Genomic DNA, 57,159 nt, shown 5'->3' with positions numbered 1-57,159 from the left:
CCGTGCACCTGGCGGTTGCGGAACGCTCGCTGGTGGCCGCGTCCTGGTCGTGACCTACCGCTGAGCCCACCGGACCGCCTGCCCGCCCGGTGGGCTCGGGCGGTCCCGGGCCCCGGTCCTTCCGGCGTTCCGCACCACCGGGTGTGGCAGCCTGTCTGTGAACTCCTCCATCAGGCCGCTCCTGAAACACCGGTCCGGCATCCTGCTACCCGTGTTCGACGCGCACCGCGGGTCGTGTACAGGTGCGGCGGCCCCATGGAGGAGGGCGAGGACCGCCAGGGCGGCCGCGAGCAAGCCCAGCGAGCCCGAGCCGACCATGCTGATGCCGAGGCCGCCGAGGGCTCCGGCCAGCGCGCTCGCGAGGTAGAGGATCGACGAGTGGAGGGAGACCAGGACCGCGGCGAGGGGCGGGTTCAGGCCGATCAGACGGTGCTGCTGCGGTGCGCTCATGCCGAAGGCCGCGACGGCGAACACTGCGATGAACACCAGCGACGCGGGAACGAGCCGTTGGCCAGGGGCAGTACGAGCAGGCAGGCGGTGACCCAGACGAGGCAGAGCGCCATGACGCCCCGGCCGCCGATCCGGTCGGACAGCACACCGGCCGCGTAGCTGCCGAGGATCGCCACGGTGCCGAACGTCAGCATCAGCAGGGCGACCTTGTTTCCGGAGCCGCCGGTCGCGTCCGTGAAGATCTCTGTCCGTCGGTGAGTTGTCTGCGTGTCACCATTGTCTTCCGAACGGATCCGCCTTCCTGTCGGATCCGGATCGGCAAGCTATCAGGACGGCACGGCGGGGCAGCTGGTGCCCCGTGGTGGGACTGCCAGGTCGGTGAGATAGCTGTCCACGGCGCCCTCCATACACGGGCCGCTGGTGACGCTGCCGTGGCCGTGGCCCTTGTAGGTGAGGAGCACGCCACTGCGGCCGAACTGCCGGGCCACCGAGACCGCCCAGGGGTAGCCGGTGGCGGGGTCGTGCAGCGCGTTGGACACCAGGATCGGCGGGGCACCGTGTGCGTCCAGGCGGTGCTGCGGGTTGGCGGTCGGCGCGCCCAGACATGCCGCTGCCATGTGCATCGGCAGCAGGTAGGGCAGGTCAGGCGCGGTCGTGTTCATCATGGTGACGAGCGAGGCGTACTCTCGGTAGTCGCGCACTGGCAGGTGCCAGTCCGAGCAGAAGACCGGGGTGGCCGGAGGAAGCGGCGCGATCGAGGTGGGCGACGCGGGCAGCGGCTTGCTCGCGTCCATCCCCGCGATCGCCGTGGCCAGGCCCGCGTAGTCGGCCTGGTAGAACTTCCGGAACGCGATCTTGTTGACCAGGTCCGAAGACGACAGCGAGGTGCCCGGCTTGGCCGGGTCCTCCAGCTCGCCGCGCCCGGCCTGGGCCAACAGGCCCTGCCAGACGGCGCGGACGTCGCGGCCGTGCAGCGCGCAGTCCGCGGCACCGTCGCACCACTTCAGGAACTCCTGGAAGGAATCCTCTGCCGTGGCCGCCTCGGACCGCAGGAATTCACGGGTGGTCAGGACGCTGTGGTCCATGACGCTCTCCAGCACCATCGCGCGCACGCGGCGCGGGTAGGTCTCGGTGTACTGCGCGCCGAGCAGCGTGCCGTACGAGCTGCCGTGGAAGGTAAGTTTCCGCTCGCCGAGGGCGGCCCGGAGGGCGTCTAGGTCCCGGACCGTCTGGGCGGTGTCCAGGTGCTCGAACACTGGGCCGGTACGGGCCCGGCAGTCGGTACGGAGCTGCCTGTTGTACGCCATGGTGGCGTCGAAGTCCGCCTGGCTCTTCAGCTCCGGTGACGGCCGCTTGGCAAGCAGGTCGCCGGAGCAGGTCACCGGGTTGCTGTCGCCACGCCGCGAGGGTCGAAGCTGACGATGTCGAACTTGCGGCGGACCTCGGGGCTGAACCGGCTGATACGGCCCTCCACCATCTCCACACCCGAGTCGCCCGGCCCGCCGGGGCCGAACACCATCGAGCCGACGCGTGCGCCGGGGTCGGTGGCCTTGCGGCGGGCCACAGCCAGGTCGAGTCTCGGCCCGTCCGGGTGGGCCCAGTCGACCGGCACCGAAAGAGTGGCGCACTCGGCTCCTGGTTTCATCAGGTCGTCACACGGCGCCCACCGCAGGGCCCCTGTTGCAGACGGCGACGCGTGCACCGCGGGAGCGGCGGCGAGGCCGGTGATGACGGCCATGGCGGCTCCCACGACCACGACCGTGCCCCGCGCGGCGATCCGCCGCAGTGCGGATCTGGCCCTTAACGGCATGGATCCTCCTCATGAAGAGAGCGGTTGTGCCAAGCGTGCGGACCCGGCCGGGGCACCGTGGTCACGTTAGGTGCACTGTCGCCCATGTGGCGCCCCTGTCAGGGGTCTTTCCGGGGCGGATCGGGGACCGCTCAGGGGCCACCGGGGCGCAGAGCGAAAAACGGTCAGGGTCGGGTCAGGGGAGGGCTCCGTCGCACTCTCGGTCGGCCCGCCAGCCACGACGCCGACCTCTGCAAGGAGGGAAACACCGTCGAACGGCTGGTCAACAAACTCAGGGCCGCGGCATCGCCACCCGAATGACAAGACCCCAGACAGCTACCTCGCCGGCCTACTCCTACGCGCCTCGGTGATCTGGATCAAAGTCCTCGCCCGGACCACCCACTGATCACGACTCGGCGCCCGCCCCAGCTATTGCTGTGGAGCCGAGAATGTCACCCGTGGATGCTTCTGCGACTGGCCGTCCGTGGGACTCTCCATGGACCGCTGCCACTTGAGGGGCACCAGTTCTGTTGCTCGTCGGGCTCCCGGCCTACGCTGCTGACCTGACGAAATGCTCTCCAAGCATCATGAGTAGAGCCACACCACACTGGCGTGCTTACCCTTGGGGTCGACAGTCGGCCACGGCTCTCGGCCGGCACGCAGGATGTTCCGGGCATGGAGGTCGCCAGCGCCCGTGAGTCAGGGGCAGCGGGCGAGGATGTCGCGAATGCGGGAGGGCCGCCAGCCCCCGGTGCCTGTCCGGGGCGGGCCCGGTCGGATGCCAGCTGGCAACCCTGACCGGCTACCACGGCCGTTACAAGCAGGAACCCCGGCTCACACCCACCGGCGGCTTCCACGCAGCCCTGCGGAGTCGCTGCGGAAAGAAGCCCCCGATGCCTCCGCTCCGCAGAGAGAGGAGGACACTGACCATGCAACCGGATTGCGGACTTCGGCACCTGCGACCAGCACAGTCGGTCCTGTGCTGGTCGATGATGACCTGGAAGAGATCACGCCGTCCACGCGGTGGCGGAGGGCCTGGCGCGTTTCTGCCACGCAGGGGATGCCGTCGACACAATCGACAACACGGCAGAGCAGCTCCCGGATGCCGCATGGACGTCATCCTGGCGAACTCGACTTCTACCTTGAGCACGACACACGGATGGACCTCGCACAGCAGGAGACGACCGTATGCGTCACGAGGGCTGACCAGCAGCCGCCCCAGACGGACATCACCGCCAACTACCCATGCAATCCGGCCTATTGAAAGGTCGCGGCTTGATCTCGCGTCTGCCGAACCCGTGATCGGGAGCATGCTCCGTGGCAGAATCCATGAGAACGGAAGGAAGGATCCGAAGACGCGTGCGAAGGTCGGAGGGCGCGAGATGAGCTGGGAAATCTGGGCGTGTGCGCTGGCGGGAGTGATCCTGGTATCGACGCTTGTCACGTGGATCTCGCTGAAGCGGACCGTCTCGAAGCCTCTCCCCGCCCTCGACCGGACGCCTCGCACGGCGACGGTGACGCACTTCGACGACTTCGACGGCACCGAGACTCCTGTGGTCTGGGTCGAATACCACGACGCTGAGGGGGACCGGCGCACAGCAGGTCTGGCCGACCTGATCGACGACTCCTGGCTGGAGCGCTTCTCTCCAGGCACACAGTGGCAGGTCTACGCGTTCCGCCAGCCCAGCACCCGAGCGTTCCTTACTGAGGCTCATGACGATGTCGTCCGCCGCGGGTACAACCTCGACGGGGTGCGCCTTGGCGGTGAGTCCGGTCCAGTGAGAACCGGCCCGGGATCACCGTTCCTGCACGGTAATTGGCGGTTCGCAGAGGATGGGTAGGCGTCTCGATACGGCCCCCTGGCGACGCGCCCTGCAGGACCGGACTGGCAGGCTTTCGAGCGAGCCGCGCTCGCCGGTGAGCACGGGAACACCGCGACCGTCTTACCAAGCTCGGCCCGGCGGGTTCCAGGTCGGGGACAATCGAGGCGAACGCGGGTGGAGTCCCTGATGACAGGGTTACGATCCTGGCGAAGGAGATTCACCAGCACCATGCCAGCACCACGTAAACACCCCGACGAGCTTCGCGAGCACGCGATCCGCGGCCTCCGTGTCCACGACGGTGTTCGCCCACCAGCGACAGCTCGGTCAACGACCTCACCGGCCCGTCCCCGCACAGAATCGCATCCGCGAGCTCGAACAACGCATCCGAGCGAGCGGTGAGACAGGAGTAGAACTCACCTCGGAAGCGTGGCAGTTCAGTCGGCGGCTCCTGCTGGACATCGCGATGCAGCAGACTCATCCTCACGGCCTTCGCGCTGGACGTGCGTGTTCCTTGGTCGGAGCACATGTTCAGACGAAGGCCGTTTCCACGTAAGGCAGTTACCGAACCGAGTGATCAAGTACGACACGCCGTTCGACGTCACACGTTAAAGGTCAAGCCAGACCGTGTACCGAAAGTGGATCTCGAGCTGTGAATGATCACGGCTCATGGCGCGGGTGAGATCTCACGGACGAACAGTGGGCGGTGTTGGAATCGTTGTTGCCGAAGGGGATGAAGGCGGGACGGCCGCCCGTCTGGCCTCGGCGACAGTTGATCGACGGCATACGGTTTAGGGTCCGGACTGGTGTGCCGTGCGGGATGTGCCCGTCGAGTACGGGTCGTGGGGCCGGATCCATGACCTGTTCCGTCGATGGCAGCGGAACGGAACCTGGCAGCGAATCCTCACCCGGCTCCAGTCCCTGGCCGACGCGAAGGGGGCGATCGTGTGGGACCTGAGCGTCGATTCCACGGTGTGCCGTGCCCATCAGCATGCGGCCGGGGCTCGCAAGCGGGGTGACCCCCAGAAGGAACCGCCGGGCGGTGTGTTCACCGAGCCCGGTGATCACGGGCTGGGACGTTCGCGAGGCGGGTTCACCACCAAGCTGCACCTGGCTGTCGAGCAGGGCCAGAACCCCCTGTCGATCCTGGTTACTGCGAGACAGCGCGGGGACTCACCGCAGTTCGAACCCGTGCTGGAGAAGGTCCGCGTGCCCCGCATCGGGCCGGCCGCGTGTCCGCGCCGGCCGCCGTCACCCCCGCGGTGGCGGTCGGTGCGGGCCCGGAAGCGCGGGCACCGCACTCGATCAAATCATTAATTAGCAATTAATCTTGACCTTCCTCGGGGGTCCCTCCCATACTCGGAGCACGCCGCAGTGGCGATCCGCGCCGGATGCGGTCGTACACGGCTTTTGTACGTGATTCGGAGTGATGTCATGAGGGACGGCAGGAAGCGGCATCGCACCGTGTTCGCCGTGTGCCTCGGCCTGGCGCTGACGATGGTCGCGCTGACCGGGTGCATACCGCGGGCAGGGGACGGCGGCCGGGTCGGGCTGGTCTACATGGACGCCCAGGGCTACTACGCCGGTGTCCGCAAGGGCATGCAGGACTCGGTCGGCCGTCTCGGCGACGGGGTCCAGCTGCTGGAGCTGAACGCCCAGGGCGACGCCTCCAAGGAGAGCACTTTTGTCGACACCGTGAGCGCCGCCGGGGTGAAGGCCCTGGTGCTCTCGCCCGTCTCCACCACCGCGTCCATCCCCGCCGTGCGCCTTGCGCACGAGAACGGCGTCAAGGTCGTCTGCTACAACACCTGCCTGACCGAGGAGGCGACGCGCAAGTACGTGAGTGCCTGGGTGCTGGGCGATCCGGTGAAGTTCGGGGAGCTGGCCGGCGCGGAGGCGGCGAAGTACTTCCGGTCCGAGGGCATCGACGCCCCCCGGATCGCCGTGCTCAACTGCGAGACGGTCGAGGTGTGCATCCAGCGCCGAGTGGGCTTCGAGAAGGCGCTGTTCGCCGAACTGCCCAAGGCAAAGATTGTCTCCAACCAGCAGGGCACCACGATCGACCAGGCCGTCGAGGTCGCCGACCGCATCCTGAGCGCGCAGCCGCGGGTCGACGCCTTTTACGGCGAGTCCGGCGGCGCCACGATGGGCGCGGTGCGTGCCGTGCGCCAGCGCGGCTTCGTCGGCCGGACGGTGGTCTTCGGCAGCGACATGACGTCCGACCTGGCCCGGGAGTTGGCCGACCACCGGGTGCTCAAGGCCGACGTGGACATCTCCGGTGTCGAGGTCGGCGAGCTGGCGACGCGCACCACCGCGCGGGTTGTCGCCGGTGAGGAGCTGGACGATCCCGTCGTGCCCGCCCCGGTGAAGCTCTACTCCACCCCCGAGCAGGCCCGCGAGTGGCTGCGCACCCACCCGGACGGCCTGCCGTGAGGGCCGTCGTGTCCGCGGCGAACACCGCCACAGCCGTTTCCGGCCCCTTCCCCGTCCCTCCGGTTCCCCTGGAGCGAGCATGACGACCTTCCCACCGCCGCCCGGTGAGTCCGGCCCCGCGCCGGCCGCCGAGGCGAGCGGCCTGAACAAGCAGTACCCGGGCGTCCGCGCGCTGGTCGACGTCGACTTCCGGATCGAGCCGGGCGAGGTCCGTGCCCTCCTCGGACGCAATGGAGCGGGCAAGTCCACGCTCATCCGGATGCTGTCCGGTGTCGAGGTTCCCGACAGCGGCGAGGTCCGCATCGGCGGGGAGATCCTCGGCGATGGCGGAGTGCGCCGGGCGGCCGAGCTGGGTGCGGCCACGGTCCATCAGGAACTGAGCCTGGTCCCGGAGATGACGGTCGCCGAGAACCTGTTCCTCGGTGAGTGGCCCCGCCGCGGCGCGTCCGGGGTGGATTTCCCCCGGATGCGCCGGGAGGCTGCCGAGGTGCTGGCCGAGCTGGACGTGCGGGTCAGTCCGGAGGACACGGTCGGCTCGCTCCCGCTGGCAGAGCAGCAGCTCGTCGAGATCGCCCGGGCGGTGCGCCGCCGGCCGCGGCTGCTGATCCTCGACGAGCCGACCAGCGCGCTGGCCGCCGGGGAGGCGCGTACCGTCCTGGAGGCCGTCGGCCGCATCTCCGCCTCCGGTGTCGCGGTGATCTACGTGAGCCACCGGCTGGACGAGATCCGGCAGGTGGCGCGCAGCGTCACCGTCGTCCGGGACGGCAGCGTGGTGGACACGGTGGACGTGCGGGAGGCGACGACCGCGCAGATCGTCGCCCTCATGCTCGGCCGGGCCGCCCGCGAGCAGGAACCGTTCGCGCCGCGCCCCGTGGACCGCACCGGTACCCCGCTGCTGTCCGTCCGGGGCCTGAAGCTGCCGCCGAAGCTGGAAGACGTCAGCTTCGACCTGTACGCCGGGGAAGTGCTGGGCATCGGCGGGCTGCTGGGGTCGGGGCGCAGCGAACTGCTGCGCTCGGTCGCCGGGTTCGAGCCCGTCGCCGAGCGCACGGTCACCTTCGAAGGGCGGCCGGTCGCCCGTCCCACCGCGTCGGTGATGAAGCGGCTGGGGGTGGGCATGACGCCCGAGGACCGCAAGGGCGAGGGCATCGTCCCCCTGCTGGGCGTCGGCGAGAACATGACGATGTCCTGGTTCGGCGGGATCAGTGGCCGGACCGGTCTCTCGTCCCGCCGGGCCGGTGAGGCCGGTGAGGACCTGGTGCGACGGCTCGCGGTGAAGACCCCGAGCCTGGACACCCCCATCGTGAACCTCAGCGGCGGCAACCAGCAGAAGGCCGTCATCGGCCGCTGGCTGCACGCCCGTAGCCGGGTGCTGCTCCTGGACGAACCCACCCGCGGTGTGGACGTCGAGGCCAAGCAGCAGATCTACCGCCTGATCCGGGCCCTGGCCGACGAAGGCGCCGCCGTCATCTTTGTTTCCGGCGAGCTGGAGGAGTTGCCGCTCGTCTGCGACCGGGTCCTGACTCTGCAGCACGGCCGGTTCACGCGCGAGTTCCTCGCACCCGACATCACTCTCGACGACATCATGGCCGCCACCATGGCGGTGGAAGTGTGAGGCAGACAACCATGTCCTCGACCCTCGTGGCCGGCAAGCCGTCCGGCACCCCGTCGCCGCCCGCCGACGCCGTCCGCGTCCGCCGGCTGCGCCACCTCAACGAATTCGGGCTGCTGGCCGCGGTCGTGGTGCTGTACATCGCGCTGGGCGTCACCGCCGGCGGGTTCCTCAGCACCGACAACCAGCTCGGCATCCTGCGGGACGCCGCGACCGTCGGCATCCCCGCCCTCGGCGTCACTCTGGTGATCATCGCCGGGGAGATCGACATCAGCATCGGCCCGGCCGTGGCCTTCGCCTCGGTGCTGTTCGCCAAGGGCGCCACCGAGTGGGACCTCGGGCTGCCCTTCGCGCTGCTGCTCACCCTGGTGGCCGGCGCGCTGTGGGGATCGGCGGCCGGCTGGCTGCGCGCCCGGTTCGGGGTGCCGTCCTTCATCGCGACGCTCGGACTGTGGAGCGCACTGGGCGGTCTCGCGCTCTACACCACCAACGCGCTCCCGGTCGCCACCCCGGACGGCGGTTTCATGGACGCGCTGGGCGGCAAGATTCTCGGCGTCCCGACCCCGGCAGTCGTGCTGGTGCTGCTGTTCCTGGTGTTCTGGTACGTCGCCCGTCGGACGGCCTACGGGCGCTCGGTCTACGCCGTGGGCGGCAACGCGGCGGCCGCGCAGCTGGCGGGCATCCCGATCGGCCGTGTGCGCGTCCTCCTGTTCGCCACCACGGGACTGCTGGCCGCCCTCACCGGCATCCTGATGGCGGCCCGTCTGGGCTCGGGCAACGGCGGCGCTGCTGCGGGCCTGGAGTTCGACGTGATCGCCGCCGTGGTCATCGGTGGCACCGCGCTCGCCGGAGGCCGCGGCAGCCTGGTCGGGACGATGCTGGGCGTGATGTTCATCTCGGTGATCGCCAACGGACTGGTCCTGCTGGGGGTCAACTCCTTCCTCCAGGACGTCGTGCGCGGCGTGATCATCGTCGGGGCCGTGCTCATCAACGTCGTCATCTCCCGCAAGGGCATCGCGACGCGCACCACCTGACCCGTCCGCCACCATCTGCTCCAACCCGCACGAAGGACACCCCATGAGTGAGACCACCACCCCGCCGCCCGCCACCATGCGCGGCGTATACCTGCCGGGGAACAGCACCACCGAGGTGCGGGAGCTGCCGGTGCCCGCGCCCGGCCCGGGGCAGGTGCTGCTGCGCGTGGGCGCGGCCGGTATTTGCGGCAGCGACATCGGCTACATCTACCGCGAGCACAAGACCCACCGCGGGGTGGACGGTCCCGCCTACCGGGGCGTCGTCGCCGGCCACGAACCCAGCGGCACCGTCGTGGCGACGGGCCCAGGGGTGCGGCGGCACCGGCCGGGTGACCGGGTGGTGGTCTACCACATCTCCGGATGCGGGCTGTGCGACAACTGCGCCCGCGGCTACCAGATCAGCTGCGCGGACCCCGGCCGCGCGGCCTACGGCTGGCAGCGCGACGGCGCAGCGGCCGACTACCTGCTCGCCGACGAGCACACCCTGGTGCCGCTGCCCGACGAGCTGAGCTTCGTCGACGGGGCGCTCATCGCCTGCGGCTTCGGCACGGCCTACGAGGGCATCCGGCGGATGGGGGTGAACGGCGACGACGACCTGCTCGTCGTCGGCCTGGGGCCGGTGGGCCTGGCCGCGGCGATGACCGGCCGCGGGCGTGGGGCGCGGCGGGTCATCGGTGTGGAAGTCTCGCCCGAGCGCCGCGCGTGGGCGGACGGGCTGGACGTCTTCGACGCGACGGTCACCCCCGAGGACGCGTCCGACGCCGTTGCCGCGCTCACCGGCGGGCGCGGGGCCTCCACCGCGATCGACTGCTCGGGCACCCGTCCCGGCCGGTCCACCGCCATCGCGCACATCGCTGAATGGGGACGGATCTCCCTGGTCGGCGAAGGCGGGACGCTGGAGACGGAGGTTTCCGACGCCCTGCTGCACAAGCAGGTCACGCTGTACGCCTCCTGGGTCACCTCGGTGCCGGTCATGGCGGAGCTGGCGCGCAACCTGGTGCGCTGGGGCGTCCGGCCGGAGCGGATCGTCAGCGACCGCTTCGGCCTCGCGCAGGCGGACGATGCGTTCGCGCTCGCCGCGGGCGCGGCCCGGGGCAAGGTTGTGCTCGAACCCGGTCTGGACGGCTGACCGGTGGCCGCCGTGGACGGCTCGGTGCGGGTGCGTCGGGCACCGACCGCGCACGGGGAGCTGATCACGCTGGACGCCGGTGCCCTGACGGTGACCGCCGCGCCGGGGCTGGGTGGCCGGCTGCTCTCGGTGACGCTGGACGGCGCGGAGTTCCTGTACCGCAACCCCCGCCTCCTGGATGATGCGCTCGCGCCGCTGCCCGGCGTGCGACCCGGCCCGCACGACGGCCCGATGGCCGACTGGCTCAACTGGGGCGGTGACAAGACCTGGCCCGCGCCGCAGGGCTGGGACGGCCCCGGCCAGTGGGCGGGTCCGCCGGACCCGGTCCTGGACTCGGGTCCCTACGCCGCCCGGGTCGAGCAGCGGGACGGCTCGGCGACGCTCGTGCTGACCAGTGGTGACGATCCGCGCACCGGTCTGCGGCTGGAGCGCCGGATCGTGCTGCGTCCGGGCAGCACGGCTTTTGTCCTGGGCCTGACGATGACCAACACGGCCGCCTCGGAACGTTGTTGGGCGCTGTGGAACGTCACCCAGCTCGCCGGGGCCCCGTCGGCGGACCCGGCGGGTGTCGAGGGCGTCTACCTCGGCCGCGCCGGATCTGGGCGGCAGGCCACCGTGCCGCTGGTCGCCGGCACCGGCCAGCCCCGGGTGCTGGAGGCGGCTCCGGGTGTCCTGTACGTGCCGCACCAGGATGTCGTCGGCAAGGTCGGCTTCCCCGACTCGGCCGGATGGCTGGCGCACGTCGGCCCGGGGCGCACTCTGGTGCAGCGCTTCGCCGTGTACGAGGGCGCCTATCCCGACGAGGGCTCGCGCGCCGAGGTGTGGATGGAGTGTCCGCTGGCGGAGGGGCTGCCTCATCTGGGCGGTCTGCTGCCGCGCGACCATGTCGTCGAGTGCGAGGCGCTGGGGCCGCTGACGATGCTGGCGCCGGGGGCGTCGGCCTCCCTGGACGTGGAGTTCGGTGTCGGTCCGGCTGCCGGCCCGGTGGAGGCGGTGACCCCGGCCGGCTACTGGGCGGGGCTGCCGCGGACGGAGGCGGACGGCCGGATCGCGGGCGTCTTCGTACCGTACGCGGCGGGCCGGCTGGAGGCCCGCGGTCCGGCCGGGGCACCGCCGCTCACGCTCGGCGTGCTGGAGCCGGGCAGGGCCTGCCACGTCCGTCTGCCAGGGGACCAGGACCCGTGCGGGAGCTGGGAGTTGACGGCTCCACTGCCCGGCGGCGGAACGGTGCCCGTGGTCCGTCTCACCATCGGGGAGGACGGAAACCACACCCCTTTTAATTCATAAATAATATAAGGTGGCGGTGTGCGCACCGCACGGGGCACACGGGCGGAGGAGGAACGGAACATGGCCCAGTACGTGGGCAGGGGCCTGCACGGGCAGATCGTGGAGACGGTCGGCACCCGCATCGTGCAGGGGCGCCTGCGAGTAGGCGAAACCCTGGATCTCGCCTCCCTCATCGACGAACTCGGCATCAGCCAGACGGTGCTGAGGGAGGCCCTCAAGGTGCTCACCGCCAAGGGCCTGGTCGACGCGCGGCAGAAGCGCGGCACGTTCGTCCGACCCCGGGAGGACTGGAACCTGCTTGACGCCGACGTCATCCGCTGGCAGTTCGCCACGGACGCGCCGGAACTGGTCCTGCGGGACCTCGCCGAGGTCCGCCTCATCGTCGAACCCGCCGCCGCCCGCATGGCCGCCGAACGGCGCACCGAGGAGGACCTGACCCAGCTGGAGGCGGCCCTGGCCCGCATGGCCGAGACCTCCAACGACGCCGCCGCGGCCGCCGAGGCCGACCTCGCCTGGCACCGCGCCCTGCTCCGCGCCACCCACAACGAACTGCTCCAGCGCATGGACGTCTTCATCGGACCGGGCCTGACCGAACGCGACCGGCTCGTCCACTCCGCCGAGGCCGACGATCCGGTCCCCGCGCACGAACCCGTCCTGCGCGCCGTACGCGACGCGGACCCGTCCGCCGCCGAGCAAGCCATGCGCGCGCTGCTCGCCCGCGCCGACGCAGACCTCGCCCGCACCGCGGCCCCCTCCCGTACCCGCACCGCGGCCGACATGGACGACGACCGCACCATCCGGAGCGGCGGGCACGGCACCGAACCGGAGGACCGAGAAACACCATGAAGATCACCCGCATCGAAACCTTCCGGGTACCGCCCCGCTGGCTCTTCTGCCGCGTCGAGACGGACGAGGGGATCGTCGGCTGGGGAGAGCCGGTGGTCGAGGGCCGCGCCGACACCGTCCGTACGGCCGTCGGCGAACTGGCCGAGTACCTCGTCGGGCTGGACCCGCGGCACATCGAGGACCACTGGCAGGTGATGACCCGCGGCACCTTCTACCGCGGCGGGCCGGTGCTCTCCAGCGCCGTCGCCGGCATCGACCAGGCCCTGTGGGACATCCGGGGCCAGACGCTCGGCGTCCCCGTGCACGACCTGCTCGGCGGCGCCGTCCGCGACCGGGCCCGCGTCTACTGCTGGGTCGGCGGCGACGAACCGGCCGAGATCGCCGACGCCGTCAGCGCCCAGGTCGAGGCCGGGTTCACCGCCGTCAAGATGAACGCCACCGGCCGCACCGGGCGCCTGGCCGACGCGGCCGACATCGCCGCCGCGCACGCCCGCGTGGCCACCGCGCGTGAGGTGCTCGGTCCCGGCCGGGACGTCGCCGTCGACCTGCACGGCCGCCTCGGTCCCGCCGGGGCGCGGCGCCTGCTCGCCGCGCTGGAGGAGCTGCACCCGCTGTTCGCCGAGGAGCCCGTCACCCCTGAGCACACCCGGCTGCTGGAGCCGCTCGTCCGCTCCACCACCGTGCCCATCGCCACCGGCGAACGCCTCTACTCGCGCTGGGACTTCCTGCCCGCGCTGACCGCCGGGATCGCCGTCGCCCAGCCCGACCCCTCGCACGCCGGCGGCATCTCCGAGCTGCGCCGGATCGCCGCCCTCGCCGAGACCTTCGACGTCCAGCTGGCGCCGCACTGCCCCCTGGGGCCGATCGCGCTCGCCGCCTCGCTCCAGGTCGCCTTCGCCACGCCCAACTTCCTGATCCAGGAACAGAGCGTCGGCATCCACTACAACGACGGCGCCGAACTCCTCGACTACGTCGTCGACCCGGAGGTCTTCCGCTTCACCGACGGCCACGTCGCGCGCCCGACGGGACCGGGGCTGGGCATCACCGTCGACGAGGACGCGGTCCGCCGGGCCGACGCCGCCGCGGGCGCAGACGCTCCATGGCGCAGCCCGCTGTGGCGTCATCCCGACGGATCGTTCGCCGAGTGGTGACGCCGGCCCCCGCCCCGCACTCGTTCCGTACCCACCCGAGGACTGACCGCATGAGCTTCACCGACCGACTCCGCCGTGAACGCCTGATCGCCATCGTCCGCGGCACCGACCCGAGGGCCGCCGAGCAGACCGTGCACACCCTCCTGGAGGAGGGCGTCGCCCTGATCGAGGTGTCCCTGACGACTCCTGACGCGGCCGGGATCATCGCCCGCTGCACGCGGGAGGCCGGTGACGCCCTCATCGGCGCCGGCACCGTCCTCACCGGCGACGACGCCCGAGCCGTCCAGCAGGCGGGAGCCGCCTTCGTCGTCACGCCCGCGCTCGCCGAGGGGAGCGTCACCGCGCACACGCTCGGCCTGCCCGTCGTCGCCGGCGCGCTCACCCCCACCGAGATCGTCCGGGCGGTCACCGAGGGCGCCACCGCCGTCAAGCTCTTCCCCGCCTCCGTCGGCGGCCCGGCCTACCTGCGCACGCTGCGCGACCCGCTGCCCGGTGTCCCGTTCGTGCCGACCGGGGGTGTGGACGCCGACGCCGCCCGCGCCTACCTGGAGGCCGGGGCGCTGGCCGTCGGCGTCGGATCACCGATCGTGGGTGACGCCCCGCGCGGCGGTGACCTGAACGCGCTGCGGGAGCGGTGCCGCTCCTTCCTCGCCGCCCTCACCGGTCACCGGGAGCGGGCATGACCGCCCAGGCCACCCCCGACGTCGTCACCCTCGGGGAGACGATGGCTGCGCTCCGGGCGTCCGGACCGCTCCGAATGGGCGGCGACCTGCGGCTCTCGGTGGCCGGGGCCGAGTCCAACGTGGCCGTCGGACTGACCCGGCTCGGACACCGGGCCCGCTGGATCGGCCGCGTCGGTGACGACGAGCTGGGCACCCTGGTCCTGCGCAGTCTGCGTGCCGAGTCCGTGGACACCACCGGCGCCCGCACCGACCCCGGCGCCCCGACCGGACTGCTGTTCTCCGAACCGCGCATCGCCGACCTGACGCGCATCCAGTACTACCGAGCGGGTTCGGCGGGCTCCCGCCTGTGCCCCGAGGACGTGCCGCTCGCCATGCTCGACGGCGCCCGGATCCTGCACGTCTCCGGCATCACCTGCGCCTTGGGGCCACGGCCGCTGGCCGCCGTGCGCGCCGCCGTCCACGCGGCCCGGGCCGCCGGAATCCTGGTCAGCCTGGACGTGAACCACCGCGCCCGACTCTGGGACGCGTCCGAGGCCGCCGACGTCCTGCGCCCGCTGGCCCGCGACGCCGACCTCGTCATCGCCTCCGACGACGAACTCGCCTTGGCCGCCGACCCCTCGGCACGCACCACCGCCGACCGGGTCCGGTCCCTGCTGTCCGGCGGGCACACCCGGGAGGTGGCCGTCAAGCTCGGCGGCGCAGGCGCCGAGCTGCACACCCCGGAAGGCCGGGAACACGCGCCCGCGCGCCGTGTCACCGTCCGCGACACCGTGGGCGCCGGGGATGCCTTCACCGCCGGCCTGCTGTCGGGTCTGCTCGACGGACTCGGCCCACGTGACCGCCTGGAACGCGCCAACACCGTGGGCGCCTTCGCCGTCGGCTCCGCAGGCGACTGGCAAGGGCTGCCCGAACGCCGCGAACTCGCCCTGCTGGAGCGGGAGGACGGCGCCACGCTGCGCTGACCGTCCCACCGCGACCCGCCATCACCCCACCGGGGACCCAGCCGTCCCGCGAGGAGGGAGGGCAGCGCAGCGCGGCGCCACAGCCCCGCCGCACCTGTCCTGTTCCTCCGGACGGGCGCGGCGGAACCGGAAGGAGACACCTGTGACCCGCCACCCGCACCGGGCGCCCGCCGCACCGGCGTTCCGCCCCTGGACCACCTCCCGACGCGAACTCGGCGAGGGCCTGCGCCACACCGGAGGCCGCCTGGTGACCGTCGACATCCTCGATGGCACCCTCACCACCCTCGACCCCGCTTTTCCCGGCGACGGGACCGTCCTGCTGCGCCTGGACGTCCCGTTGGGCGCCGTCGCACCGCTGGCCGGCCGGCCCGGCTACTGGCTGGCGGCCGCAGGCACCGGCGCCGCCGTGCTCGCCCCCGACGGCGGCCTCACCTGGCTGGCCCGCCCCGGCGCCGGTGACCCCGTGCCCAGCCGCGTCAACGACGGATGCTGCGACCCGTCCGGACGCTTCTGGTTCGGCACCATGCCCTACGGCCCGGAACGCGGCCTCGGCCGACTCCACCGGGTCGGGCACGACGGGTCAGTCACCACCGTGCTGGACGGCCTCAGCATCCCCAACGGTCCGGCGTTCACGGCCGACGGGACGGTGATGTACCTCGCCGACAGCGCCGAGGGCCGCATCGACCGCTTCCGGGTGGACCCCGACGGCGGGGAACTCCACGACCGCACCGTGCACGTCGCGTTCGCACCGGGCACCGGAAGCCCGGACGGCATGACGGTGGACGACGACGGCCGCCTCTGGGTGGCGGTCTGGGGCGCCGGCGCGGTCCACCGGTACACGCCCAACGGCGCCCTCGACGCCGTCCTGCCGCTCCCCGCGGTCCAGCCCGCGAGCCCCGCGCTCATCGACGGCACCCTGTTCGTGGCCACCGCGACGATCGGTCTTCTTCCCCCGCCCCACGGCGGCCCCGAGCAGCCACACCCCGACGGGGCCCGGCCCGACGGCGGCCACGGACACGACGGGCGAGTGCTGGCCGCCGATGTCGGAGCGTCGGCACCGCCCACACCACCGGCCGTCCTGCACCCGGGAGCCCCCGGGGTCCCATCCACCACCACCGCGCGACCGTCCGCCGACACTACTCACCGGGAGGCACCGTGAACCCGCACCCGCTCCAGGACCGCACTGCCGTCGTCACCGGCGGCGCGCAGGGCATCGGCGAGGCCGTCGTCGACGTCCTGCTGGCGGCGGGTGCCACCGTCGCCGTGCTCGACCGCGACGAGACCGCACTCGACCACGCCGCCGACCGCCACGCTGCCCACGCGGACCGGATGCTGCCGCTGGCCGTCGACATCACCGATGAGGCGGGCGTCGTCGCTGCCACCGCGTCCGTCGCCGACCGCCTCGGCCCGGCGACGCTACTGGTCAACAACGCCGGGATCAACGCCTACTTCGACCCCGCCACGATGACCTCGGCCGAGTGGGACCGAGTCTTCGCCGTCGACCTCAAGGGTGCCTGGCTCGTCGCCAAGCAACTCATCCCCGCCATGCGCGAACGCGGCACGGGCTCGATCGTCAACATCGCCTCCCTGCACGCCCGGCTCACCTCCGCCGGGTACTTCCCCTACGCCGCAGCGAAGTCCGGTCTGGTGGGGCTGACCCGGAGCCTGGCCCTCGAACTCGCTCCGCACGGGGTGCGGGTCAACGCGGTCAGCCCCGGCTGGACCCGGACGGCCCTGGTCCGCGACTACTTCGCCGCCCAACCCGATCCCGTAGCAGCCGAGGCCGAGGTGGTGGACGTGCACCCGATGCGGCGAATGTGCGAACCCCGGGACGTGGCCGAGGTCGTCGCCTTCCTGCTCGGACCGGGTGCCCGCGGCATCACCGGCGCCGAAATCCCCGTCGACGGCGGTCTCGGCGCCCGCTTCGCGGGCTGACCCGGTGCGGGTGCGGGGCGCTGCCCGGAACCCTGAGGGCGGGGCGCTCGACTCGATACCCGACGACGCCGGACCGGTCTTCGGACCAACCCTGCCGGGATGCTCCGGAGACCGGAGAGGACCCCACCACTCGGTGATCACGGCAGCCTCGCCGACACGGTCGGCCATCCCGCGCCCGGACCGGCCCAAGCGTCACACCGCCTGCCGCAGCGGCGTGGAGTCGGCGGCTGCGGGGAACACCTCAATGTCCTGGAGCCGCTTCCCGCCATCCAAGGCTGGTGCCGTGGTCCCCTGCCGGGGACTACAGGTGTATTGCGCCCCCTCCGCAGCGTGCGCGTCACACAGCACCGCGACGACACCGTCACCCAGCGGCTGTGCCCGCATCGGCCACGCGCAGTACGGGCACAGGAAGCACCAGGCCGATCGCCGACTCCGTCAGTGAGATGCAGCTGAGGGACTGGTACCGGCCGCGCGATCTGCTGCCCGGGTCGTCTCCGAGCCCGTCACCGAGTACACCCGCTTCGAGCACGCCATCACTGACGCCAACCTCCGGGCCGTCGAACAGGTCCGCTGGCTCGGTCGCCGCAGAGCATCCGTACGAGGGAGCCCGGTCACCGACCCGCCCGGCACCGGTCGCGCGAACCGCCCCCGGCCCGTAGACATGAAGGGCAGCCGCGCCCGCCGACAGGACCGGGCCGGCTGCATCACTGCCGGGAGCCATGCCAATGGCCCAGCGAGCGGCCAGGGACCGGTCGACCCCCGCAAGGCCGCAGGAGGGCCTGGGCCACCGCGATCCGCAGTAGCGTCGACTTGCCCGATCCGTTCCCGCCTGCGAATGCCACGACATCAACGGCCGGGGCCTCCACGTCCACGTCTCTCCGGATCCAATCGCCACCGCCATAGCGCTTGCTCACTGCTTGAAGACGTAACAACTGCAAGGGACAGGGCGGACGTGAGCGTCGACGGCATCGGCACGGTGAGCACACCGATCACCTGAATACCGCGAGGACCTCCACGCGCCGGGGACCGGCCCGGCGACGCGTGGAGGCCTGCCGCCCTCACAGCGGCGGACGGGTCGGGGACAGCCGCCGTGAGGAGACAGTGCCGGCCCCGTGCGGACCGGGCGGTGCGGCGTCAGCGGGTCTGCGCCGCGGAGAGGGCGCGGTACACACCGCTTTCGGACAGGGCCTTGTAGGCCTGCCGGTAGATGTCCCACAGCTCGGTGTACCGGTTGTGGCGGTCGGGATCCGGCTGGAAGATGCGGTCCACGTGGACGGTGGCGGTCACGCCCTCCTCGACGTCGTCGAACACCCCCGCTCCCACGGCGCCGAGGATCGCCGCCCCGAGTACGGCGCACTCGCCCTCGCGCAGCACGGCGGTCGGCTTGCCGTAGACGTCGGCCTGGATCTGGCACCACAGCTCGGACTTGGTGGCGCCTCCGGCGAGATGGATCTCGTTGAGTTCCAGGCCCATCGCGTCATAGCCGTCGAGGACTTCCCGGGCCTCGTAGGCCACGCCTTCCAGGACGGCACGGGCCATGTCGCCGAGGGTGTGCTTCAGGGTCAGCCCCAGGAAGCCCGCCCGGGCGTGTTCGTCGTAGTGCGGAGTCATCGACCCGGCCAGATACGGGTGGAAGACCAGCCCGTTGGCGCCGGCCGGCGAGTCCGCGGCGAGATCATTGATCACGACGTAGGGGTCGGTCTTGGTGAAGGGCTCGATGTATCGGGCCATGTAGCCGATGTTGTCGCGGAACCACCGGTAGGCGGCTCCTGCGGCGGCCTGGATCCCCTCCGCCTCCCACGCACGGTACGGGGTGGCGTGCACCGACCGGGTGATGACCCGGTTGGGGTCGTTCACCGACTCGGCGAGGAAGGCCACGGAGTTGCCCGCGGTGCCGAAGGTCAGTTCGCACAGGCCCGGCCGGATGGCGCCGGCCCCGATCCCCGCGCACTGCTGGTCACCGCCGCCCGTGGAGACGGGCAGGCCGACCGGCAGCCCGGTGCGCTGGGCCACGGAGGGCGTGACTCTTCCGACCTGGTGGCCGGAGGGGACAATCGACGGGAGCAGATCGGCGGAGATGCCCACGAAATCCAGCAGTTCCTGGCTCCAGGCGAAGCAGTCGACGTCCATCAGACCGAACAGCGACGCGTTGGAGTGGTCGACGACGTAGTCCGGCGCGTCGCTGAGTCGGCGCAGGAAGTACTCCTGGGTGCTGAGGATTCTGCTGGTGTGCCGCAGCACCTCCGGTTCGTTCTGCGCCACCCAGAGGATCTTCCCGATGGGCCAGAAGGCGCTGATCGGCAGGCCGGTGATGGCGTAGAAGCGTTCGTCGCCGATCTCCCGGCGCAGTTGGTCCAGCTGCGTGGTGTGCCGTGCGTCCTGCCAGGACAGTCCCCGGCCGTCACGCAGTATGTTGCCGTCGGCGTCGATGTACAGGTGCAGGCCGCGCTGGGTGGACAGGCCCAGGGAACGGATCTCCTGCGGATCGACTCCGGAGGTCTCCACGACGCGGCGGATGACCTCGAAGTTGGCGTCGTCCAGAAGGTGGATGTCCTGGTCGACCCACCCGGGATGCGGGTACTCGCAGCCGTACTCGCTCGTCGCCGCCGCGACGACGACGCCGGTCGTGTCGTACATCTTGGCCCGGGCGCCGGTGGTTCCGTTGTCGAGTCCGATAATGTAGCCGGCCATCATGTCCTCCTTGACATGGTCCGCGTGTCAGCTCGCGGTATCGACGGCCCACCGCAGCTGGGCAGCGAGCGAGGGGGCGGCGGGCAGCGCGGAGTCGAGAACAGCACTGCCGATGGTGAAGGCCCAGAAGTCCAGGTCGGCCAGGCGCCGGATGCGCTCCCGGCTGTCCACGGAGCCCGCGTTGACCACCTGGAGACCCGGCACCGAAGCGACCGCGTGGAGCAGGAGGTCCACGTCACCGGTGTAGCGGTAGCCCAGCAGCATGGTTCCGGTGACACCCTCGGTGGCGACGAGCTTCTCGCAGCCGGAGACGATCTCGTCGATGGTGCCCCGCAGCCGGCCGGGCTCGCTGTTGACGTCCCCGACGGTGGGGTAGTACCCGATCGTCGCACCCTCGATGACCTCAAGTACGGCGTCGGTGTGGGTGCCCCCGATGAGGATGTCCGCCCCGACCTGCAGGGCCAGGCGCGCAGCCTCACGCTCCGTCTCGGGGTCGGCGCCGACAACCTCGACCACCAGCCTGCGCCCGTCCGCGACGATGCGTTCGCCCAGCCGCGCCAGGTCGGCGAGGGAGTGGCCGACGTTCTTGAATCCGACGTAGGGCAGCTCCTCGGCGGTGAGCGAAGCGGCGACGGCGGCGTAAACCTCGTGCGCGTCCGGAATGGTGACGTCGTGCTTGGTGAGCATGAACTGGGTGATCACTTTGAACATTCTCATTTCGTTGCGGTGACAGGTGTCGGACGGTTGTCGTTGCGGTGACAGGTGTCGGACGGTTGTCGTTGCGGTGACAGGTGTCGGACTGTTGGGGAACAGGGGTCAGATCAGCGCGTGGGCGGCGAGGACGATGCTGGTCAGGGTCCAGATCGCACCGGCCGGAGGGTCGATGTGGGTGTCCCCGTGGTTCTGGATCGCCCTGGCCCAGAATTCGCCGAGCAGCCCGGCCGCGCCCCCGACCACGGCCCCCACGAGGAGAGAGCCGCTCAGATATGCCCCGGTCGCGGCCGTGAGCGTCATGTGGTGGGTGACCGGTACTCCCTTTCCCACGGCGGCGAAGCCGAGGGAGACGGCGGACACGGCGAATCCGAGTCCGACGGTGGCCGAGCCCAGTTCGGGCTGGGCCTCGGCCAGTGCGAGGGTGGCGTAGGAGGCCAGCAGGCCCGCGACCACTCCGAGGAGCGCCGCCTGCGACATGCGGCATTGGTGCGGAACCCAGGCTTCGTCGGCGGTGGGACTGAAGCGCCGGCGCAGGGTCGTGCCCTGCGGCAGATGGCCGAACAGGCCGCGGTGGCCGAAGAGCAGGCGGGCCACCACGCCCAGGACGACGACGATGAGGGCAGTCGCGTTGGTGTACTGGTTCAGGGTGCTGCCCCACAGTCCCATGATCGTTTGCCCGGCGAGGCCGAACACGCCTCCGATCAGGAGTGGGCCGGCTTTGCCGAGTTCGGCCAGGGAGAAGGCGATGTCCTTTCCGTCGGTGATGTGCTTGCGTCGCATGGCATAGGCGGCCGCGGCGGCCCCGCCCGCGAAGGCGACGTGGGGGCCGAACAGGGGGCCGTTGGCCACCACGTCCAGGAACGTGGGACTACCGCCCGCGAGGAGGATGGCGATCCCGGCGATCAGGGCCATGCCGCAGAAGATGAAAGATGCCAGTGCACCGATCGCCGCTCCGAACGCGCCGCCGGCGAACGCCGTCAACAGTGTTGGTGCGTCCATGCCCTGCCTCCACTGTATGCGTGTTGCGTTTCTGCCCGCAAGGTTGCGGATTGCGCTCACAATAGGCAAGGTCGGGCGCATTAGCAACATGTATTGCGCATAAACTTGCATGACTGTGCAGGGGGCGGAAGAGTGAGCGCATGACAACGCAGGGAAACGCAACCGACGAGACTCTCCTGAAGTCCCAGCGGCACGAACGCATCCTCGCCATGCTCAAAAGGTCGGGGCAGGTGCACGCGGGCGCACTGGGGGAATTTTTCAAGGTCTCCGCCTACACCATCCGGCGCGACCTCGACGAGCTGGCCGACGCCGGCCTGCTGCAACGCGTGCACGGTGGTGCCGTTCTCGCCTCGCACGTTCCGAAGAGCTACGAGGAGCGCAAGGGCAGTGGCGTCGGCGAGAAGACGCAGAGCGCACGCGCCGCGCTGAGTCTGATCTCCGAGGACGACGTCGTGATCATCGACGGCGGCAGCACCACCGCCGCCCTGGTGCAGGCGCTGCCCGCCGAGTACCCGGCCACCTTCATCACGCACAGCCCCTCGATCGCCAACGCACTCCTGCATCGGGCCGTCCAGGAGACCATCCTCCTCGGCGGCCGGCTCGACCCGCACTCACGCGTCGCCGTCGGCGCCCTCCCCGTCGAGGCCTACGCCAAGATCTCCGCCGACATCTGCTTCCTCGGCATCTGGGGGCTCAATATCACTCAGGGGGTCACATCGCCGTACTACGACGAGGCGCAGGTGCGCAGCGCCATGGTGGGGGCGGCCAACAAGGTCGTCGGTCTCGCCGTGGCGGACAAGCTCGGCACCGGCGGACCCTTCACCGTCGCGCCCGCGAGCGCGTTGACGCACCTCTCCGTCGAAGAGGGCGTTCCCGGCGAACTGACCCGGCCCTTCGAGGAGATCGGCATCAAGATTCTCAGGCCGGGGCCGCAGTCGTGAGGTCTCATCAGGTGAACGTCGTTCTCACCGGATTCCGGCCGAGGCGCGAGACGACCTCTTCGGTGGCCTCGGCCAGATCGTCGGCGAGCAGCGCCGACTGATCGCCACTCAGCTGATGTACCGTCAGCCGCAGATGCCTGGACGGCGCGGACCGGAGGAGGGAGAAACTGTCGCCGACGCGGGCGAGCCACCCCCGCCGCAGCAGCCGTTCGGACACGGCTTGGGCGTCCGTGTCCACCGGCACCCAGAGGTTGAGTCCGTCACCGGACCGCACGTCGATGCCGCGCGCCCGCAGCAGGTGCGCGAACCGGGCGTTGCGCTCCGCGTAATGTGTGCCGGCTCGCTCGATCAGAGCCTGCGTGGCCGGATCGGTGAGCAGGGCGGCGGCCAGACGCTGGAGCAGATGGCTGGTCCACGTGCGGCCCGGCCCGATCCGGGCCGCGAGGCGCTGCGCCGTCCTCAGGTCACTGGCGACCAGGGCGACGCGCAGATCCGGTCCGAGGAACTTCGACAGGGACCGCACCAGCGCCCACCGGGTGTGGTTCGGCGGGACGATGCTTCGGTACGGCGAGCGGGAGAGCAGGGAGAAATGGTCGTCCTCGACGATCAGAACGTGCCGGTGTCCGGCCAGGACCGAGCGCAGCTCCTCGGCGCGGGCAGCGGACAGGCCCACTCCCGTGGGATTGTGGGCGCGCGGTGTGCACACCACGGCACGCACCCCCTGGCCGAGCGCGGACTGTAGCCCCTCGGCCGTCATCCCCTCCGCGTCGACCGGCACGGGGACGGGCCGGTACCCGGCGAGACGCACAGTGTTGATGCTGGCCAGGAAGCAGGGGTCCTCCAGCGCCACGGCGTCCCCGTGCATGAGGGCCTGGGCCAGCAGTCTCTCCACCGCCTCGACGGCGCCGCCCGTCACCGTCAGGTGGGTCGCGCGGGGCTGATCGTCCTTCAGCCACGGCAGCGCCCACCGGGACAGGGCGGGATCGATCGTCGGCTCCCCGTACAGCACCGGGGGCGTCCGCGCGGGCCGGGCAGCGTCGAGGCCGGGCAGGAAGACGGGGTCCGGGTTGCCGTGGCCCACATCGCGCAGGGGGCTGTCCGTCGCGGAGCCCTCCTGGTCGACGGTGCCGACGGCTTCGGTGATCAGGGTTCCGGCCCGCCCCCGGCCGACGGCCACGCCCGCCTGGATCAGCGTCCGGTAGGCGGCCATGACCGTGTTCCTGTTGACGGCCAGCCGCTCGGCCAGCTGCCGCACGGGGGGCAGCACCGTGCCTGGGGTCAGCTCCCCCGCGTCGCTGAGCGCACGGACACTCGCCGCGATCTCGCTCGCCGTGCTCCCGGTGATCCGCATCAGCACTCCGTCGTCTTGGCATAAGCCATGCTAGCTTTTGTCCTATGCCAATGGAACCAGTGGAGCCTCCCTCTCCTTACCCGAAGGCAGAGAACGTCGCGGACTTCGTTCGCAATCTCGGCGTGGTCCGCGCCCGCATCGACGCCGCCGCCGAACGCGCCGGACGTACCGGGGGAGAGGTCCGGCTCCTGCCCGTCAGCAAGACCGTGCCCGAGGAGCGCGTCCGCCTGGCGGTCGCGGCCGGCTGCCGCGTCCTAGGGGAGAACAAGGTCCAGGAGGCGAAGCGCAAGTGGCGGAGCCTCTCCGACCTGGAGGTGTCCTGGTCGGTGATCGGTCACCTCCAGACCAACAAGGCCAAGGACGTTGCCGAGTTCGCCGCCGAGTTCCAGGCCCTCGACAGCCTGCGCGCCGCCGAGGCCCTCGACCGGCGCCTGCAGGCCGCGGGCAGGGGGCTGGACGTCTACGTCCAGGTGAACACCTCGGCGGAGGACTCCAAGTACGGCCTCCCGCCCGAGGAGTTGACCGGCTTCCTGAGGAAACTGCCGGACTTCACGGCGCTGCGCGTCCAGGGTCTGATGACCCTGGCCGTCTTCACCCCGGACACCGAACGGGTCCGTTCCTGCTTCCGCCTCCTGCGCGATCTGCGCGACCGGACCCGCGAACTCGGCCTCGTCGGACCGGGCGGACTGTCCATGGGTATGTCCGGTGACTACGAGACCGCCGTCGAGGAGGGTGCCACCGTGGTCCGCGTCGGCCAGGCGGTGTTCGGCGCCCGGCCCCTGCCGGACAGCCACTTCTGGCCCGGCGTCGCCGCGGACGGCAGCAGCGCCGTGTGAGACGGACCGCGCGGACCTCCCGGTGGTTCGCGGCGGTGCCGTGCTCATCGCGCACGACTACCGGCACCGCATCCCGTCCGACGCCTGGCGGACGACCACGGAGATGACGGGTCGACCCCGGCGGATCGGGATGTCGTCGGGATGTCACCCTTCGAGAGTGACCGCACGTGTCGCACACACGGTGGGCTTTGTCGATGACCAGGCTCCGGGGCGCCATACTGGGGTCTTGCCCTGCCGTCGTGCGGCGTGGGACAGGCGAAGGGGAAACGGCAGTGATCAACAGGGTGCGACAGTTGCGCAAGGAACGCCTCATGACCCTGGAGACGCTGGCCGAACGCGCCGGTGTCACCAAGAGCTACCTGTCCAAGGTCGAGCGCGGCCAGAGCGTCCCGTCGATCGCCATCAGCGCCTCGCTCGCCAAAGCTCTCGACGTGCCTCTCGACAACCTCTTCGCGGACGCCGGGGAACTCACTGACGTCACGGTCACCCGAGCCGGCGAACGCCAGTCGCTCACCGCTGACGACGAGGCCGGGACCCGTTACGAGGGCATAGCCCTCGAGGTCGGCACCAAGAGCATGACCCCCTTCATGCTCTACCCCCCGCACGACGCCGGGCCCGTCCCCTTCCGCGACCACCCCGGCGAGGAGTTCATTTTCGTCCACCACGGGCGGGCCGAACTCATCCTCCCCTCCCGCACCATCACCCTCGACCCGGGTGACTGCGCCTACTTCAAGGCCACTCAGCCGCACAAGGTACGCTCCCTCGGCCCGGAACGCGCCGCCGTCCTCCTCCTCGTCTCCGACGACCACGCACACGCGAACGCACCGCGTCTCCAGCTCCCCTGACCGCCGGCCGGCGCACGTAGGACACCTCCGCGTGGGCCGGGAAAAGAAGCACGCCCCGCCAGTACCGCCCCGACGGCGGCAGCCAGGGCGTCCGGCCCACCGGGTTCGACAAGACGATCTACAAGCGCAGGAACGAAGTTGAGCGGACGGTCAACGCCCTCAAGACTTTCAGGGCCGTCGCCACGCGGTATGACAAGCGCACCTACGTCTTCCGAGGTACGGTCACCGCCGCCGCGATCCGACTATGGCTCCGGAGCCAACAGGCGTTGAGCAGAAGCTGAACCGTCTCGGCTGCGGTGCCGATGCCCATAGCCACTGGAACACCAGCAGCGGCCCGTTCCAGGGCCGTGTTCACGCGTGGATGACGCAGCCAAGTCAGCAGGCGGGCCGCGAACACCGCGACCAGCGACAGCCACAGAGCCGCGATTACGGCATCGAGAACCCCGAGGACCAGGGTCAGGGCCGGCGCCGAGTGGTCATCCGGCAAGAACTGCGGGACCACAGCCACGAAGAAGATGCCCATCTTTGGCTGGAGCAGGCAGCTCACCAGCCCTTGGCGGAAGGCCCGCCCGGTGGTGGGGGGAGTCGTCGGTACCCCGGAAACTTCCGGCTGAGCCGAAGCGCGGCGACGACATGACCACGGACCCTGGACACGCAGGAAGACCAGATACGCAGCGCCCGCCAGACGGACCACCAAGAATGCCGCGACCCACCGCTGCAGGACCGCGGCCAGCCCGACAGAGGCCGCCACTGCCCAGGCCAGTGCCGCACCCATTGCGGCCGCGAGACCCGAGAAGCGGCCGCCCCGCATGCAGTTGCGGAGAACCAGGAGTGTCTCCGGCCCAGGGGCCATCGTCACCAACAGGGTGAAGAGGGCAAAGCGGCGCGGGCGACATGTTCCGTCGGCGGGAGGCGCAGGGCCCCGCCGGTCCTGGGGGCGGCATGAGGGTGACGTGCAGCGGCGTGCTCATGGCAGTGCCTCGGTCCTGACGCAACTAGTTGCGTTTGGTTTCGTATATGCACGATTCTAGGTTCATTTGCGCGCAATGCGCAACTGGGTGCACCTCTTGCGGCATGACACAAGGTGTCCTATGGTGAACAATATTTCCACGTGATGCCCTCCTCGGACGGCACCCCTCGGACGCGGGACCAGCCGACAGGCCGGGCCCCGGGACTGGAGCGAAAGAAATGGCAAAGACCCTGCGAGACTCGAAGGACGTGCTCGTCGACCGCGCTCAGCGGCAGATGAACGACCACTTCGGTGACTCGAAGCTGACCACGCGGCAGAAGCTGGCCCTGACGTGCCGCATCGCCTTCGACGGCGGACACGACTCCGGGCTCGCGGGCCAGATCAGCGCCCGCGGGCAGAAGGCCGGCACCTACTACACCCAGCGCCTGGGGCTCGGTTTCGACGAGATCACCGAGGACAACCTGCTGCTGGTCGACGAGGACCTGCAGGTCCTGGAGGGGGACGGCATGCCCAACCCCGCCAACCGGTTCCACTCCTGGATCTATCGCAGCCGCAAGGACGTGAACTGCATCGTCCACACGCACTCCCTGCACACCGCGGCGCTGGCCATGCTGGAAGTCCCCCTCGTGATCTCCCAGATGGACACCACGCCCCTGTACGACGACTGCGCCTTCCTCAAGGAGTGGCCGGGTGTCCCTGTGGGCAACGAGGAGGGTGAGATCATCTCCGCGGCCCTCGGTGACAAGCGCGCCATCCTCCTGGCCCACCACGGCCAGCTGGTCACCGGAGCCACCGTCGAGGAGGCCTGCAACCTGGCGATGCTCATCGAGCGCGCCGCCCGCCTCCAACTGCTCGCCATGGCCGCGGGGACCATCCAGACCCTCGACCCGGTTCTGGCCCGCGAGGCCCACGACTGGACCGGCACCGACCGCCGCAGCAAGGCCAACTTCGCCTACTACGCCCGCCGGGCGCTGCGCAACCACCCCGACTGCGTCTCGGGGCAGGTGGAACTCTGATGGCGAACCCGCCGCTGAGGGGCATCATCTCCTACCCCGTCACCCCCTTCGATTCCGCCACCGGCGACCTCGACCTCGTCGCGCTGCGCCGGCTCACCAACGACCTGGTGGAGGCGGGCAGCCACGGCATCGCGCCGCTGGGCAGCACGGGGGAGAGCGCCTACCTGCGCGAGAGCGAGTGGGACGCCGTATGCGAGACCACACTGCAGACGGTCGCGGGCCGGGTCCCCACCCTGGTCGGTGTCTCGCACTGGAGCACGGAGGGCGCGGTACGCCGGGCCCGTGTGGCCGCCCGCAACGGGGCCACCGCGATCATGGTGCTGCCGCAGGTGTACTGGAAGCTGACCGAGTCCGAACTCGTGCGGCACTTCAGCACGGTGGCCGCGGCGACCGACCTGCCCATGATGCTCTACAACAACCCGGGCACCAGCGGCGTGGACCTGCAGCCGGAGACGGTGGTCGCGCTCGCCCGCAAGATCCCCAACCTGACCATGGTCAAGGAGAGTTCCGGCATCGTCGCCCGGTTCCGGTCCATCCAGGACCTGTCCGACGGGGCGCTGTCGGTCTACAACGGCAACAACCCGGTCGCGCTCGAAGCCTTCCGCTCCGGTGCCGTCGGCTGGTGCACCGCATCGCCCTGCCTGGTCCCGCAGTGGGCCCTGGCGCTCCACGCCGCGGCGACCGGCGGCGAGGACGAGCGGGCCGAGGCCATCCTGGCCGAGCTCCTGCCCTTCCTCCAGTTCATCGTCGGCTACGGCCTGCCACGCGCCATCAAGGCGGGACTCGAACTGCAGAAGCGTGATGTCGGCCTGCCGCGGGCGCCTCTGCTGCCGCTGCCCGACAAGGAGACGAAGCAACTCAGCGAGATCCTCGACCGGTTGGCCTCTCACCCCCTGGTGGGTCCAGCCGCTTGAGATCCTGAGCCGCTCGCGCCGCCGACGGAGCGAGCGGCTCAGGCCCAGCCCCACTGCTTCACGGACAGACACCCCGTACGGGGGGCGGACAGCACGTCCCCCGTGCTCGCAGAGTGAAGGAAGGCCATGTCTCACGCCACTGTGACGCATCATCGACACGAAGCTCCGCATGCTGCCAAGTCGGCGCTGCTGCGCAGGACTCTGCGGCGTCACGCGGCGGGTGTCACGGTCATCACCGTGCCCGGGCCCGCGGGTTTCACCGCCACCTCCTTCAGTTCCGTTTCGCTGGATCCCGCTCTGATCTCCTTCTGCGTGGCCAGGGGTGCCTCGGTCGCGGCGGCGGTGGGCCGGGCCGACCGTTTCGCCGTCCATCTGCTGGGCGTCGACGACGCCGAGATGGCGGAGCGGTTCGCGCGCAGTGGTGTCGACCGGTTCGCGGGCATGGCCCCTCGGCACGAGCAGGACGGGCTGCCGGTCCTCACCTCGGTGCCGGCCTGGCTCACCGCCCGGGTCGTTGCCCGGTACCCCGCCGGTGACCACACCCTGGTGATCGGCGAGGTCGACGCCGGCGGCGTACGGGCGGACACCCCCGCGCTGATACGCCACAACGGTGACTACGCCACCCCCGCCCAGCTCACACCCCCGCTCCTCGCAGCATGAGAAGGGCGGGCACGTGAGAAGAGCTCTTACCTGAAGGGGTGTCCGTTGCTCGGTGCGGGCGCGGACTTGCAGGTCGCGGAGTGCTTGTGGAGGGAAGCCCACGCTGCGGGCGCTCTCGCGGGAGCTGGTGCACCGGGGGCGGTCCGGACAGGGCCGGCTCTGGCTCTTGGGGAACCGTGCCACGATCAGGGGTGCTGCGGTGGGCGAGGAGGTCGGGTAGGGGCCGTGCCGGCCCGCGCCGACCTGGCCCTGGGGGGCAGGTGGCCTGTCGGCGGTCGAAGTCGATGTGGAAGTCGTCCCGGTCGAAGCCCTCACCTCGGCGGTGCCGGCGGGTGGGGTGGCCGGTAGCGGCCCGGTGACGGTGACCTGGTGTTCGCGGGCCGCTCGTTCCAGGTGGACCAGGGAGGTGTAGCCGCCGTCGACCAGGTGCTCGGCGGGCAGCAGCCTGCGACGCGCCAGGCGAGCGTGGATGGCGGGCAGGGCCTGGCCATCGTTCGTGGCCGACCGGTAGTCGTTCAGCCGCAGCGTGCCGATGCTCGCCGGGAAGCAGGGGCCCTCGACCGCCACCAGGTCGCCCCGGGCAAGGTGGGCGTTGAGGAGACGCTCGGTGGCATCGCCCGCTCCGTGCGCCACCAGCGTCCGGAACAACTGCTCGATGCTCTCGGCGAAGTCGGTGCGGGCCCACTCGGCCAAGCCCGCATCGGCGACGGGCACGCCGTACAGGGGCTGGCGGTAGCGCCCGCCGCGGGCCGCGGCCAGGATGCCGGGCGGCAGTCCTGGACTGCCCGCGATGTCTCCCGCTGTCGAACCGCTGATGCCCACGCGATCACCTCCACCTGTCCCATGTCAAATTGGCGCACCAGCAGGGCTGGCCGGAGTGCCGCGACGGCGCCACCGGGGCCCGGGGCGCTCCCGTCACCGCACCGTCGGCGCGAGGCGGCAGCCCGGACGCCCGGCTCCGCCCGGGGCGGAGCCCGCCGGACGCCGGACCGGCGAGGGCATTGACAACGGAGCCGCACTCTCCTCATAGTCTCCCTATCGATCGATAGGGAGGGTTCATGGAAGAGCCCATAGACCAGAGCGACACCCGTCTGAAAGAGCTCGGCTACCAGCAGCAGCTGCGACGGGGACTGGGTATGTGGTCCACATTCTCAATCGGAGTGACCACGGTCGCGCCCGTCGTCGGGCTGTATGCAGTCTTCTCGCTCGGCTCCGTCCTGGCCGGCCCCGCATGGCTGTGGGTCCTGCTCGCCTGCCTCGTCGCACAACTGCTGGTGGCCGTCGTGTACGCGGAACTGGCCTCGGAGTTCCCGGTGGCCGGTGGCCCCTACCAATGGGTACGACAACTGGTAGGGCCACGCGCCGCCTGGTTCACCGGCGCCATCTACATCTCAGCGGTGACCGCAGCACTGACCACGGTGGCCTACCTGGCCGCACCTTGGGTGGGCCTGCTGTTCACCGGCCGCGAGCCGCACGGCCTGACCCGCTACGTCGTCTCGGTCGGCCTGCTGGCCTTCGCCCTGGTCATCAACGCTTCAGGCGTCAAAGTGATGCGGGTCGTGGTGACGATGGGACTCGCCGCGGAGATCGTCGGCTCCGTCGCCGTCGGGCTGGCCCTGCTGCTCTTCTTCCGCGTGCACGACGTCTCCGTGCTGTTCGAAACGCTCGGGGCCCCGGCCTCTTCCGGCCTCTCCACCACAGCCGCCGTCGTCACCACCTTCGCCGTCTGCGGATGGGCCTTCGTCGGCTTCGACGCCAGCGCCTCGGTCGCCGAGGAGACCACAGGAGCGGGCGCAAACGTACCGCGCGCCATCATCCGGGCCACCGCCGCAGTGGGCGCAGCGGTCGTACTGGTCGCCATCGCGGTCACGCTCGCCACCCAGAATCTGAGCGCCGTCGTCCACGGCGAGGTGCCCGATCCCGTCACACCGACAGTCATCGGCTCGTTCGGATCCTGGTCGGAGAAGCCGTTCCTGGCCGTCGTCGTGGTGACGTTCCTGGTCTGTCTGGTCTCGATGCAGGCGTACCTGGGCCGCGTCACCTTCGGGCTGGCCCGGGACAACATGCTGCCCGCATCGCATGCACTGGCCGCCGTCACCGGCCGCAGCCAGGTGCCCCTCACGGCCATGGCCGTCACCAGCGCCGCCGCCTCGGCCGGGCTGCTGCTCGGCCTGAACGACGGAGCGATCGGCACCATGATCACCTTCGGTACCGGAGGGCTGTACATCACCTTCCTCCTCGTGGTCACCGCCGCCCTGTTCGCGCGCCTCACCGGCCGCTGGTTGCCGGCTGGAACCCTCAGACTCGGCCGCAGAGGGCTGGTCATCAACATTCTGGCCTTCTGCTGGATCGCGTTCGAGACCGTGAACATCGCCTGGCCCCGTACCACCCTCGCTCCGCCCGGAGCACCCGCCTGGCAGGTCTGGGCGGTCGTCTGGGTCTTCGCGGTCCTGGCCGCACTCGCCGGCCTCTACCTGGTGATCGCCCGCCCGCACCGCGGTGCAGGCACAGAGGGAACGTCATGAAGGACATCGGCATTCTCGGAGCGGGCGGCCTGGTCCTGCTCGTCATAGGCGGCTGGTCGGGGCTCCTCCTCTACGTCTCGCTCGCCAAGCCGAAGGGCTGGGCCCGCATCAAGGAGTGGCCCCGGCTGCGGCAGGGCCATGTCGACGCCCTGATCATCGGTGCCGTTCTCATCGCGGCCGACGCACTCGTCACCGTCGACCCCGTCACCTCCCTCGTGCTGCTGGCATCCGGCTACTACACCGCGATCTCCACCGGAGCACTCGCATGGTGGCCGGACTTCCCCCAACGCACCCGCTGGGTCTCCCGCCTCGACCTCATCTCCCTCACCGCCTTCGCCGCCTCCTGGACCTGGGTCGCGGTGCGCACCATCGCCAGCCTGTAAGGAGCCACTGCCCATGCCCCGCATCTGCATCGTCCAGCAGCCCCCTCACCTTCTCGACCTCGACGCCGGCACCGAAGCCGCCGTACGGTACATCGCCCAAGCAGCAGAACTCGGCGCGGACCTCGCCGTCTTCCCGGAGACCTGGCTCGGCGGCTACCCCGCCTGGGTGTTCGGCCTCGCCGGCTGGGACGACGGCGAGGCCCGGCAATGGTTCCAGCGGCTGGCCGCAGCCGGCGCCACCGCCGCGGGCGACCACATGCAGGCCCTGTGCCGCGCCGCAGCCACTCATGGCATCAACGTGGTGATGGGCTTCAACGAACGGCGCGGACCCCACTCGGCCAGCCTCTTCAACAGCTCCGCCACCATCAGCTCCCAAGGCGAACTCCTCGGCGTGCACCGCAAACTGCTCCCCACCCACACCGAACGCCTGGTGTGGACCCCGGGAGACGCCGACGGCCTGCGCGCGCACGACACTTCGGCGGGCAGGATCGGCAGCCTGGTCTGCTGGGAGCACTGGCACCCCCTCGCACGCCATGCACTGCACCACAGCGACGAACAGATCCACGTAGCGCTATGGCCCGACATGCCTGAAGCCCACCGTCTCGCCTCACGCTCCTACGCCTTCGAGGGACGCTGTTTCGTGGTCAATGCAGCAACCTGGCTGCCGGTGACGGACGTACCGCCCGAGATCCGGGACGCATACGCTCAAGGGATCGGCGCGGACGCCGACAGCGAGGCATTCTTCCCGGGCGGCTCAAGCGTCGCCGGACCGGACGGCCAGTGGCACACCGAGCCCGTCCTCGGCCGGGCCATGATCCTCGCCGACATCGACCTCGACGAAACCATCGCCTACAAGCACGACCTCGACGTAACCGGTCACTACGACAGGCCCGACATCTTCCAATGGTCGATCCGGAACACACGGATAAGCTGAGGGGATGCCCCGCGACGAAAAGACCACCAGTGGCTCCCCCGGCACCCGCCAGCGCATCCTCCTGGAAGCGGCGCTCCTGTTCCACCGCCACGGATACCGGGGCACCTCCACCCGGCAGATCGCCGAAGCCGTGGGCATCAAACAGCCCTCGCTCTTCCACTACTTCCGCAGCAAGCAGTCGATCCTGGAAGAACTGCTGTCGATCAGCCTCGATGCATCGCTCGGCGCCGCCCAGCACGCAGCCAGTGCAGAAGGACCGGCCGCACTACGCCTGTACGACTATGTACGATGGGACCTCACAAACCTGCACAAACTGCCCTTCGTGCTCTCCGGGATCTACACACACGAGGTACTGCAAGACCCCGACCTCGCCCCCTGGGGCGCCAAACTGAAGGCACTTTACGCAGCCCTTTGCAGCCTCATGGACCAAGGCGTACGCAGCGGAGAGTTCCGCCCCGTCAGCCCCAGCCTCGGCCAGGCCATGATTGCCGGGGTGACCATCTCCCACATCGGCTACGCGGCCGAACACACAGGCGATGACCCCGACGAACTCGGTGTGGCAGGAGCCCAGTTCATCCTCGGCGGGCTGATGCGTGACCCAGGATCGCTGGACCGCCTGCTGGCGGACCGGAAGTCTCAGTCCGAACCCACCGCGCAGACACCTCCGGCCCCTCACGAAACTGACTCCTGACCACTCCCTATCCAGGTCGACCGACACCGTCTTGCCACTGGTGCCGATCCCGCTGACCGGCGCGGACTACGGGATCTTCACCACCAGCTCGCGCACCTTGAGGTCCCTGAAGGCGGCCTGCTCGCGGGTCGGGTCGGTGATGCGACCCCTGCATTGCGGGCAGTCTTCGGGAACGGGGTCAGTGCAGGGGTAGGGGCGTGGGAGTCTCTGACGGATGAAGTCCGCAGCCGATTTCGCCATGAACTCCAGCGCCGCCTGGCGGCCGTGGGCTTCCTGGAGCATGACGGCGGTGCAGACGGTGATGACGTGGATCTGTTCGGCCGGCGGCAGGCTTTCCAGCGCGGGGTTCAGCCCGGTGCCGGCGGTGAGGGCCTCGCGCACGGCGTTCGTGAGCGTGAACTCGAACTCCGGCGGCACCACCGCGAGAGCTGGTCCAGCGCGGCCACGGACATCGGCGGCTCGCCCAGGTCGGCGGAGATCATGTCGTGCTCGCAGGACTGCCAGCATGCCACCCGGTCCAGCGCGTCCTGGTCCAGGGCGTCCTGGTCCAGGGCGTCGAGGCCGGCCGCGACCAGGCCTCGGTCGCCGGCGAGGTAGACGACGGTCGGGTCCGTGCCCCGCCACATTGCCTCCACCATCAGCGCCCGCTCATCCCCTGCCGTCATCGCTGTCATGACCACCCTTGTAGCGGACCCGCGCGGGAAGCGAGACGGACTCCGGGCCGGCTCCGCACGATGCGGTGCCCACGGCTACCACTCCGGTCGGGGAGGCTCCCGGTCCGGCGCGGGCTGGCCGTCGAGGACAACGGGCTCCTTCAGTGGCCTCATGGAATGACCGTATCGTGGCCCTTATCAAGGATCCACGCGGTGCCTAGAGTGCCGCATCAGGCAACGTTCGCCCCGTCGCGACGTCCGGCACGCCCTCTCGCTGCACCGGCCGAAAACCCGAGTACGTCCAGTACGAGGGTTTCTGGCCGGCACACCGAGAGCACGCACCGGACGCGCTCCTTGACGGGCACACGTTGCCGGGAGCGGCACTAGCCTGGCAAGGACCGGCACACACCAGGAGAAAAGCATGTCCGCACGTCTCAACGAATACGGCCAGCCCATCGGCCACCCTCTGCCCGACTGGACAGTGCGTCCCGTGCCCGCCCGGGTCACCCTTGAGGGCCGCTTCTGCCGGGTGGTTCCCCTGGACGCGGACCGCCACGCCGACGACCTGCACTCGGCCTATGCTCTCGCGGCGGACGGCAGGGACTGGACCTACATGACGGCCAGTGCCTTCGAGACCCTGGCCGACTACCGCAGCTACGTGACGACGACGACACAGGTGGACGACCCCCTGCAGTACGCGGTCGTCGACGTGCGCACCGGCAAGGCCGTGGGCACCCTCGCCCTGATGCACCAAGATCCGTCCAACGGCGTCGTCGAGGTCGGCAGCGTGGCCTTCTCACCTTTGCTGAAGCAGACTCAGATATCCACGGAGGCCCAGTTCCTGCTCCTGTCCTACGTCTTCGACGAACTCGGCTACCGCCGCTACGAGTGGAAGTGCGACAGCCTCAACGCGCCTTCGCGAAAGGCGGCCCTGCGGCTGGGCTTCACGTTCGAAGGGATCTTCCGCCAGGCCGTGGTCTACAAGGGCCGCAGCCGCGACACCGCCTGGTACTCCGTCATCGACTCCGAGTGGCCGCACGTCGGCAAGGCGTTGCGGGAATGGCTCTCGCCCGACAACTTCGACGTGGAAGGCCGACAGAAGCGGTCCCTGTCCGTCGTCCGTGTGTCCGTCGAGGAATCGGGACGCTGACGGTCCGGCGCCGCACGCCGCACGCCGCACGCCGCACGCCGCACGCCGCACGCCGTGCGCCGTGCGTCGGGCGGCAGTGTCGGTCAGTTCACCCACCCGGCGGCATCCTCGCTCTCGGGCGTCCTGGAGCGCACGGCGCCGAGCTCTGCCGGGCGGAACCCGGAGGCCGTCCGTTACCCCAGCACCGATCGGAAGGTGCGCTCGCCGATGCCGCGCATCAGCGGGTTGTCAGCCGAGCGTGAAAGGAACACCAGGACAGTGCGAGCGCCCACCCGCGAGCCCGCTCCCAGGTTCCGTCGTCCGCGCCGCCGTACGCCCATCGAAGGACGGCGCGCTGCTCCTCCGTGAACAGCATCCAGGCAGCTCGCCCCAGCCATGGGAGGCGAAGAGCGCGGTGGTCGCAGCGGCGCCGAGGGGGGAGCCGAGCGAGTAGAAGACCATGTGGCTACCGATGACGCTGCTGATGCGTTCCGGGTGGGTGGTAGTGAGCGCGTGCTGGTTGCTCACGTGCACGGCCCGCACCGCCGAGTCGAGGGCCACGATGCCGATGGAGAGGAGCCACAACACCCACGTCAGCTGCCCGATCGCCGCCCACGAGAGGAACAGCAGGCCGAGCGCGAGACCGCTGACCTGGATCACCCGCCCCGCGTCGGCCCACCGTCCGGCGCGCGCCGCGCCGAGTGCGCCGGCCCGGAGTCTTCCGGAACGGCCGGCCCACGCGGCGGTCCGTGTCCGAGGTCCAGGACTCCGGCAGGTACAGCTCCCGGTCCATCCGACGCGCCATCACGGATACCAGCACCCAACGCCTGCATGCCCTTGTCGCCGGGGCGGATGCCGCCTGTTGAGGCGGCCGACAGCTGTTTGGTGGCGAGTTCGCGGTACAGCTCGTCGTCCATCAACGCGCGGTGCGTGCCCACGGCCCGGACCTTGCCATGTTCGAGGACGATGATTTGGTCGGCCTCGACCACGGTGGACAGCCGGTGCGCGATGAGCAGCACCGTGCAGTGCCGGGCCAAGCCGGTGACCAGTTCGCCGAGAGCCTGTTCGTTGCGCGCATCGAGCTGTGCCGTGGCCTCGTCCAGGAGGAGCACCTCCGGTCGGCGCAGCAGGGCCCGTGCGATGGCCAGCCGCTGACGCTCACCACCGGAGAGCGTGACGCCCCTGGCTCCGACCGCTGTGTCCAGGCCCTTCTCCAACCGGGTCACCAGGCCGTCGAGCCGCGTGGCCCGTAGGACCTCGGCGATGTCCTCATCGGTGGCATCCGGCGCCGCGTACAGCAGGTTGTCACGGAGGGTGCCGGAGAGAGCGGGGGCGTCCTGTTCGACGTAGGCGATCCGGCGGCGTACCTCGGCGCGGGGGAGGGACGCGATGTCCTGCCCTCCGATACGGAGGCACCCTGCGGCGGGTTCGTAGAACCGCTGCAGCAGTGAGAACAGCGTGGTCTTCCCGGCGCCCGACAGGCCGACCAGTGCGCTTTGGGTACCACCGAGGACGGTGAAGCTCACACCGCGCAGCACCGGGGGCCGGTCGGCGTAGGCGAAATCCACACCGTCCACCTCGACCGTCGGGGGCGGGCCGGACGCGGTGCAGGCGGCGAGCGCCGAGTCGATGTCTTCCTCCACGGGCATGACCGTGACGTGTTCTATGCGGCCGATGGCACCCAGGCCCTGCTGGAGTATCCCTGCCCCGCCGACCAATGAGGCAATGGGGCTCGCCAGGAAGAACACGTACAGCAGGAAGGCGATGAGCTCGGAGGCGTTCATGGTGCCGTTGGCGACCAGCATCCCACCGAACCCGAGCACCACCAGGAACGCCGTCTGGATGGACGCGCCGCCGAGCATGGTGATGACCGCGCTGTAGCGCGCGCCGGTCAGGCCCGCGCGATAGGCGTCCTCCACGGCGTCCTGGGCCGCTTGCGTCTCGCGGCCCTCGGCGCCGTTGGCCTTGACCGTGCGGGTTGCCCCGAGCGAGCGGTCCAGGAGGGAACCGACGACACCGACCGCGTCCTGCTCGCGTGCCACAGCCTGCCGGATCCGGGGCAGCACCACGGTCATCACGACCCCGACGAGCGCGAGGACCAGCACCGTCGCCGCCAGCAACCCGAGGTGCAGCGTGGCCATCATCACCAGGGCCGCGACGAACGTCAGCAGCCCGTTGACCGACATGATCAGGCCCTCGGTGGCGGCGCTCTTGAGCAGAGTGCTGTCCGAAGTGACGCGTGCGATGAGGTCACCGGGCGGGCGCCGGTCGATCTCGGGAACTCGGAGCCGGATCAGCCGGTGCACCAGGGCGCGGCGGACCTGACGGACCACGCGCTCGGAGGTGCGCTGCTGAAGCCACGCGTTCGCTCCGGTCAGCAGCGCGCCCGCGACAAGCAGTGCCGCCAGCACGGTGATCGGCTGCACGACGCTCCCGCCCGTGGCGAGCCGGTCCAGGATGTTCTGGGCGAACTTCGGCTGGACCAGGCCGGAAACGCTGGCCAGCAGGCTCAGCACGAGGGACAGCGTCAGGGTGCGCCAGTGGGGCCGGGCGTAGCCGAGGAGCGAGCCGAAGCTACCCGAAGCCCTGTCGTCGGATGGGGTGCCGGTCGTCATCGGGCGCCCGCTCTCTTCTGTTTCCGTCCGCTCCCGTGGCCTGCGGATGGTGATGTGGCCTGTGGCAGGAGCCCTTCGAGACGGTCGGCCGCGGCCACGCTGCCGCCCGCCGCCCGGAACGAACGGCCGATCGCACGCGCCGCGTCACGATATCCGGCGGCCTCGTCCAGGACGGTGCCGACGGCGGCGGCGATCCGCCCCGCGTCGGCACGGCCGAAGCGCAACCGGACGCCCGCGCCCGCGGCGGTGACCTGGCTCGCGACAATGGGCTGGTCGTCCCTGATGGGGGCGACCACCAGGGGGACACCGTTCCACAACGCCTCGCAGACGGTGTTGTGCCCGGCGTGGCAGACGACGGCGTCCACGTGGGCGAGCAAAGGCAGTTGCGGCACGTGCGGGCGCAGCAGGATGTTCTCACCTGCTGCGGCAACGCTGTGGGCGGGGTCGACGACGACGGCGCGTACTTTGGGCAGGCCGGACAGCGCCTGGACCGCGGCGTTCAGGAACGGGCCGCCGGCTTCCGCGTTGGCGGTGCCCAGGCTGACGAGGACGGTGCGCTCGGTCCCTTCCAGCCATTCCCAGGGGAAGTCGGCCGGCGCCGGGCGGTCGGTGAGGGACGGGCCCACCAGCCACACGTGTTCGGGGAGTGCGACCGGGCCGAGCAGGGCTCTGGTGGTGTAGGCGAGGACGCCGTACGGGGACATCCTCGGGTCGGCAGCGCCCTTGCCGTCCGCGATCCGGCCACGCAGCGCCTCGACGAGGTCGTCCAGCCAGGCCGCCACCTTGGGCATGCCCGCGAGCGGGTCGACCAGTTCGGCCGAGGTGGTGGCGGAGGTGACCCAGGTCAGGCCGAGCGACTCGGCGACAATGCCGCCCGCGATGGTCTGCTGGTCGGCGATCACGACGTCCGGGCGGAATTCCTCGATGGCCGTGCGTATTCCGGGGGCCATGTGGTCGGCGAGCGGGATCAGGAAGCGCTCCCACAGGAACTGGAAGGCCGCGGGGCCTTTCAGGTGACCCGTCCGGCCCACGATCTCCCCGGCGTTGTCCGGTTTCGGGTCGGGCGGCACACAAGGGAACACATGCGCGTCGGGTCCGGCCAGGCGGTGCACCAGGTCGGCAGGTCCGGCCCAGGCGATTTCGTGGCCACGCGCGGCGAGCACGGCTGCGGTGCCGACCGCCGGGTTGACGTGGCCGACCAGGGGCGGGACGACGAACAGGAACCGGCTCATGCTAGCCCGCCTTCAGGGGTGTGTGGATGTCGTCCGCGAGCCAGCCCGATATCAGGTCGGCCGTCTCCTTCGTGCGCTGCACGAGCACCGAGTGCCCTTGATCGGGCAGGACGACGGTGCGGCAGTGCGCGAGGGTGGCGGCCAAACGGCCGGCCTGGCCCGAGAGTTCGGAGTCGGCGCCGTACAGGGCGAAGACGGGGCAGCGGATGTCGGCGAGTCCGTCGCCCAGGAGACGGCTGCGCGGGAGGTCCTCCCTCAGCGTGGTGCTCTCCAGGATCCGTCCGGCGAGCTGGAAGGGGCGCGGGTTGCGCTGGGGGTCCGTGGCGAGCCAGGTGCGCACGTCCTCGACCAACAGGCCGCCTTCTTCGCCGGTGAGGCCCGCGGCCATCTTCTCGGCCCACGACTTCATCGGCGGCTCGGACTCGATCGCGATGACGGACCGGACGCGGTCGGGCCGGGCAGCGGCGAGCCCGTAGGCGATGACGCCGCCGAAGGAGTTGCCCACGACGTGCGCCGGGCGGTCCTCCCCGAGTGCGTCGAGGAGTTCGTCCAGGTCCGAGACGAAGTCCTCCAGGCGGTAGCCCGCAGCAGGCCGACTGGTCCGTCCGTGCCCGCGCAGGTCGTACATGAGGACGTCCATGCCGCTCTCGGCGAAGGCGGGGCCGAGCGAGAAGTAGTAACTCGCCAGGCTGTCGATGAGCAGACCGTGGATCAGCACCACGAGGGGCGGCGGGCTCCCGGCCGGGGAACCGACCGCGGACATGCGCTGTATGTGGACGTCGAGTTCACCGACGCGGATCTTCGCCATGCTCAGACCGCCTCGGCCTCGGCCGGGAGGGAGGCCACGACGTGAAGCACCAGGTCGCCCACGGTCAGAGCGATGATCTCTTCGAGTCCGCGGTCCGCGATGAATGCGGCGAAGTTGACAGTGTCGCCGTAGTGTTCGCGCAGCGCCGCAGAGAGCGTGACGAGGTCGATGCTCTCCATTTCGAGGTCGTCGTGGAACCGGGTGTCCATGGTGATCGCGGTGTCTGTGAGCTCGTACTCGCAGAGCACCTCCCGCAGCATGCCGGTCACTTCCTCCAGCACGGCCGCTTCGAGCGGAGTGGGCGGTACGGCGCGGTGGTCTTCAGCAGTCATCGTCGCTCTCCTCATCGTGGGCGGTCGTCCAACCGACGACGTAGTTCCTGGGGGGCAGTCCGGGTGGGCTGCCGACCGTCCGGTGATGGACGTGGTAGGTGCCACCGCCGGTGAGGACGGTCAGTGCCGTACCGGTGGCGGCCTTGATCTCGAAGCGCTTCGGGGCTCCGGCCAGGCCCGTGCCGAGCGCCTTGCCGACAGCCTCCTTGGCGGTCCAGAAGCGGGTGAACCACAGGGCCTCGGGTTCGCCGGTGTCGCGGACCAGTGAAGCGATGAGGTCCCGCTCCCGGGCGCCGAGCGCCACCTCAAGGGTTCCGCCCGGACGGTCGATCACCTCTTCGATGTCGATTCCGCAGGGGTCGTTTCCGGCGATCGCGACCGCGGCCTCCGCCCGGTGCGCGAGGGAGACGTGGAGGTCGGGGAGGGTACGGCCGTACGCGCCGGTGACGTACGGGCGGCCGGACGGGTCGTTGACGACCCGTAGCTCGGAGGGGAAGATCCCGCCGCTCCCGGCGTCCCACAGTCGTCGGCGCACCGCGTCCTTGACCGCGATCCGGCCGAGCAGCCACTGGCGGCGGCCGCGGGGCGTGTGCTCTTCGTAGGCCGTCCGTTCCTCGCCCGCCAGCATGTTCCGCATGATCAGCTCGCGGGTGGCCAGGTCGGGCCAGCGTTCGTGGAGCAGGACCCAGCCGCCGGGTTGCGGCTCGGAAAGGGTGTGGTGTTCCGGTTCACGGTCCACCCGGCGGATGTGCGGGTCGCTGTCGAAGCGGCGGTCGCGCCAGCCTGCGAGTTCGGCCCAGACCCGGCCCTGTCGGACCAGTTGCATGTCGGCTTCGAGCGTGGTGTCGGTGACGGACACGATGCGGATCAGGCAGTCGAGCGGTTCGCCCGGCTCGGGGGGCGCGCCGTGGAAGCGGATCTCGCGCATGCCGACGGGGAAGACGGTGGTGCGGGTGGGGAGTTGGGCCATTATCCAGTAGCCGAGCAGCTGGCCGACGTTGTCCAGCAGGGCTCCCGGGGCGGGTGGGGTGGTGATGACTCCTCGGACGTGGGCGTCGCCGATCGCGGTCAGTTCGGTGACGCCCTGGAAGCGTGGGCCATGGAACATCCAGCGACGGGTGTACAGCTCACGGCCTGTCAGCTCGCAGGGGCGTTCCTTCGCCTTCGGCAAGGTCCAGGCGGTGGCCGGCCGGGGACCGTGTTCCCGGGCGAGTTCGACGGTGGCTCGGGCGTAGGGGCCGAGGGTGGCCGTCACCCGCGTGACGCCGGAGGGGTGCGGGGGCTCGGGGGTGATGTGGACGGGAACGTGCACCGCGGGGACGGCGTTGATCCACTGGTTGAGCCGGACGTCGTGGACAGCGACCGCGTGCAGGCCGGGAGCTGCCTGCTCGGCGAAGTCCATCATGTGCCCGATGATGGTGGTGCCGGGTACGACGGGCCAGCGGTCGGCGGGAGCGGCCTGCGGCGGTTGCTTGAAGAAGCAGTGGTCGAGCAGGTACGGCATGGTGTCGATCGAGACCCGCAGCGAGGTCCGCAGTTCGCGCGGGGCGGATGGTGGCGGGCCGGTGGAGGGTCCGTTCGGCCGGGGAGCGTCCGTGGAGGCCCGAGGCGCGGTGGATCGCGGGCCGCCGTTCCGGCGCGCGGTGAGGACGTCCGCCGCGAGCGCTGCGGTGTCGTCGAGCAGCGCGGAGAACTCGGCGGCCAGCGGATCCTCGGCGGCGAGGGCGGACGGCAGCGTGCCTTCGGTCACCCGGCGTGGCCGCGCCAGGGTCGCGCCGATCTCCGTGCGCGTGGGCTCGTCGAGGGAAATCAGCGCGCCGCCGAGGTCGAGCCGGACCGAGCGGTGCGCGGCCTCGCGCGCGGGAGCGGGGCAGAGCGCGGCCGTGTTCGGCCTCGCTCCGTCGGCCCACAACGCCGTGGCCACGCGCCGCAGTTGGGGAAGGCCGGAGCGGTGCGGGGAGTGGGCGGCGACCACGAGGTGGTCGGAGCCTCGCAGCGTGTCCGCGATCAGTGAGCCGACCTGCCCGGCTCCGAGTTGGACGAAGGCACGGAAACCGGCCGCGTGCATGGCCTCGATCATCTGACGGAAGCGGACCGGTTCCAGGAGGTGTCGTACGAACAGCTCCCGTATTTCTCGTGGTCGCGAGGGGTACTCCCGCGCTGTGGTGGCGGACCAGACGGGCAACCGCGCGGGTTGCAGCGTGTAGGTGTCCGCCGCCTTCCGTATCGGGTCCAGATAGGGCCGGAGCATGGGGGTGTGGAAGCCTGACCGGAACGGCAGGACCTGCGAGATCGCACCCCGTTCGCGGAAGAGTCCGACGAATGCTTCGACCGCGTCCGAAGGGCCGCAGACGATGGACTGGTGAGGGGCGTTGTCGTGCGAGAGGACGACCTGCGTCTGGCCGTCGAGGGCTTCCATGACGCGATCCGCGGGCGCACCGATCACCGCGAAGGCCAGTCCCGGCACGCGCAGGGCGTCCGGATCGAACGTGGCCAGGAAGGCATCGACCTCCTCTTGAGCGTGGATCCCGGCGGCGGCCATGGCGGTCCACTCGCCGAGGCTGTGTCCGGCGAGCGCGTCGGGCACGATGTCCATCCGCTCCAGTGCGGCGTGCAGGAGGCGGCCGAGTTGGAATACACCGGTGCCCTGACGGCCGATGTCGCCGACCGTGACGTCGGTACCGGAAAGCGACCACGGGAGGCCGAAGTGGCGTGCCACGTCGTCGCAGTTGGTGTCGAAGTCGGCTTCGAGGCCGGGAAAGACGAAGGCCAGACGGCCGTCGGCGTCACCCAGCAGCGGCTCCGGAACGAACCACAGGTCGTTCTTTCCTCGCCATGGTCGGCCCCGGTCGACCGCCTTGCGGGCCAGCGCCAGCCGTTTGGCCGTCGGGTCCACCACGCCGAGCCGGACCGGGCCGGCGGGTTCGGGTCCGGTCTCGTCCGAGGCGGTGGCGAGGAGGGTTGCGTCATCGCGGTCAAGCAGGCGGGCCAGTTCGGCGGGTGCTGCGGCTGCCAGCCGCAGCACCCGTTCGGGCTCGCGCACCACGGCCGCGGGTCCGCCGGTGACGGACGGAGCGGCGACGGAGGGCGGCTGTTCCAGGACGACGTGGGCGTTGATGCCGCCGAAGCCGAAGGCGTTGACCGCGGCACGGCGTACGGTGCCGTGGGTGTCGGTCACCCACGGCACCGCGGCGTCCACGGTGGTGAAGCGGGTGCGGGCGAGTGCCGGGTGCGGGTCGTCGCAGTGCAGGGTCGGCGGGAGGACGCCATGGTGCACGGCGAGTGCGGCCTTGATGAGCCCGGCGATCCCCGCGGCGGGCATGGTGTGGCCGATCATGGACTTCACTGAACCGATCACGCCGCGGGGCGCGTCGCCCGGCGGGCCGAAGACCGCGGCGACCGTCTCCAGCTCGGCGGTGTCGCCCGCCGGGGTGGCGGTGCCGTGGGCTTCGAGCAGCCCGACGGAACCGGGCTCGGCGGGGTCCCGGCCGGCACTGCGCCATGCCTCGCGGATCGCCTCGGCCTGGCCCGCGGAGTCCGGGCTGAACAGACTGCCGGTGCGGCCGTCGCCCGCGACTCCGGTGCCGGTGATCACGGCGTAGATCCGGTCGCCGTCGCGGTCGGCGTCGGCGAGCCGTTTGAGCACCACAATGCCGGTGCCCTCGCCGATGAGCACCCCGTCGGCGTCCCGGTGGAACGGCCGGACGCGCTCGCTCCGGGACAGGGCACCGAGTTGTGAGAACACGCTCCACAGCGTGATGTCGTGGCAGTGGTGGACTCCCCCGGCCAGGACGACGTCGCACCGGCCGCTCGCCAGCTCGCGGGTCGCGTGGTCGACCGCGATGAGCGAGGAGGCGCACGCGGCGTCCACCGTGTAGGCCGGCCCCCGCAGGTCCAGACGGTTGGCCAGCCGGGAGGCGGCCAGGTTGGGCACGAGTCCGATGGCCGACTCCGGTGCCTCGGGGCCCAGTTGATCGGTGAAGGCGCGGCGCACCTCGTCGAGGCGCTGTTCTCCGAGGTCCGGCAGGAGTTCGCGCAGCGTACGCACGAGCTGGCCGGCGGTGCGCACCCGCTGGTCGAGACGGACCAGGCCGGGGGTGAGGTATCCGCCGCGGCCCAGGATGACTCCGGTGCGGCGCCGGTCGGTGAAGAGCCGGTCGACGCCGCCCGCGTCGCGGACCGCCTGGGACGCCACCCGCAGTGCGATCAGTTGGTCGGGCTCGGTGGCCTGCACGGAGGCGGGCATGATCCCGAATGCGGTGACGTCGACGTGGGCGAGATCGTCGATGAAACCTCCGCGCCGGCAGTAGACGCGGTCAGCACGGCGTTCGGCGTCCGGGGCGTAGTACACGGCGTCCCAGCGGGCCGCGGGGACGTCGGTGATCGCGTCGACTCCGTGGACGAGGTTGTGCCAGTACGTGTCGAGGTCGGGCGCTCCTGGGAAGAGCGCGGCCATACCGACGATGGCGATCGGGCAGGCCCTGGCCATCGCGGGGGTCACCACCCCGAGGCGGTGTAGACGACGGCGGCGCTCTCCTGCGGGCCCCACGCAAGTTCGCGCAGCAGGCTCATGGCGCCCTCGTCGGGATCGATGAGGCGGATGCCGCGTGCCGCGTAGGTGCGCATCAGTTCCGGCGTGACCATGCCGTTGTTGGTGCCGGTGGGCGCCCACGGGCCCCAGTGGACGGTCAGTCCGCGGCGGTCGTTCCGCTCACCCCAGGCGCGTCCGATGGCTTCGAGGGCGTCGTTGGCCGCGGCGTAGTCGGTCTGGCCGCGGTTGCCCAGGGTGGCCGCGATGCTGCCGAACAGCACTGCGAGGCGGGGGCCGTGCGGGAGTTCGTCGACGGCGTCGAGCAGAGTCCTGGCGCCGTCGGTCTTGGTGCCGAAGACCCGGTGGAAGGACTCCGGGGACTTCTCGGCGAACAGCTTGTCCTCGATCACACCGGCCGCGTAGACGACGGCGTCGAGTCTGCCGTGTTCGGCGTGCACGTCCTTCACCGCGCGATACACGGCCTCGTTGTCGAGCACATCCACGCAGTGGTAGCGCACACGGCTGCCCAGCCGGGTGAGTCGGTCGACGGTGTCGCGGACCTCTTGCTCGGCCTGGATCTTTCCGATCTCCCGTTCGACCTGAGCCGGGGATCTCATGCCGCCCGCGATCAGCTCGGCTCGCAGCTCGGTTTCAGTGGTGGCAGCCGTCGCGGGGGTTTCGTCCAGGACGGGCAGCGGCGTGCGGCCGAAGAGCTCCAGGCGGCAGCGGGCAGCGGTGGCGAGCACGGTGGCGAACCTGGCAGTGATGCCACGCGCCCCGCCGACGAGGAGTACCACCGACTCGTCGTCGAGTCCGAGCGCCGCAGCCTCGGCGGCACCGTCGTCGGAGGGGCCGGCTCCGGCGCTGCCCAGGACGCCGCGGTCGGTCTCGGTCATCCGCAGTCCACGCCGGGTGTTCCCCGTGCGCAGCACGACCGGCTCGCGGTCGGTGGAGGTCAGCTCCGCGACGATCGCGTCGGCCGCGACGGACGGGTCTGCGCCGGCAGGCTGTTCGATGACGCGGGCGATGGTCTGCGGGTACTCCCTGGACAGTGAGCGGAACAGTCCGCGCAGGCCCTCGGAGGCACCGGCGACCAGCAGCCGGCGCGGCCCGGCGGCCAGGGCGGACTGGTAGAGCGGGACGGCGCCGGGCAGCACCGGCTCGTGGGCCGGACCGCCGTCCGGGGAGGCGAGGTGGATCAGGCCGTCGAAGCGGTCGCCCTCAGGGATTCCGGTGGCGGTGACGGTTCGGGCGCCGCAGGATTCGAGCCGCTCGGCGACGGCCACCGCGAGCGGGCCTTCGCCGATGACCAGGAAGGTCCGTCCGGCGAGTTCGGAGGGCTTCAGGGGGGCGGGCGCGAGGTTGTATTCCGCCATCACCAGCCGTTTGGGGGCCGTGACGACTGCTGCGGCGTCAGTGGATGGTGCGGCCGGTTCTGTCGCGGCGGGCTCGGGGGCGGGGGGCTCGGGCGGTGGAGTGCCGTCCTGCCGTGCGGCTACGACCAGTTCGGCGATGCCCGTCGCAGTGCGCGCCCTGGTCAGCTCTTCCGTGGCGGCATCGTCGGTGGTGGGCAACCGGAGCCGTCGAGCGAGCTGGCCGACGATCTCGGCGCGCTTGATGGAGTCGACACTCAGGTCGGCCTCCAGATCCAGCTCGGGTTCGATCATGTCGGCCGGATAGCCGGTTCGTTCACCTATCACGTCCAGGACGGCCGCGAGGACCGTATCCGTGGTCAGCTCGGTCGGCGCCGGGTCCGGTGCGGGCTGCGGCGCGGTGGGCTCCGGGACCGCCTCGTCGGCGGGTGCCGCAGTCGCGGGGAGAATCGCCCCGTTCAGCTCACGGGGTGCGTACTCCACGGGCTCCGGTCCGGTCCGGACACCGGGTTCGGCGCCGAGGTAGCTCAGCAGAACGTCGCGCTGAGCGGCTATCATCTCCCGGCTGGTGCGCAGGAATTCACTGATGAGGGCATCGCCGCCGGTCCCCGACGCGCCCTGGGCGGGTTCGGTGCGGAGCACCATTCCATGCTCTCCGTCCCTGCCGGAACGAGTGGTCACAAGTGCCTCCGGGATGCGCTGGGCGGGATGCAGGGCTGCGGCTGGGATGGCGCCGTCGGAGGTGCGGACGAGATGGCCGTCGATGGTCCAGCCCGCGCGCCTGCGGCGGGGGGCCTGGACCGCATCGACGGCGTCGCGGCCCTCGAACAGCCACCCGGTGCGTACGTCGGCCCCGGCGACGGCGAGTTCGGCGAGCGCGGTGAGGAATCCGGTCAGGCCCGTGCCGCGCCGGGCCTCCAGGGTGACGGTGCGGTGCGGGCGGTCGCCGAGGATTTCGGTGACCTGCCGGGTCAGCACCGCCCCGGGTCCCGCTTCGACGAAGATTCGGGCACCCGCCTCATACATGCCCTCGATCTGCTCGACGAAGCGCACCGGCGATCCGATCTGGGCGGCCAGTTCGGCGCGTATCGCCTCGGGGGCGGTGGGATAGACCGCGGCAGTGCGGTTGGACCACACCCGGATGGACGGTGTCTCCAGCGGTACCGAGGCCAGCGTCGCCGCGAAGGTGCCGCCGGCGGCGGCGACCAGGGTGCTGTGGAAGGCGCAGGCCACGGCGATCCGTTTCGCCTTCAGCCCCTGTGCGCGCAGCCGCTCCACGGCTGTCCCCACATCGTCGGTGGGGCCTGATATCACCGTCTGGCGGGGTGAGTTGTGGTTGGCGACGACGACGGAATCGGCTACGCCCGCCTTCTCCAGGGCGGCAGCGGTCTCCGGTGCCGAGGCGGTGACCGCGGCCATGGTGCCGGGGTCGTCGCCGCAGGCGGCGAGGACGGATTCGGCACGCGCCCTGCTGCACCACAGCAGTTCCTCGGGGCCGAGGACGCCGGCCGCGGCGAGGGCGGCGAGTTCGCCGTAGCTGTGTCCGGCCGCCATCGCAGGGCGGACACCGACACGGCCGAGCAGATGGTGGGCGGCGAGTCCCGTGATGCCGAGGGCCGGCTGGGCGACACGGGTGTCGGTGACACGCTCGGCCCGGGCCTGGCGTCCGGCCTCGTCGAAGCAGGCGGGTGGGAAGAGGGCCGCTGCGACGGACTCGTCGAGGCGGAGGAAGCGCTGGAGTTCGGGGAAGGAGACGAACAGCTCGGCGAGCATGCCGGGTCGCTGGCTGCCCTGCCCGGGGAAGAGGAAGGCGATCTCGCCCGGCTCGGTACCGTCCGCGAGGTGGATGCCGTCGTCGGGAGCGTGTTCGCCGTCGACGGCCCGGCGAAGCGCTGCCGTCAGCTCCGGTACGGAGGAGGCGAGTACGGCGATGTGGGTGGGCAGGCCGCGTGCGGCCGCGAGGTCGGCGCGCCGGGAGGCGGCCAGGGCGAGGTCCCGCAGGCGTGGCGACCGGTGCGCGGTGTGGTCGGACGCGGCGAGAGCAAGAAGTTCGCGGGCGGTCTTGACGGCGGCTTCTCGGTCGGCGCCGCGGAAGGTGAACAGTTCGGCGGGCCACTCGTCGCGGGCGTGGGTGGGTGGGGCGCCGTCGCCGTGGGCGCGCAGAACGACGTGGAAATTGGTTCCGCCGAAGCCGAAGGCGCTGACACCAGCGACACGTTCGGTGGGCGGCGCGGGCCAGGGCCTGGCCCGGGTGTGGAAGGCGAAGGGGCTGGTGTGTTCGTCCCAGGCCGGGTTCGGCTGTCGCAGGTGCAGCGTCGGGGGCTTGACACCGTGATGCAGGGCGAGCGTGGTTTTGACCAGTCCGGCGAGGCCCGCCGCACACTTGGTGTGGCCGATCTGGGACTTCACCGAGCCGAGGGCACAGCCGCCGGCGTTTGCTCCGGCCTCGGTGAAGACCGCGGTAAGGGCGCTCAGTTCGGTGCGGTCGCCGACGACGGTGCCAGTGCCGTGAGCCTCGACCACGCCGACCTCGGCCGGTGAGATCCCGGCGTTCCGGTAGGCCCGCGTGAGTGCCCTGCGCTGACCGTCCGCGCGCGGCGCGGTGAGGCCGAGGGCCCGGCCGTCGCTGGAGCTGCCGACGCCCTTGACGACGGCATAGACCCGGTCGCCGTCCCGTTCGGCGTCGGCAAGTCGCTTGAGGACCACACAGGCCACGCCCTCGCCGAGTGCGATGCCGTCGCCGGAACGGTCGAAGGGCGCGGAACGGCCGGAGGGGGACAGGGCGTGCGCTGAGGCGAAGAGCAGGTAGTCGTTGATGCCGTTGTGCAGGTCGGCGCCGCCGCACAGCACCATGTCGCTGGTCCCGAGCGTCAGTTCCTTGCAGGCCACGTCGACCGCGGCGAGGGAGGAGGCGCAGGCGGCGTCGACCGTGTAGTTGGCCCCTCCGAGGTCGAGGCGGTTGGCGATCCGCCCGGCGATGACGTTGGCGAGGACGCCGGGGAAGGAGTCCTCGGTCAGGCGTGGCAGCTGGGCGTCCAGCTCCGGTGGGAGCTGTCCGACGTAGGCAGGCAGGACCGTCCGGAGCGTCATGGTGTTCGACAGGTCGCTTCCTGCCTCGGCCCCGAACACGACGGAGGCACGGTCCCGTCGAAAGGGACGGTCGGCGTAACCGGCGTCGGCGAGCGCGCGTCGCGCCACGTCGAGGGCCAGCAGTTGGACCGGTTCGATGCTCGGTAAGGATGCGGGCGGGATGCCGTAGTCCAGGGGTTCGAAGGGGATCTCGGGCAGGAAGCCACCCCAGCGCGAGGGGGTGTGTTCTCCTGCCCCGTCCTCGGCGTAGTAGAGGGAGGGGTCCCAGCGCGAGGTGGGCACCTCGGTGATGGCATCGGTGCCGGACAGCACGTTCCCCCAGAAGGACTCCAGGTCGGGCGCCTCGGGGAACACGCAGGCCATCCCTACGATGGCGATGTCCAGTGGTTCGGGTGCCGCGGGCGGCTCGTCCGCCCCGGTATCGAGTTCGGCCCTGCGCCGGCCGAGAAAGGTCTGCGCTCCGGTGGTCACCGCGCTGTGCAGCGCGGCGACGGTGGTGACCTCCGACCGGAGGACGGCGACCTGCCCGGCCATGAACATGCCCTCGGAGCGCTGCCGGTCCTCGTCGACCTCGCGCAGTTCGTCACCGACACGTTCGATGCCCTTGCTCGCCAGCCTCAGTCGGCCGACGTTGAGTTGTTCCAGACGCTCCCATGCCTCGCGGCTGGGCACGTCACTGGCCCGCAGCTGTTCCTTGCGGGCCGCGAACTCGTCCGTGAAGGGGCTGCTGACACAGCGAGTGGCATGACCGGGTGCGGTTTCCAGCAGTTCGGTGCGTTCGGCGTCGACCATCTGCTGCTGGAAGAGCGGCTGCACCGCGCCTGCCGCCACGGCCTCCTCCGTGAAGAGGTAGGCGGTACCCATGAGGACTCCGATCGCGGCACCCCGCGCGGCCAAGGGGGCGGCCATGGCGGCGACCATGGCGGCGGACCGCTCGTCGTGCACGCCGCCGGCGAACAGCAGCTGGAGTTCTGCGGCGGCGTCCTTCCCGGCAGCTGCGAGGAAGTCGTCCACCACGTCGAGCTGCGCCTGCCACAGCGGAAAACTGGCCCGGGGCCCGACGTGGCCACCGCACTCGGAGCCTTCGAAGACGAACTTGCGTGCACCGGATTCGAGGAACTGGCCCAGCAGCCCGGGCGAAGGCACGTGCAGGAAGGTCGATATGCCGGCTTCTTCGAGAGCCGCGGCCTGCGCGGGACGTCCACCGGCGATGATCGCGTGCGAGGGACGGACCTCCCGGATGACCTCCAGCTGCGCCTCCTTGATGTCCTCGTCGGCGAAACCGAGGACTCCGACACCCCAAGGCTCCTTGCCCAGGGTGCTGCGGGTCTCCTCCAGCAGCGCGCGCGTCCGCTGCCCGTCGGACACGGCGAGCGCGACGAACGGCAAGGCGCCCTCGGCGGCCACGGAGGCGGCGAACGCGGCTTGGTCGCTCACCCGTGTCATCGGCCCCTGAAAAACCGGGAGCGGAGTGCCGAAAGCACGGCTGCCCGTGCTGTCCGGCCCGAGTACGGGCACCTCCTCGGCGAGCGTGTCGCTCACCGCCTGGCGTATGCCGCGTATCGCTGCGCCCAGCGTGCCCCAGCGCTGTTGGAAACGGACCGCCAGGAACGCGTCCTGGCCGATCTCCAGGGGGGCGGCGATGCCGTCCCGACCGGGGATACGTCGTCGCAGCACGCGCAGGCCGTCCTCGACCACGGTCTCCGAGCCGTCGAGTCCGACGAGCGCGCTGGTGACCTCCGCGGGGAGTTCCGCCTCTGCGAGCAGCGCGGTCTGGGTGTCGAGGACCACACCGGAGGCGCCACCGGCGACCGCTGCCGCCGCAGTGTGCGCGCCGACTCCGCCGCAGGCCCACACCGGCAGCCGGTGGGACGCGTCCGCGAGCAGTTGCTGCAGCAGCACGAACGTGCTCAGCTCGCCCACCCGGCCGCCGGCTTCATGGCCGCGGGCGATCAGTCCGCGTGCCCCGGCCGCCGCGGCGGCGCGCGCCTGAGCGCCGGAGGTCACTTCGGCCAGCACGCGACGCCCGGGGAAGTCGGCAGCGTTCACTGTCGCCCCGGCGACGAGGACCACGGTGTGGGCACAGGCAGGAAGGTCCGACGCGGGGATGCCGTTCCCTTCTCCGAGTCGTACGCCGAACCCGCCGCGCGCCCACTCGGTGGCCAGGCCCAACTGCTCACGAGCGGACCGCGCATCGCCCGTCAGGTCGAGTACTCCCAGTCCGCCCGCGCGCGCGGCGGCCGCGGTGAACCGTGCCGACGCGACACCGAACGGATGCACTGCGAGGACGACGTCCGCCGTCGTGGACATGCCACCATCAGTGCCGACACCAGGCGTGCACATGAAAATCTCCAGGGGGCGAGGAGGCGCGCGAGATCGAATGTCCAGGAACGACGCCAGTCACTCTCTTTGCGAGACGCATAAAAACACGCAGGTCTGAATCGACCTCGAAAGAAGAGCGAACTGCCGACGAATCAAGCGCCTCGGGGAGGGTGGGGGGTAAGGCGTTCGAGAGCGGGCAGACGAGATCGTACTACGGAGTACGGCAATCCACTCCACCTCTTCGGTTACAGCTTGACATCGACGGATCGAATTATCACGACCCACCGAGCAAACAACACCCATTGACACGAGTCGACCCGATCCTGAAACGAATTAAGCAACAAAATTTCCGAAATCGCCTGAACATACCCTTACGAATGCACATGCTTGGTCCGCGTGAATACGAACTCATCGCATATGACAACAGCACCCCGCAAGCGCGGGCTCGACGCCTGACTCCCGACGCGCCACGGACGCCCTACAGGGTCTGTTTGATGTTGCGATCAATCTTGCCGATCCGGATCGGCCGGGAGGGGGGATCCGGTAGGAACAAGGGTTGTGACACGCAGGCAGCTCACTGATGATCATTGGAAGTTGATCGAGCCGTATCTGCCGATCGGCGAGTACGGCCCGTACCCCGAGCGGCTGCGGGATCAGTTCGAGGGGGTTATCTGGCGATTCCGCTCCGGTGCCCAGTGGCGCGAGATGCCGAGCGAGTTCGGGCCCTGGGCCACCGTCTACGGACGCTTCCGGGTCTGGCGGAACGCCGGCGTCTTCACCGCCCTTCTGGACGGCCTGCTCTCCGAGGCCGCCCGGTAGGGGAAGGTGGACTTGCCCCTGGTCGGCGTGGACTCCACGACCGTCCGCGGCCACCACGACGCCGCCGGGATGTGCGTCGACAAGGAGGTCATGGACGCCTTGGAGGAAGCCGTGGCAGAGCAGGAACAGGCCCGGCAAAAGGGGGCGGCGAGACGGGACAGAACGGGCAAGGAGAGGGAAGCGACCCCGGGCGGGAAGAGCGGAGACGTGTCCGGCGACGGCGCAGGCTCCGCCTGAAGGAAGCCCTGCTCGGCAGGTCCCGCGGTGGACTGACCAGCAAGATTCATCTCGCAGCCGACCAAGGCGTCGGTCGCTGTCGTTCGTCCTGACTGCCGTGCAGGCCGCAGACAGCCCTCAGTTCATCCCCGTGCTGAAGAGGATCCGCGTCCGCATGCCGGTCGGCCGACCCCGCACCCGGCCGGGGGTCGTCGCGGCAGACAGGGCCTACTCGTCCCGCGGTAACCGCTCTTACCTGCGTAAACGCAGCATCAAAGCGGTGATCCCGGAGAAGAAGGACCAGGCGGGCCAACCGCAAGAAGAGGGGCAGCCGGGGAGGCGGGCCTGTGAGTTACGACGCGGCCCTCTATAAGGAGCGGAACACGTCGAGCGCTTGATCAACCGACTGAAGGACTGGCGCGGCATCGCCATGCGCTTCGACAAGATGCCCGAGAGCTGCCTCGCCGGCCCCGAACTCCGCGCCTCGGTGATCTGGCTCGAAGACCTCTTACAAACAGTCGATTGATCATGGCATCACACAGACCCTAGGTGCGGGAATCCATCAACCCCGCCCAACGCACCCATATCGGTGAAGGCAGAGGCGGCGCGACTATTTGATTTGTGGATCACCGGTCCTGCCCGACGGAAGCCGAGAGTCGGAAAACCGCCATCCCCGACTGATCGAACAACCCTCGGCATTTCGTATTGACGCGTACACGCCAGCCGGGATACGGTCCCTCCGCCGAATTGGCGCACCCCCCACGAAAATGGCTTCCACTTCGGCTGATTTGAGGTGGGAGCCAGAAGGAGACATTTCAATGTCCAGCCTGCCCAAAAAGTCGAGATCAAGGTTACCCAAGTCATTCACGCGCGCGGCGATCGGCCTGGCGGCGGCGGTTCTGCTCACGGGGAACGTGACTGTGGGAGTCGCTTCCGCAGATGCCGCCGACGCTCCCCGTCACCACGCGAACGCCGAACTCCTCGACTCCCGCTGCGCCGTTCCGGCAGACCGTGACCCGGACATCACCGGGACCGTGTACCGGACAGCGGTCGAGCGCGGCGTCACCGACAAGGTGCTGCTCGCCGCGTTCGAGACGGGCTGGGTGGAGTCCCACATGAACAATCTGGACTGTGGCGACCGCGACTCGCTCGGCGTCTTCCAGCAGCGCCCGAGTCAGGGCTGGGGCACCCCCGAAGAGTGCATGGACCCGGTGCACGCCACCAACGCCTTCCTGGATCAGGCCATTCCGAACGATGCCGACAACCCCGGCTTCACAGCAGGCGAACTGGCACAGAGCGTGCAGCGATCGGCGTTCCCGGACCGGTACGACGAGAGCGAGACCGAAGCCCTCGCCCTGATCGCGGAAGTTCAGGGCTGACGCTCCTCAAGTGCTCCGACCGGTCGGAGCCCTGCGTCGGCCGGGGGTTCGGGCCGCGTGGACGGCTCGGCGCCCCGGGGAGGCAGCTCCGGCTCACCCCCGTTCACCACACTGCACCGACGCTCCGCCTGCTCCGGCAGGTCCTCCAGCAACCTCACACACTCCAGGAGTGAAACATGCGCTCGTCAAGAGCTCGCAGGTGCCTCGCGTCGCTCTCCCTCGCGGTGGCTGCCGTCTGCCTCGCGGTCCCGGGTGCGTACGCCGCCGACGTCGAGCCGATAGCCGACGGCAAGTACGTGGCGCTCGGCGACTCGTACGCCGTCGCGCCCGGCACACGCGAATACGACAACCCTGACGACCCGTGTCGCCGCGGCCCGTCGACATACCCGCGGCTGTGGGCCCAACAGCACCCCTCGTACTCCTTCGTCGAGGCGTCGTGCTCCGGCGCGACCACTGCGGAGCTGACAAGCCAACAGGTACCGCAGCTCACCGCGGACACCACACTGGTGACGGTGCACGTGGGCGGCAACGACGTCGGCTTCGTCGAGGTGTTGAAGAACTGCATCCTCACCATCGACGACAAGGACTGCATTGCCGGAGTGGAGGCCGCGAAGGCCGCCGCGACCAGCAGTCTGCCAGGCGCTCTGGCGAGCACGTACGCGGCGATTCGGGCAAAGGCCCCGAACGCCAAGGTCGTGGTCGTGGGCTACCCCCGGCTTTACACGATCGGCGGCACTTGCGGCATTCTCGGGCTGAGCGACCGCGAGCGGGCGGCACTCAATTCGGGGTCGGACACCCTCGACTCGGTTCTGGCAGCCGAAGCAGGAAAGGCCGGGTTCACCTTCCTTGACCCGCGTACCGCGTTCGACCCGCACACCATCTGCTCCAAGGGGCAGGCCTGGGTCACAAGCCTGGAGTGGAACAAGATCAACGAGTCCTATCACCCCAACAAGGCCGGTCACAGCGAGGGGTACCTGCCCTTGCTGAACGCGATCACTGGCTGATCGCGGCAGGCAGTCCGGCGGTCCCGAACGCCCCGTGGCGTTCGGGGAGCCGGCGGGCCTGTTCGCCTCCGGCCGCCGCGCGCCCTCCGCGTACCGCCAGGAGACCGTGCACCTGCGCGACGACGACGGCCTGATCGAGGAGGTGAAGAGCCTCAGCGGCACCGACACCCGGCTGCTCGGCGACGAGGAGGTGCTGCGGATGGTCCTCCCGGCCATCCGGGCCGACTACCGGGCCGCGGAGACCTATGTGCCAGAGCCGGGGGAGCGGCTGCGCTGCCCCGTGCTGGCCATGGTCGGCACCGAGGATCCGAAGGTGACCGTCGCCGAGGCCGCCGCCTGGGCAGAGCACACCGAAGGCCCCTTCGACCTGCGGGTGTTCTCCCCGGGCCACTTCTACCTGGTGCGCGACCATGCCGAACCTCCGCCAACTGCGGCCGCGACAAAGGAGGAACAGACGAACCGGAGACAACAGAAGGAGGCTGGTACGACACGTCAACAGAGTCCCACCCGAGACCCACCACACCCACAGAACCAACGAAAAGTTCGGTAGGACGGAAGGTGGGCCCTGCGTACCCGCGCGGAGACGACCGTACGCCGCGGCGCCGTCGTTGCGGCTCGTGGACGAACCGGTGCGCAGGCACACCGCCACCGTACGCAGCATCGCCAATTGCCGGTCTCGTTCGGCGGATAGGGTCGAAGAACCATGGACTACGAACCGATCGACCGGAAACCCGGAGAATTCCAGCAGCCGCTGACCGCGACCGAAATCGCGGCCGTCACCCGTGCGGCCTTCGGCGAGGGCACGGCCGTGCGGTCGGCAGCTGAACTCGCGGGTGGCTACTACAACAACACCTACAGGATTGACCTGGGCGGTGACCGGCCGGTGGTGCTGCGCGTCGCGCCGAAACCGGGCCGCCAGGCGAAGGCCGACCCGGAAATGATGCGCAACGAGCACGCCAGCGTCCCGCACCTGGCGCCGGTGGCGGACCTGCTGCCGCGCACCCTCACGATCGATTTCACCCACCAGGTGATCGGCCGCGACTACATGTTCCAGACCTTCTTGGCCGGCGTGCCCGCCGCAAAGGTGCTCGCGACGTACCCGGAGCCCGTGCGCGACGCGTTCTTCCGCCAACTGGGCGACATCACACGCACCGTGCACAGCGTGCGGGGACCGGGTTTCGGCCGAGTCGCCGGCCCGGTGCACGAGCGGTGGAGTGACGCGTTGTTCACCTGGTTCGACCGCGCAGCGGCAGACCTCACCGACGCCGGGCTCGACGCGGGTGACGTCACGAGGCTGGTCGAAGTGGCCGACCGTGACCGCGCCGTGCTCGACGAGATCGCCGAACCCCGCTTGCTGCACGGGGATCTCTGGGTCGGCAACACGATGCTGGCCGAAGGCGCGCCGCAACCGTTGATCACGGGCGTTTTTGACTGCGACCGGACCTGGTGGGGCGACCCGGAGGCGGACTGGCCGATCTACCTGGCGCTGCGCAAGCCGGGCACCGAACGCGACGCCTTCTGGGAAAGCTACGGCCAGGTGGGCCGGACCGAAAGCGCCCGGTGGCGCGCGCTGGTCTACGAGGCGAAGCACGCCACCGCGCTGCTGCTCGAATTCCACCGATTCGGCATGGACGGCGAGCTGGCCAAGACCTACGGCGAGATCCGCGATCTCACCACCCGATTGGCCACCCGCTAGTGCCGTATCAGGCACCGCTTGCCCTGTGGTCGACCTCGCATGGGCGTTTGTGGGCGGCGTTCTTGTTCCACCAGATGATGTAGCGGCGGATCATGCTTCCCTGTTCCTCGTGGCTGGTGTGGTCGGTGCCGTCGAGGATGAAGTAGCGCAGGGCGGTGAACTGGGCTTCGATCCGGTTGAGCCAGGTACTTACTGACTTCGGCGTGTCAGGGTGATGTTGGGGTGTCGAGGGTCAGGCCGGTACCGGCTATGAAGCCGTCGAGAGTGTCGGGCCGGTATTGGAGGCGTTTGAGTCGGTTGCGGACGAGGGTCTCGAGTCGTTCGAGGGCGACGACGGCGAGGCTGGCCAGGCTGCGCTT

Annotated in this window: 45 protein-coding genes and 10 pseudogenes (1 of these 55 only partly in view); 35 read left to right on the top strand and 20 right to left on the bottom strand. The window is 70.4% G+C overall.

The window, feature by feature from the left end; translation table 11 throughout:
- Positions 1-53, top strand: partial view of a hypothetical protein gene (locus ACIHCL_RS30960; protein WP_399867157.1) — the final stretch only. It extends 1,819 nt beyond the left edge of the window; 53 of the gene's 1,872 nt are visible here — the last part of the coding sequence; its start codon lies off the left edge, out of view; the stop codon is at positions 51-53.
- Position 54: 1 nt separating this feature from the next.
- Here ACIHCL_RS30960 and ACIHCL_RS30955 read toward each other — a convergent pair whose 3' ends face one another.
- The 3 genes and pseudogenes from ACIHCL_RS30955 to ACIHCL_RS30945 form a co-directional block, all read right to left on the bottom strand.
- Positions 55-486, bottom strand: coding sequence for a hypothetical protein (locus ACIHCL_RS30955; RefSeq protein WP_399867154.1), 432 nt, complete (start codon positions 484-486; stop codon positions 55-57).
- Entirely contained in the window at positions 447-644 is a 198-nt protein-coding gene (locus tag ACIHCL_RS30950; RefSeq protein WP_399867152.1) for a hypothetical protein, read from the bottom strand. Before ACIHCL_RS30950 ends, ACIHCL_RS30955 begins: the two co-directional genes overlap by 40 nt.
- 132 nt (positions 645-776) lie before the next feature.
- A pseudogene (locus tag ACIHCL_RS30945) lies at positions 777-2,260 on the bottom strand (alpha/beta hydrolase).
- Positions 2,261-2,461: 201 nt separating this feature from the next.
- On the opposite strand from ACIHCL_RS30945, the pseudogene ACIHCL_RS30940 reads away from it, so the two are divergent.
- The 3 genes and pseudogenes from ACIHCL_RS30940 to ACIHCL_RS30930 form a co-directional block, all read left to right on the top strand.
- Positions 2,462-2,645, top strand: a pseudogene (locus ACIHCL_RS30940) (IS5/IS1182 family transposase); the annotation flags it as partial.
- 696 nt (positions 2,646-3,341) lie between these two features.
- Entirely contained in the window at positions 3,342-3,503 is a 162-nt protein-coding gene (locus tag ACIHCL_RS30935) for a hypothetical protein (protein ID WP_399867150.1), read from the top strand.
- A gap of 34 nt (positions 3,504-3,537) precedes the next feature.
- Positions 3,538-4,080: a hypothetical protein gene (locus tag ACIHCL_RS30930; protein WP_399867148.1), complete on the top strand. Its 543-nt coding sequence runs from the start codon at positions 3,538-3,540 to the stop codon at positions 4,078-4,080.
- A gap of 262 nt (positions 4,081-4,342) precedes the next feature.
- On the opposite strand, the pseudogene ACIHCL_RS30925 reads toward ACIHCL_RS30930, so the two are convergent.
- Positions 4,343-4,540, bottom strand: a pseudogene (locus ACIHCL_RS30925) (transposase); the annotation flags it as partial.
- Positions 4,541-4,792: 252 nt separating this feature from the next.
- Between ACIHCL_RS30925 and ACIHCL_RS30920 the strand changes: the two are divergent.
- The 14 genes and pseudogenes from ACIHCL_RS30920 to ACIHCL_RS30855 all read left to right on the top strand — a co-directional run.
- Positions 4,793-5,017, top strand: a complete 225-nt coding sequence (locus tag ACIHCL_RS30920) for a hypothetical protein (protein ID WP_399867180.1) — start codon at positions 4,793-4,795, stop codon at positions 5,015-5,017.
- Complete coding sequence (locus tag ACIHCL_RS30915; protein WP_399867178.1) at positions 4,912-5,376, top strand: transposase; 465 nt, start codon at positions 4,912-4,914, stop codon at positions 5,374-5,376. The genes ACIHCL_RS30920 and ACIHCL_RS30915 overlap by 106 nt, the downstream gene beginning before the upstream one ends.
- Positions 5,377-5,493: 117 nt before the next feature.
- Entirely contained in the window at positions 5,494-6,492 is a 999-nt protein-coding gene (locus ACIHCL_RS30910; protein WP_399867146.1) for a substrate-binding domain-containing protein, read from the top strand.
- A gap of 79 nt (positions 6,493-6,571) precedes the next feature.
- On the top strand, positions 6,572-8,107 hold the full coding sequence (locus ACIHCL_RS30905; RefSeq protein WP_399867143.1) for a sugar ABC transporter ATP-binding protein: 1,536 nt from the start codon (positions 6,572-6,574) through the stop codon (positions 8,105-8,107).
- 11 nt (positions 8,108-8,118) lie between these two features.
- A complete protein-coding gene (locus ACIHCL_RS30900) occupies positions 8,119-9,138 on the top strand; it encodes an ABC transporter permease (RefSeq protein ID WP_399867142.1) in 1,020 nt (339 codons plus the stop codon).
- 43 nt (positions 9,139-9,181) lie between these two features.
- The gene (locus ACIHCL_RS30895) at positions 9,182-10,267 is read left to right on the top strand and encodes a zinc-binding dehydrogenase (protein WP_399867140.1); all 1,086 of its coding nucleotides are present in this window, start codon (positions 9,182-9,184) and stop codon (positions 10,265-10,267) included.
- A 3-nt stretch (positions 10,268-10,270) separates the two neighbouring features.
- Positions 10,271-11,554, top strand: coding sequence for a DUF4380 domain-containing protein (locus tag ACIHCL_RS30890; protein ID WP_399867138.1), 1,284 nt, complete (start codon positions 10,271-10,273; stop codon positions 11,552-11,554).
- 60 nt (positions 11,555-11,614) lie between these two features.
- On the top strand, positions 11,615-12,400 hold the full coding sequence (locus ACIHCL_RS30885) for a FadR/GntR family transcriptional regulator (RefSeq protein ID WP_399867176.1): 786 nt from the start codon (positions 11,615-11,617) through the stop codon (positions 12,398-12,400).
- Positions 12,397-13,551, top strand: a complete 1,155-nt coding sequence (gene dgoD / locus ACIHCL_RS30880) for a galactonate dehydratase (protein WP_399867136.1) — start codon at positions 12,397-12,399, stop codon at positions 13,549-13,551. The genes ACIHCL_RS30885 and dgoD overlap by 4 nt, the downstream gene beginning before the upstream one ends.
- 50 nt (positions 13,552-13,601) lie before the next feature.
- The gene (locus tag ACIHCL_RS30875) at positions 13,602-14,234 is read left to right on the top strand and encodes a bifunctional 4-hydroxy-2-oxoglutarate aldolase/2-dehydro-3-deoxy-phosphogluconate aldolase (protein ID WP_399867134.1); all 633 of its coding nucleotides are present in this window, start codon (positions 13,602-13,604) and stop codon (positions 14,232-14,234) included.
- A complete protein-coding gene (locus ACIHCL_RS30870; protein WP_399867133.1) occupies positions 14,231-15,196 on the top strand; it encodes a sugar kinase in 966 nt (321 codons plus the stop codon). The genes ACIHCL_RS30875 and ACIHCL_RS30870 overlap by 4 nt, the downstream gene beginning before the upstream one ends.
- A 142-nt stretch (positions 15,197-15,338) precedes the next feature.
- Positions 15,339-16,355 (top strand): SMP-30/gluconolactonase/LRE family protein, encoded by a 1,017-nt coding sequence (locus ACIHCL_RS30865; RefSeq protein WP_399867130.1) that lies wholly within the window; start codon positions 15,339-15,341, stop codon positions 16,353-16,355.
- On the top strand, positions 16,352-17,131 hold the full coding sequence (locus ACIHCL_RS30860) for an SDR family NAD(P)-dependent oxidoreductase (protein WP_399867129.1): 780 nt from the start codon (positions 16,352-16,354) through the stop codon (positions 17,129-17,131). The genes ACIHCL_RS30865 and ACIHCL_RS30860 overlap by 4 nt, the downstream gene beginning before the upstream one ends.
- Before the next feature lie 481 nt (positions 17,132-17,612).
- Positions 17,613-17,750: pseudogene (locus tag ACIHCL_RS30855) on the top strand (DUF6879 family protein); the annotation flags it as partial.
- 515 nt (positions 17,751-18,265) lie between these two features.
- On the opposite strand, the gene ACIHCL_RS30850 reads toward ACIHCL_RS30855, so the two are convergent.
- From ACIHCL_RS30850 to ACIHCL_RS30840, 3 genes are all read right to left on the bottom strand, one after another.
- Positions 18,266-19,822: an FGGY-family carbohydrate kinase gene (locus ACIHCL_RS30850; RefSeq protein WP_399867127.1), complete on the bottom strand. Its 1,557-nt coding sequence runs from the start codon at positions 19,820-19,822 to the stop codon at positions 18,266-18,268.
- A gap of 27 nt (positions 19,823-19,849) precedes the next feature.
- A complete protein-coding gene (locus tag ACIHCL_RS30845; protein WP_399867125.1) occupies positions 19,850-20,539 on the bottom strand; it encodes a hypothetical protein in 690 nt (229 codons plus the stop codon).
- A 99-nt stretch (positions 20,540-20,638) separates the two neighbouring features.
- Complete coding sequence (locus tag ACIHCL_RS30840; RefSeq protein ID WP_399867123.1) at positions 20,639-21,535, bottom strand: hypothetical protein; 897 nt, start codon at positions 21,533-21,535, stop codon at positions 20,639-20,641.
- A gap of 140 nt (positions 21,536-21,675) precedes the next feature.
- Between ACIHCL_RS30840 and ACIHCL_RS30835 the strand changes: the two genes are divergently transcribed.
- Complete coding sequence (locus ACIHCL_RS30835) at positions 21,676-22,476, top strand: DeoR/GlpR family DNA-binding transcription regulator (RefSeq protein ID WP_399867121.1); 801 nt, start codon at positions 21,676-21,678, stop codon at positions 22,474-22,476.
- Positions 22,477-22,483: 7 nt separating this feature from the next.
- On the opposite strand, the gene ACIHCL_RS30830 is transcribed toward ACIHCL_RS30835, so the two are convergent.
- Positions 22,484-23,827, bottom strand: coding sequence for an aminotransferase class I/II-fold pyridoxal phosphate-dependent enzyme (locus tag ACIHCL_RS30830; RefSeq protein ID WP_399867118.1), 1,344 nt, complete (start codon positions 23,825-23,827; stop codon positions 22,484-22,486).
- Positions 23,828-23,871: 44 nt separating this feature from the next.
- On the opposite strand from ACIHCL_RS30830, the gene ACIHCL_RS30825 reads away from it, so the two are divergent.
- The 3 genes and pseudogenes from ACIHCL_RS30825 to ACIHCL_RS30815 form a co-directional block, all read left to right on the top strand.
- Complete coding sequence (locus ACIHCL_RS30825) at positions 23,872-24,663, top strand: YggS family pyridoxal phosphate-dependent enzyme (RefSeq protein ID WP_399867115.1); 792 nt, start codon at positions 23,872-23,874, stop codon at positions 24,661-24,663.
- Between the two features lie 239 nt (positions 24,664-24,902).
- A complete protein-coding gene (locus ACIHCL_RS30820) occupies positions 24,903-25,508 on the top strand; it encodes a helix-turn-helix domain-containing protein (protein ID WP_399867113.1) in 606 nt (201 codons plus the stop codon).
- A gap of 83 nt (positions 25,509-25,591) precedes the next feature.
- Positions 25,592-25,789 (top strand): annotated as a pseudogene (locus tag ACIHCL_RS30815) (IS5/IS1182 family transposase); the annotation flags it as partial.
- Here ACIHCL_RS30815 and ACIHCL_RS30810 read toward each other — a convergent pair.
- Entirely contained in the window at positions 25,711-26,361 is a 651-nt protein-coding gene (locus tag ACIHCL_RS30810) for a LysE family translocator (protein WP_399867174.1), read from the bottom strand. The pseudogene ACIHCL_RS30815 and the gene ACIHCL_RS30810 overlap by 79 nt on opposite strands.
- Before the next feature lie 335 nt (positions 26,362-26,696).
- On the opposite strand from ACIHCL_RS30810, the gene ACIHCL_RS30805 reads away from it, so the two are divergent.
- The 7 genes from ACIHCL_RS30805 (at position 26,697) to ACIHCL_RS30775 (ending at position 33,601) form a co-directional block, all read left to right on the top strand.
- Positions 26,697-27,494 carry an aldolase gene (locus tag ACIHCL_RS30805; protein WP_391674971.1) on the top strand — a complete coding sequence of 266 codons (798 nt, stop codon included), beginning with the start codon at positions 26,697-26,699 and terminating at the stop codon, positions 27,492-27,494.
- Complete coding sequence (locus ACIHCL_RS30800; RefSeq protein WP_399867110.1) at positions 27,494-28,408, top strand: dihydrodipicolinate synthase family protein; 915 nt, start codon at positions 27,494-27,496, stop codon at positions 28,406-28,408. The genes ACIHCL_RS30805 and ACIHCL_RS30800 overlap by 1 nt, the downstream gene beginning before the upstream one ends.
- 126 nt (positions 28,409-28,534) lie before the next feature.
- A complete protein-coding gene (locus tag ACIHCL_RS30795; RefSeq protein WP_399867108.1) occupies positions 28,535-29,068 on the top strand; it encodes a flavin reductase family protein in 534 nt (177 codons plus the stop codon).
- A gap of 1,058 nt (positions 29,069-30,126) precedes the next feature.
- Positions 30,127-31,593, top strand: coding sequence for an APC family permease (locus ACIHCL_RS30790; RefSeq protein ID WP_399867107.1), 1,467 nt, complete (start codon positions 30,127-30,129; stop codon positions 31,591-31,593).
- On the top strand, positions 31,590-31,976 hold the full coding sequence (locus tag ACIHCL_RS30785) for a hypothetical protein (RefSeq protein ID WP_399867105.1): 387 nt from the start codon (positions 31,590-31,592) through the stop codon (positions 31,974-31,976). Before ACIHCL_RS30790 ends, ACIHCL_RS30785 begins: the two co-directional genes overlap by 4 nt.
- A 13-nt stretch (positions 31,977-31,989) precedes the next feature.
- Positions 31,990-32,910: a carbon-nitrogen hydrolase family protein gene (locus tag ACIHCL_RS30780; RefSeq protein ID WP_399867102.1), complete on the top strand. Its 921-nt coding sequence runs from the start codon at positions 31,990-31,992 to the stop codon at positions 32,908-32,910.
- A gap of 4 nt (positions 32,911-32,914) precedes the next feature.
- Positions 32,915-33,601: a TetR/AcrR family transcriptional regulator gene (locus ACIHCL_RS30775; RefSeq protein ID WP_399867100.1), complete on the top strand. Its 687-nt coding sequence runs from the start codon at positions 32,915-32,917 to the stop codon at positions 33,599-33,601.
- Positions 33,602-33,667: 66 nt separating this feature from the next.
- On the opposite strand, the gene ACIHCL_RS30770 is transcribed toward ACIHCL_RS30775, so the two are convergent.
- Complete coding sequence (locus ACIHCL_RS30770; protein ID WP_399867097.1) at positions 33,668-34,021, bottom strand: hypothetical protein; 354 nt, start codon at positions 34,019-34,021, stop codon at positions 33,668-33,670.
- Complete coding sequence (locus ACIHCL_RS30765) at positions 33,949-34,275, bottom strand: hypothetical protein (protein ID WP_399867094.1); 327 nt, start codon at positions 34,273-34,275, stop codon at positions 33,949-33,951. The genes ACIHCL_RS30770 and ACIHCL_RS30765 overlap by 73 nt, the downstream gene beginning before the upstream one ends.
- A gap of 400 nt (positions 34,276-34,675) precedes the next feature.
- Here ACIHCL_RS30765 and ACIHCL_RS30760 point away from each other — a divergent pair, with 400 nt between their 5' ends.
- A complete protein-coding gene (locus ACIHCL_RS30760) occupies positions 34,676-35,404 on the top strand; it encodes a GNAT family N-acetyltransferase (RefSeq protein WP_399867092.1) in 729 nt (242 codons plus the stop codon).
- A gap of 228 nt (positions 35,405-35,632) precedes the next feature.
- Here the strand turns inward: ACIHCL_RS30760 and ACIHCL_RS30755 are convergent.
- The 7 genes and pseudogenes from ACIHCL_RS30755 to ACIHCL_RS30725 all read right to left on the bottom strand — a co-directional run.
- Positions 35,633-36,094: pseudogene (locus tag ACIHCL_RS30755) on the bottom strand (MFS transporter); the annotation flags it as partial.
- Positions 36,040-37,998, bottom strand: a complete 1,959-nt coding sequence (locus ACIHCL_RS30750) for an ABC transporter ATP-binding protein (protein WP_399867090.1) — start codon at positions 37,996-37,998, stop codon at positions 36,040-36,042. The gene ACIHCL_RS30750 and the pseudogene ACIHCL_RS30755, both read right to left, overlap by 55 nt.
- Positions 37,995-39,230, bottom strand: coding sequence for a glycosyltransferase (locus tag ACIHCL_RS30745; protein ID WP_399867088.1), 1,236 nt, complete (start codon positions 39,228-39,230; stop codon positions 37,995-37,997). The genes ACIHCL_RS30750 and ACIHCL_RS30745 overlap by 4 nt, the downstream gene beginning before the upstream one ends.
- 1 nt (position 39,231) lies before the next feature.
- Positions 39,232-40,038 carry an alpha/beta fold hydrolase gene (locus tag ACIHCL_RS30740; RefSeq protein WP_399867085.1) on the bottom strand — a complete coding sequence of 269 codons (807 nt, stop codon included), beginning with the start codon at positions 40,036-40,038 and terminating at the stop codon, positions 39,232-39,234.
- A gap of 2 nt (positions 40,039-40,040) precedes the next feature.
- The gene (locus tag ACIHCL_RS30735; protein WP_399867084.1) at positions 40,041-40,370 is read right to left on the bottom strand and encodes an acyl carrier protein; all 330 of its coding nucleotides are present in this window, start codon (positions 40,368-40,370) and stop codon (positions 40,041-40,043) included.
- The gene (locus ACIHCL_RS30730; RefSeq protein ID WP_399867172.1) at positions 40,360-44,859 is read right to left on the bottom strand and encodes a beta-ketoacyl synthase N-terminal-like domain-containing protein; all 4,500 of its coding nucleotides are present in this window, start codon (positions 44,857-44,859) and stop codon (positions 40,360-40,362) included. Before ACIHCL_RS30730 ends, ACIHCL_RS30735 begins: the two co-directional genes overlap by 11 nt.
- Positions 44,860-44,867: 8 nt before the next feature.
- Positions 44,868-51,674: an SDR family oxidoreductase gene (locus ACIHCL_RS30725; RefSeq protein WP_399867082.1), complete on the bottom strand. Its 6,807-nt coding sequence runs from the start codon at positions 51,672-51,674 to the stop codon at positions 44,868-44,870.
- A 570-nt stretch (positions 51,675-52,244) separates the two neighbouring features.
- On the opposite strand from ACIHCL_RS30725, the pseudogene ACIHCL_RS30720 reads away from it, so the two are divergent.
- The 5 genes and pseudogenes from ACIHCL_RS30720 (at position 52,245) to ACIHCL_RS30700 (ending at position 56,800) form a co-directional block, all read left to right on the top strand.
- Positions 52,245-53,247 (top strand): annotated as a pseudogene (locus ACIHCL_RS30720) (IS5 family transposase).
- 292 nt (positions 53,248-53,539) lie between these two features.
- On the top strand, positions 53,540-54,100 hold the full coding sequence (locus ACIHCL_RS30715; RefSeq protein ID WP_399867080.1) for a hypothetical protein: 561 nt from the start codon (positions 53,540-53,542) through the stop codon (positions 54,098-54,100).
- A 176-nt stretch (positions 54,101-54,276) separates the two neighbouring features.
- A complete protein-coding gene (locus ACIHCL_RS30710) occupies positions 54,277-55,104 on the top strand; it encodes an SGNH/GDSL hydrolase family protein (protein ID WP_399867079.1) in 828 nt (275 codons plus the stop codon).
- A 49-nt stretch (positions 55,105-55,153) separates the two neighbouring features.
- Positions 55,154-55,522, top strand: a pseudogene (locus tag ACIHCL_RS30705) (thioesterase II family protein); the annotation flags it as partial.
- A 285-nt stretch (positions 55,523-55,807) separates the two neighbouring features.
- Positions 55,808-56,800: a phosphotransferase family protein gene (locus ACIHCL_RS30700; protein ID WP_399867077.1), complete on the top strand. Its 993-nt coding sequence runs from the start codon at positions 55,808-55,810 to the stop codon at positions 56,798-56,800.
- A 7-nt stretch (positions 56,801-56,807) separates the two neighbouring features.
- Here ACIHCL_RS30700 and ACIHCL_RS30695 read toward each other — a convergent pair.
- Positions 56,808-56,990 (bottom strand): annotated as a pseudogene (locus ACIHCL_RS30695) (transposase); the annotation flags it as partial.
- Positions 56,991-57,006: 16 nt separating this feature from the next.
- Positions 57,007-57,159 (bottom strand): annotated as a pseudogene (locus tag ACIHCL_RS30690) (IS630 family transposase); the annotation flags it as partial.

This window comes from Streptomyces sp. NPDC052042 (assembly GCF_044548345.1).
In the GTDB taxonomy this organism is placed as follows: Bacteria; Actinomycetota; Actinomycetes; order Streptomycetales; family Streptomycetaceae; genus Streptomyces.
Note: the sequence above shows the minus strand (reverse complement) of the source record. Positions and strands in the feature narration are given on the sequence as shown.

Coding starts and splice junctions, on each gene's coding strand:
- ACIHCL_RS30700 (WP_399867077.1), top strand. CDS start 55,808: ATGGACTACGAACCGATCGACCGGAAACCCGGAGAATTCCAGCAGCCG.
- ACIHCL_RS30825 (WP_399867115.1), top strand. CDS start 23,872: ATGCCAATGGAACCAGTGGAGCCTCCCTCTCCTTACCCGAAGGCAGAG.
- dgoD (WP_399867136.1), top strand. CDS start 12,397: ATGAAGATCACCCGCATCGAAACCTTCCGGGTACCGCCCCGCTGGCTC.
- ACIHCL_RS30840 (WP_399867123.1), bottom strand. CDS start 21,535: ATGGACGCACCAACACTGTTGACGGCGTTCGCCGGCGGCGCGTTCGGA.
- ACIHCL_RS30740 (WP_399867085.1), bottom strand. CDS start 40,038: ATGGCGAAGATCCGCGTCGGTGAACTCGACGTCCACATACAGCGCATG.
- ACIHCL_RS30710 (WP_399867079.1), top strand. CDS start 54,277: ATGCGCTCGTCAAGAGCTCGCAGGTGCCTCGCGTCGCTCTCCCTCGCG.
- ACIHCL_RS30805 (WP_391674971.1), top strand. CDS start 26,697: ATGGCAAAGACCCTGCGAGACTCGAAGGACGTGCTCGTCGACCGCGCT.
- ACIHCL_RS30845 (WP_399867125.1), bottom strand. CDS start 20,539: ATGAGAATGTTCAAAGTGATCACCCAGTTCATGCTCACCAAGCACGAC.
- ACIHCL_RS30750 (WP_399867090.1), bottom strand. CDS start 37,998: ATGACGACCGGCACCCCATCCGACGACAGGGCTTCGGGTAGCTTCGGC.
- ACIHCL_RS30905 (WP_399867143.1), top strand. CDS start 6,572: ATGACGACCTTCCCACCGCCGCCCGGTGAGTCCGGCCCCGCGCCGGCC.
- ACIHCL_RS30790 (WP_399867107.1), top strand. CDS start 30,127: ATGGAAGAGCCCATAGACCAGAGCGACACCCGTCTGAAAGAGCTCGGC.
- ACIHCL_RS30800 (WP_399867110.1), top strand. CDS start 27,494: ATGGCGAACCCGCCGCTGAGGGGCATCATCTCCTACCCCGTCACCCCC.
- ACIHCL_RS30780 (WP_399867102.1), top strand. CDS start 31,990: ATGCCCCGCATCTGCATCGTCCAGCAGCCCCCTCACCTTCTCGACCTC.
- ACIHCL_RS30920 (WP_399867180.1), top strand. CDS start 4,793: ATGAAGGCGGGACGGCCGCCCGTCTGGCCTCGGCGACAGTTGATCGAC.
- ACIHCL_RS30730 (WP_399867172.1), bottom strand. CDS start 44,859: ATGGCCAGGGCCTGCCCGATCGCCATCGTCGGTATGGCCGCGCTCTTC.
- ACIHCL_RS30830 (WP_399867118.1), bottom strand. CDS start 23,827: ATGCGGATCACCGGGAGCACGGCGAGCGAGATCGCGGCGAGTGTCCGT.
- ACIHCL_RS30775 (WP_399867100.1), top strand. CDS start 32,915: ATGCCCCGCGACGAAAAGACCACCAGTGGCTCCCCCGGCACCCGCCAG.
- ACIHCL_RS30785 (WP_399867105.1), top strand. CDS start 31,590: ATGAAGGACATCGGCATTCTCGGAGCGGGCGGCCTGGTCCTGCTCGTC.
- ACIHCL_RS30715 (WP_399867080.1), top strand. CDS start 53,540: ATGTCCAGCCTGCCCAAAAAGTCGAGATCAAGGTTACCCAAGTCATTC.
- ACIHCL_RS30725 (WP_399867082.1), bottom strand. CDS start 51,674: ATGTCCACGACGGCGGACGTCGTCCTCGCAGTGCATCCGTTCGGTGTC.
- ACIHCL_RS30910 (WP_399867146.1), top strand. CDS start 5,494: ATGAGGGACGGCAGGAAGCGGCATCGCACCGTGTTCGCCGTGTGCCTC.
- ACIHCL_RS30735 (WP_399867084.1), bottom strand. CDS start 40,370: ATGACTGCTGAAGACCACCGCGCCGTACCGCCCACTCCGCTCGAAGCG.
- ACIHCL_RS30765 (WP_399867094.1), bottom strand. CDS start 34,275: ATGACAGCGATGACGGCAGGGGATGAGCGGGCGCTGATGGTGGAGGCA.
- ACIHCL_RS30795 (WP_399867108.1), top strand. CDS start 28,535: ATGTCTCACGCCACTGTGACGCATCATCGACACGAAGCTCCGCATGCT.
- ACIHCL_RS30900 (WP_399867142.1), top strand. CDS start 8,119: ATGTCCTCGACCCTCGTGGCCGGCAAGCCGTCCGGCACCCCGTCGCCG.
- ACIHCL_RS30760 (WP_399867092.1), top strand. CDS start 34,676: ATGTCCGCACGTCTCAACGAATACGGCCAGCCCATCGGCCACCCTCTG.
- ACIHCL_RS30895 (WP_399867140.1), top strand. CDS start 9,182: ATGAGTGAGACCACCACCCCGCCGCCCGCCACCATGCGCGGCGTATAC.
- ACIHCL_RS30810 (WP_399867174.1), bottom strand. CDS start 26,361: ATGGCCCCTGGGCCGGAGACACTCCTGGTTCTCCGCAACTGCATGCGG.
- ACIHCL_RS30870 (WP_399867133.1), top strand. CDS start 14,231: ATGACCGCCCAGGCCACCCCCGACGTCGTCACCCTCGGGGAGACGATG.
- ACIHCL_RS30935 (WP_399867150.1), top strand. CDS start 3,342: ATGCCGCATGGACGTCATCCTGGCGAACTCGACTTCTACCTTGAGCAC.
- ACIHCL_RS30745 (WP_399867088.1), bottom strand. CDS start 39,230: ATGAGCCGGTTCCTGTTCGTCGTCCCGCCCCTGGTCGGCCACGTCAAC.
- ACIHCL_RS30835 (WP_399867121.1), top strand. CDS start 21,676: ATGACAACGCAGGGAAACGCAACCGACGAGACTCTCCTGAAGTCCCAG.
- ACIHCL_RS30885 (WP_399867176.1), top strand. CDS start 11,615: ATGGCCCAGTACGTGGGCAGGGGCCTGCACGGGCAGATCGTGGAGACG.
- ACIHCL_RS30950 (WP_399867152.1), bottom strand. CDS start 644: ATGCTGACGTTCGGCACCGTGGCGATCCTCGGCAGCTACGCGGCCGGT.
- ACIHCL_RS30875 (WP_399867134.1), top strand. CDS start 13,602: ATGAGCTTCACCGACCGACTCCGCCGTGAACGCCTGATCGCCATCGTC.
- ACIHCL_RS30850 (WP_399867127.1), bottom strand. CDS start 19,822: ATGGCCGGCTACATTATCGGACTCGACAACGGAACCACCGGCGCCCGG.